This window comes from Prevotella koreensis, assembly GCF_003977605.1.
Taxonomy (GTDB): Bacteria; Bacteroidota; Bacteroidia; order Bacteroidales; family Bacteroidaceae; genus Prevotella; species Prevotella koreensis.
This window is the reverse complement of record NZ_RYYU01000001.1, coordinates 1,050,039-1,107,709: the sequence shown is the minus strand read 5'-3', so window position 1 is coordinate 1,107,709 and position 57,671 is coordinate 1,050,039. Positions and strand designations below refer to the sequence as shown.

52 protein-coding genes, 1 tRNA gene and 4 pseudogenes (1 of these 57 only partly in view) are annotated in these 57,671 nt (G+C 43.2%); 22 read left to right on the top strand and 35 right to left on the bottom strand.

The window, feature by feature from the left end:
• Positions 1–751: the 3' portion of a hypothetical protein gene (locus EHV08_RS04845; RefSeq protein WP_126678324.1), read on the top strand. Its footprint begins 1,562 nt before the window's first position; the window shows 751 of its 2,313 coding nt (coding positions 1,563–2,313); its start codon lies off the left edge, out of view; the stop codon is at positions 749–751.
• A gap of 20 nt (positions 752–771) precedes the next feature.
• Positions 772–993: a hypothetical protein gene (locus EHV08_RS04840; protein WP_126678323.1), complete on the top strand. Its 222-nt coding sequence runs from the start codon at positions 772–774 to the stop codon at positions 991–993.
• 115 nt (positions 994–1,108) lie between these two features.
• Here the strand turns inward: EHV08_RS04840 and aroB are convergent, their stop codons facing one another.
• From aroB to EHV08_RS04825, 3 genes are all read right to left on the bottom strand, one after another.
• On the bottom strand, positions 1,109–2,155 hold the full coding sequence (gene aroB, locus EHV08_RS04835; protein ID WP_126678322.1) for a 3-dehydroquinate synthase: 1,047 nt from the start codon (positions 2,153–2,155) through the stop codon (positions 1,109–1,111).
• Between the two features lie 36 nt (positions 2,156–2,191).
• The gene (locus EHV08_RS04830) at positions 2,192–2,971 is read right to left on the bottom strand and encodes a TlpA family protein disulfide reductase (protein WP_238988011.1); all 780 of its coding nucleotides are present in this window, start codon (positions 2,969–2,971) and stop codon (positions 2,192–2,194) included.
• Positions 2,972–3,059: 88 nt separating this feature from the next.
• Positions 3,060–3,995: a calcium/sodium antiporter gene (locus EHV08_RS04825; protein ID WP_126678320.1), complete on the bottom strand. Its 936-nt coding sequence runs from the start codon at positions 3,993–3,995 to the stop codon at positions 3,060–3,062.
• 185 nt (positions 3,996–4,180) lie between these two features.
• On the opposite strand from EHV08_RS04825, the gene EHV08_RS04820 reads away from it, so the two are divergent.
• Positions 4,181–5,212: a hypothetical protein gene (locus EHV08_RS04820; RefSeq protein ID WP_126678319.1), complete on the top strand. Its 1,032-nt coding sequence runs from the start codon at positions 4,181–4,183 to the stop codon at positions 5,210–5,212.
• Between the two features lie 162 nt (positions 5,213–5,374).
• On the opposite strand, the gene EHV08_RS11420 is transcribed toward EHV08_RS04820, so the two are convergent.
• From EHV08_RS11420 to nusB, 5 genes are read right to left on the bottom strand one after another with little or no spacing between them, the layout of a single operon-like run.
• On the bottom strand, positions 5,375–5,818 hold the full coding sequence (locus EHV08_RS11420; protein ID WP_158676048.1) for a DUF5606 family protein: 444 nt from the start codon (positions 5,816–5,818) through the stop codon (positions 5,375–5,377).
• 26 nt (positions 5,819–5,844) lie between these two features.
• Entirely contained in the window at positions 5,845–6,405 is a 561-nt protein-coding gene (coaE, locus tag EHV08_RS11415) for a dephospho-CoA kinase (protein WP_158676047.1), read from the bottom strand.
• Complete coding sequence (locus EHV08_RS04810) at positions 6,402–7,388, bottom strand: CdaR family protein (RefSeq protein ID WP_238988010.1); 987 nt, start codon at positions 7,386–7,388, stop codon at positions 6,402–6,404. The genes coaE and EHV08_RS04810 overlap by 4 nt, the downstream gene beginning before the upstream one ends.
• A gap of 16 nt (positions 7,389–7,404) precedes the next feature.
• Positions 7,405–7,734 (bottom strand): preprotein translocase subunit YajC, encoded by a 330-nt coding sequence (yajC, locus tag EHV08_RS04805; RefSeq protein ID WP_126678318.1) that lies wholly within the window; start codon positions 7,732–7,734, stop codon positions 7,405–7,407.
• 37 nt (positions 7,735–7,771) lie between these two features.
• The gene (nusB, locus tag EHV08_RS04800) at positions 7,772–8,773 is read right to left on the bottom strand and encodes a transcription antitermination factor NusB (RefSeq protein ID WP_126678317.1); all 1,002 of its coding nucleotides are present in this window, start codon (positions 8,771–8,773) and stop codon (positions 7,772–7,774) included.
• Positions 8,774–9,018: 245 nt separating this feature from the next.
• Between nusB and EHV08_RS04795 the strand changes: the two genes are divergently transcribed.
• From EHV08_RS04795 to purN, 4 genes are all read left to right on the top strand, one after another.
• A complete protein-coding gene (locus EHV08_RS04795) occupies positions 9,019–9,630 on the top strand; it encodes a 50S ribosomal protein L25/general stress protein Ctc (RefSeq protein WP_126678316.1) in 612 nt (203 codons plus the stop codon).
• A 180-nt stretch (positions 9,631–9,810) separates the two neighbouring features.
• Complete coding sequence (pth, locus tag EHV08_RS04790) at positions 9,811–10,428, top strand: aminoacyl-tRNA hydrolase (RefSeq protein ID WP_126678315.1); 618 nt, start codon at positions 9,811–9,813, stop codon at positions 10,426–10,428.
• Entirely contained in the window at positions 10,425–10,913 is a 489-nt protein-coding gene (locus EHV08_RS04785) for an RNA-binding S4 domain-containing protein (RefSeq protein WP_126678314.1), read from the top strand. Before pth ends, EHV08_RS04785 begins: the two co-directional genes overlap by 4 nt.
• 24 nt (positions 10,914–10,937) lie before the next feature.
• Complete coding sequence (purN, locus tag EHV08_RS04780) at positions 10,938–11,507, top strand: phosphoribosylglycinamide formyltransferase (protein ID WP_126678313.1); 570 nt, start codon at positions 10,938–10,940, stop codon at positions 11,505–11,507.
• A gap of 185 nt (positions 11,508–11,692) precedes the next feature.
• On the opposite strand, the gene EHV08_RS04775 is transcribed toward purN, so the two are convergent.
• The gene (locus EHV08_RS04775) at positions 11,693–14,677 is read right to left on the bottom strand and encodes a TonB-dependent receptor (RefSeq protein ID WP_126678312.1); all 2,985 of its coding nucleotides are present in this window, start codon (positions 14,675–14,677) and stop codon (positions 11,693–11,695) included.
• A gap of 534 nt (positions 14,678–15,211) precedes the next feature.
• Positions 15,212–16,408, bottom strand: a complete 1,197-nt coding sequence (locus EHV08_RS04770) for an ATP-binding protein (RefSeq protein WP_126678311.1) — start codon at positions 16,406–16,408, stop codon at positions 15,212–15,214.
• Between the two features lie 511 nt (positions 16,409–16,919).
• On the opposite strand from EHV08_RS04770, the gene EHV08_RS04765 reads away from it, so the two are divergent.
• A complete protein-coding gene (locus EHV08_RS04765; protein WP_394366037.1) occupies positions 16,920–17,474 on the top strand; it encodes a 3'-5' exonuclease in 555 nt (184 codons plus the stop codon).
• Between the two features lie 330 nt (positions 17,475–17,804).
• On the opposite strand, the pseudogene EHV08_RS11900 reads toward EHV08_RS04765, so the two are convergent.
• From EHV08_RS11900 to EHV08_RS11890, 3 genes and pseudogenes are all read right to left on the bottom strand, one after another.
• Positions 17,805–18,014 (bottom strand): annotated as a pseudogene (locus tag EHV08_RS11900) (transposase); the annotation flags it as partial.
• A 114-nt stretch (positions 18,015–18,128) separates the two neighbouring features.
• Entirely contained in the window at positions 18,129–18,296 is a 168-nt protein-coding gene (locus EHV08_RS11895; protein WP_394366036.1) for a hypothetical protein, read from the bottom strand.
• A 51-nt stretch (positions 18,297–18,347) separates the two neighbouring features.
• The gene (locus tag EHV08_RS11890) at positions 18,348–18,560 is read right to left on the bottom strand and encodes a transposase (protein ID WP_394366044.1); all 213 of its coding nucleotides are present in this window, start codon (positions 18,558–18,560) and stop codon (positions 18,348–18,350) included.
• Between the two features lie 487 nt (positions 18,561–19,047).
• Here EHV08_RS11890 and EHV08_RS04755 point away from each other — a divergent pair, with 487 nt between their 5' ends.
• Entirely contained in the window at positions 19,048–20,961 is a 1,914-nt protein-coding gene (locus EHV08_RS04755; protein ID WP_126678310.1) for a tetratricopeptide repeat protein, read from the top strand.
• A gap of 828 nt (positions 20,962–21,789) precedes the next feature.
• Here the strand turns inward: EHV08_RS04755 and EHV08_RS04745 are convergent.
• On the bottom strand, positions 21,790–22,725 hold the full coding sequence (locus tag EHV08_RS04745; protein WP_126678308.1) for a choice-of-anchor J domain-containing protein: 936 nt from the start codon (positions 22,723–22,725) through the stop codon (positions 21,790–21,792).
• A 466-nt stretch (positions 22,726–23,191) separates the two neighbouring features.
• Here EHV08_RS04745 and queF point away from each other — a divergent pair, with 466 nt between their 5' ends.
• From queF to EHV08_RS04715, 6 genes are all read left to right on the top strand, one after another.
• The gene (gene queF / locus EHV08_RS04740) at positions 23,192–23,656 is read left to right on the top strand and encodes a preQ(1) synthase (protein WP_126678307.1); all 465 of its coding nucleotides are present in this window, start codon (positions 23,192–23,194) and stop codon (positions 23,654–23,656) included.
• A gap of 49 nt (positions 23,657–23,705) precedes the next feature.
• Complete coding sequence (locus tag EHV08_RS04735; RefSeq protein WP_126678306.1) at positions 23,706–24,044, top strand: FtsB family cell division protein; 339 nt, start codon at positions 23,706–23,708, stop codon at positions 24,042–24,044.
• The gene (locus EHV08_RS04730) at positions 24,028–24,456 is read left to right on the top strand and encodes a hypothetical protein (protein WP_126678305.1); all 429 of its coding nucleotides are present in this window, start codon (positions 24,028–24,030) and stop codon (positions 24,454–24,456) included. The genes EHV08_RS04735 and EHV08_RS04730 overlap by 17 nt, the downstream gene beginning before the upstream one ends.
• Positions 24,457–24,549: 93 nt before the next feature.
• The gene (locus EHV08_RS04725; protein ID WP_126678304.1) at positions 24,550–25,398 is read left to right on the top strand and encodes a DUF4369 domain-containing protein; all 849 of its coding nucleotides are present in this window, start codon (positions 24,550–24,552) and stop codon (positions 25,396–25,398) included.
• Between the two features lie 4 nt (positions 25,399–25,402).
• Positions 25,403–26,731, top strand: a complete 1,329-nt coding sequence (locus EHV08_RS04720) for a dihydroorotase (RefSeq protein ID WP_126678303.1) — start codon at positions 25,403–25,405, stop codon at positions 26,729–26,731.
• 56 nt (positions 26,732–26,787) lie between these two features.
• On the top strand, positions 26,788–27,966 hold the full coding sequence (locus tag EHV08_RS04715; RefSeq protein ID WP_126678302.1) for a metallophosphoesterase: 1,179 nt from the start codon (positions 26,788–26,790) through the stop codon (positions 27,964–27,966).
• A gap of 52 nt (positions 27,967–28,018) precedes the next feature.
• Here EHV08_RS04715 and EHV08_RS04710 read toward each other — a convergent pair whose 3' ends face one another.
• From EHV08_RS04710 to EHV08_RS04680, 7 genes are all read right to left on the bottom strand, one after another.
• Positions 28,019–29,296, bottom strand: coding sequence for an alpha/beta hydrolase family protein (locus EHV08_RS04710; protein ID WP_126678301.1), 1,278 nt, complete (start codon positions 29,294–29,296; stop codon positions 28,019–28,021).
• Between the two features lie 71 nt (positions 29,297–29,367).
• Positions 29,368–30,519 (bottom strand): hypothetical protein, encoded by a 1,152-nt coding sequence (locus EHV08_RS04705; protein ID WP_126678300.1) that lies wholly within the window; start codon positions 30,517–30,519, stop codon positions 29,368–29,370.
• A 3-nt stretch (positions 30,520–30,522) separates the two neighbouring features.
• Positions 30,523–31,227 carry an ABC transporter ATP-binding protein gene (locus EHV08_RS04700; RefSeq protein ID WP_126678299.1) on the bottom strand — a complete coding sequence of 235 codons (705 nt, stop codon included), beginning with the start codon at positions 31,225–31,227 and terminating at the stop codon, positions 30,523–30,525.
• Positions 31,224–32,444: an ABC transporter permease gene (locus tag EHV08_RS04695; RefSeq protein ID WP_126678298.1), complete on the bottom strand. Its 1,221-nt coding sequence runs from the start codon at positions 32,442–32,444 to the stop codon at positions 31,224–31,226. The genes EHV08_RS04700 and EHV08_RS04695 overlap by 4 nt, the downstream gene beginning before the upstream one ends.
• A gap of 4 nt (positions 32,445–32,448) precedes the next feature.
• Complete coding sequence (locus tag EHV08_RS04690; protein WP_126678297.1) at positions 32,449–33,672, bottom strand: ABC transporter permease; 1,224 nt, start codon at positions 33,670–33,672, stop codon at positions 32,449–32,451.
• A complete protein-coding gene (locus EHV08_RS04685; RefSeq protein WP_126678296.1) occupies positions 33,672–34,427 on the bottom strand; it encodes an outer membrane lipoprotein-sorting protein in 756 nt (251 codons plus the stop codon). The genes EHV08_RS04690 and EHV08_RS04685 overlap by 1 nt, the downstream gene beginning before the upstream one ends.
• 156 nt (positions 34,428–34,583) lie before the next feature.
• On the bottom strand, positions 34,584–35,258 hold the full coding sequence (locus EHV08_RS04680; protein WP_126678295.1) for an outer membrane beta-barrel protein: 675 nt from the start codon (positions 35,256–35,258) through the stop codon (positions 34,584–34,586).
• Positions 35,259–35,652: 394 nt separating this feature from the next.
• Here EHV08_RS04680 and EHV08_RS04675 point away from each other — a divergent pair, with 394 nt between their 5' ends.
• Positions 35,653–36,861 carry a helix-turn-helix domain-containing protein gene (locus EHV08_RS04675; protein ID WP_126678294.1) on the top strand — a complete coding sequence of 403 codons (1,209 nt, stop codon included), beginning with the start codon at positions 35,653–35,655 and terminating at the stop codon, positions 36,859–36,861.
• 160 nt (positions 36,862–37,021) lie between these two features.
• Here the strand turns inward: EHV08_RS04675 and EHV08_RS04670 are convergent, their stop codons facing one another.
• The 8 genes from EHV08_RS04670 to EHV08_RS04635 form a co-directional block, all read right to left on the bottom strand.
• Complete coding sequence (locus EHV08_RS04670; RefSeq protein ID WP_126678293.1) at positions 37,022–37,783, bottom strand: lysophospholipid acyltransferase family protein; 762 nt, start codon at positions 37,781–37,783, stop codon at positions 37,022–37,024.
• Between the two features lie 19 nt (positions 37,784–37,802).
• Positions 37,803–38,561, bottom strand: a complete 759-nt coding sequence (locus EHV08_RS04665; RefSeq protein ID WP_126678292.1) for a polyprenol monophosphomannose synthase — start codon at positions 38,559–38,561, stop codon at positions 37,803–37,805.
• A 65-nt stretch (positions 38,562–38,626) separates the two neighbouring features.
• The gene (locus EHV08_RS04660) at positions 38,627–41,398 is read right to left on the bottom strand and encodes a putative LPS assembly protein LptD (RefSeq protein WP_126678291.1); all 2,772 of its coding nucleotides are present in this window, start codon (positions 41,396–41,398) and stop codon (positions 38,627–38,629) included.
• A 40-nt stretch (positions 41,399–41,438) separates the two neighbouring features.
• Positions 41,439–42,005, bottom strand: a complete 567-nt coding sequence (locus EHV08_RS04655; RefSeq protein ID WP_126679415.1) for an HDIG domain-containing metalloprotein — start codon at positions 42,003–42,005, stop codon at positions 41,439–41,441.
• A gap of 194 nt (positions 42,006–42,199) precedes the next feature.
• The gene (locus tag EHV08_RS04650) at positions 42,200–43,975 is read right to left on the bottom strand and encodes an oxaloacetate decarboxylase (RefSeq protein ID WP_126678290.1); all 1,776 of its coding nucleotides are present in this window, start codon (positions 43,973–43,975) and stop codon (positions 42,200–42,202) included.
• A 177-nt stretch (positions 43,976–44,152) separates the two neighbouring features.
• Positions 44,153–46,408: a cation:proton antiporter gene (locus tag EHV08_RS04645; RefSeq protein ID WP_126678289.1), complete on the bottom strand. Its 2,256-nt coding sequence runs from the start codon at positions 46,406–46,408 to the stop codon at positions 44,153–44,155.
• Positions 46,409–46,552: 144 nt separating this feature from the next.
• A complete protein-coding gene (gene pepT / locus EHV08_RS04640) occupies positions 46,553–47,776 on the bottom strand; it encodes a peptidase T (protein ID WP_126678288.1) in 1,224 nt (407 codons plus the stop codon).
• A 63-nt stretch (positions 47,777–47,839) separates the two neighbouring features.
• Positions 47,840–47,913 (bottom strand) — tRNA-Arg (locus EHV08_RS04635).
• Positions 47,914–48,054: 141 nt separating this feature from the next.
• Between EHV08_RS04635 and EHV08_RS04630 the strand changes: the two genes are divergently transcribed.
• The 5 genes and pseudogenes from EHV08_RS04630 to EHV08_RS11885 form a co-directional block, all read left to right on the top strand.
• Positions 48,055–48,747, top strand: coding sequence for a hypothetical protein (locus EHV08_RS04630; RefSeq protein WP_126678287.1), 693 nt, complete (start codon positions 48,055–48,057; stop codon positions 48,745–48,747).
• Between the two features lie 105 nt (positions 48,748–48,852).
• Positions 48,853–49,608, top strand: a complete 756-nt coding sequence (locus EHV08_RS04625) for a hypothetical protein (RefSeq protein ID WP_126678286.1) — start codon at positions 48,853–48,855, stop codon at positions 49,606–49,608.
• 65 nt (positions 49,609–49,673) lie between these two features.
• Entirely contained in the window at positions 49,674–50,756 is a 1,083-nt protein-coding gene (locus EHV08_RS04620; protein ID WP_158676046.1) for a YARHG domain-containing protein, read from the top strand.
• A gap of 219 nt (positions 50,757–50,975) precedes the next feature.
• Positions 50,976–51,212: pseudogene (locus EHV08_RS04615) on the top strand (transposase); the annotation flags it as partial.
• Between the two features lie 16 nt (positions 51,213–51,228).
• A pseudogene (locus EHV08_RS11885) lies at positions 51,229–51,401 on the top strand (IS5/IS1182 family transposase); the annotation flags it as partial.
• Between the two features lie 203 nt (positions 51,402–51,604).
• Here EHV08_RS11885 and EHV08_RS04610 read toward each other — a convergent pair.
• The 3 genes from EHV08_RS04610 to EHV08_RS04600 all read right to left on the bottom strand — a co-directional run bounded on the left by EHV08_RS04610 (position 51,605) and on the right by EHV08_RS04600 (position 53,883).
• Positions 51,605–52,027, bottom strand: coding sequence for a DUF2335 domain-containing protein (locus tag EHV08_RS04610; protein WP_126678284.1), 423 nt, complete (start codon positions 52,025–52,027; stop codon positions 51,605–51,607).
• Complete coding sequence (locus tag EHV08_RS04605) at positions 52,002–52,289, bottom strand: hypothetical protein (protein ID WP_126678283.1); 288 nt, start codon at positions 52,287–52,289, stop codon at positions 52,002–52,004. The genes EHV08_RS04610 and EHV08_RS04605 overlap by 26 nt, the downstream gene beginning before the upstream one ends.
• Before the next feature lie 499 nt (positions 52,290–52,788).
• Positions 52,789–53,883 carry a type I restriction endonuclease gene (locus EHV08_RS04600; protein ID WP_126678282.1) on the bottom strand — a complete coding sequence of 365 codons (1,095 nt, stop codon included), beginning with the start codon at positions 53,881–53,883 and terminating at the stop codon, positions 52,789–52,791.
• A 165-nt stretch (positions 53,884–54,048) separates the two neighbouring features.
• Here EHV08_RS04600 and EHV08_RS04595 point away from each other — a divergent pair.
• Positions 54,049–54,927: pseudogene (locus tag EHV08_RS04595) on the top strand (IS982 family transposase).
• A gap of 257 nt (positions 54,928–55,184) precedes the next feature.
• Here EHV08_RS04595 and udk read toward each other — a convergent pair.
• The 3 genes from udk to EHV08_RS04580 all read right to left on the bottom strand — a co-directional run bounded on the left by udk (position 55,185) and on the right by EHV08_RS04580 (position 57,502).
• Positions 55,185–55,820 carry a uridine kinase gene (gene udk, locus EHV08_RS04590; protein ID WP_126678281.1) on the bottom strand — a complete coding sequence of 212 codons (636 nt, stop codon included), beginning with the start codon at positions 55,818–55,820 and terminating at the stop codon, positions 55,185–55,187.
• Positions 55,821–55,885: 65 nt separating this feature from the next.
• Positions 55,886–56,458 carry a uracil-DNA glycosylase family protein gene (locus EHV08_RS04585; RefSeq protein ID WP_126678280.1) on the bottom strand — a complete coding sequence of 191 codons (573 nt, stop codon included), beginning with the start codon at positions 56,456–56,458 and terminating at the stop codon, positions 55,886–55,888.
• 6 nt (positions 56,459–56,464) lie between these two features.
• On the bottom strand, positions 56,465–57,502 hold the full coding sequence (locus EHV08_RS04580; RefSeq protein ID WP_126678279.1) for an endonuclease/exonuclease/phosphatase family protein: 1,038 nt from the start codon (positions 57,500–57,502) through the stop codon (positions 56,465–56,467).
• Positions 57,503–57,671: the final 169 nt, after the last annotated feature.

Here is a 57,671-nt window from a genome sequence, read left to right as displayed (position 1 = left end):
AAGCATTGAAGGCTCTTCCGACGAACTTGTATATACCAGCAGTGATGAAACTAAAGTAAGGTTTCACGACAACAATATCATTGATATTCTTGCTCCCGGTACGGTGAAAATCACGGCAAAAATACCGCATACAATATATAGTGCTGAATATGAACTTAAAATAAACAAACCTTCTGATAGTCATCTTGTTAATCTTACGTTCGGCGAAACCGGCTATCTTACATGGGTGGCGACTGATGATATTGACTTCGCCAATACGAATGGTGTAAAGGCATATCAGATAAAAGAGGCCACCGAAGAGCGGATAGTTGCAGAAGAGGTGAATGCTGTTCCCAAAGGTGCTGCCGTATTATTGAAAGGCAACGGCACCGTAACACTGACACGTACCACCGGCGTTGAGCCACTGACAGACAACAAGATGAAGGCTTGCACCGACTTGACAGTGGTAGGAATGACCGAAGGACAGACCTCAACCGATGTCTATGTTCTCGGAAAAGGCTCTAACGGAATCGGATTCTATATGCTCAAGAACACGTTGCAGGTAGGAAAAGGTTATCTCAAAATCGGTGGAACAGTAGGTGGGGCAAAGCCGGGCTTCGTAGGTTTTGATGAAACAGTGAACGGCATTGACGGCGTAGCAGTTGATAATTATGATGAAAACGGTGCTTTTTACAACCTCCAAGGTGTGCGTTCAAAGACTCCACAGAAAGGAATCTATATCAAGAATGGTAAGAAAGTTGTTTTTAAATAATAGAATAAAGCGAAAACAAAATGGATAAGAAAACATATATCATGCCCGAAACAGGGGTGGTGGAGTCTTCCGATTTGATGGAAGGGGTTATAGTTTTCAGCGGAAATAATCATGGTGCCATTGATGGAAACGAAGGTGGCGCATTGGCAAAACATATTGATATGGATGTTGAGGAAGACGACGACGAAGAAGAATCACCTGTGAAGAGTTCACTCTTTAAATATAGGGCTTGGACAGACTGATTTCTGTTTGTCGGAGATAAAAATAAAATGGTGTGTCATTTTCGGCACATCATTTTTCTTTTTTCTAACGCTAACGGGTCGTGATTGTCTTGTTGTGCTTCCCTATTTGATGTTATTATCCTTCACTATAGAAATCCAATGCTTCGCGTATCTCCTCCTCGCTTGCTGTTTGGTCGATGCGTATGTCACCGATGTCGGCAAGCAGTGTGAAGTTTATGGTTCCTGTCGTGTTCTTTTTGTCGTGTCGCATTAATGACACAAGGGCAGGGTAGTCGTTGCATGTTATCGGCATCTGCCCATAGTTTTCGCGAATGAAACTAACCGTTTGGCGCAGAATATCCGTTGGAAAACCCGCTTTTATAGCACTTAGATAAAGTTCGCATATCAAGCCGTATGCCACGGCATATCCGTGAAGAATTGGCCTTCCTGTTGTCATTGCGAACGACTCGAACGCATGTCCCACGGTGTGTCCGAGGTTTAGAGCCTTGCGTATGCCATGCTCGTGAGGGTCTTCCGCCACTATACTACGCTTCACTTCTAGCGACTCACTCACCATTTGTTGCAGCATCACCAAGTCCGGACGTGCGAGGTCATAGTTGATAAGTTCAACCCATTGCTCCATTCTCCCTATCAGTCCATGCTTCAGCATTTCGGCATAACCCGATTTCAGATTCTCATTGTCGAGTGTTTTAAGGAAAGTAGTGTCTATAATAACGAAGCGGGCATCGCTGAACGCGCCCACTTCGTTTTTCAGTCCGTTAAGATTTATCCCCGTTTTTCCGCCCACGGCAGCATCCACCATCGCGAGCAATGTTGTCGGTATGTTTATGAAATCAATGCCCCGCTTGAATGTTGCGGCGGCAAATCCACCAATGTCGGTAACCATTCCCCCGCCAAGATTTATCAGCAGCGAGTGTCGTGTCGCTCCGTTCCGGCTCAGATGTTGCCATATTTCGGTCAGCGTCGCGATGCTCTTGTTCTCCTCGCCCTGTCCTATCACAATGGTTTCTGCCCCATTGAGACAGTCGAATTGCTCAATCTGTGGCATACAGTGACGTGCGGTCTTTTCGTCTGCGAGAATGAATATTCTGTCATGTCGACATTCAGAGATTGCCGCGGCAAGGTCGTGCGACAGAGAACGATGGAATATTATTTGCTGCATTTTTATTCTTGGTGTGAGAAATAAGTGTTCTCCGATTTAATCCTTGTATATTTCTGCGAGTTTCTCCAATAGTCCCTCGGCACGCAGGTCAGACGCTACGATTTTGCCGGTTGGATCTACGAGAATATTTGCCGGTATGCCTTCTATGCCGTAAACAAATGTTGCGGCACAGTCCCAGCCTTTAAAGTCGCTGATGTGATGCCATGACAGTCCGAGATCGTTTACTGCTTTTCTCCATGCTTCCTTATCGGTATCATAAGAAACTCCCACCACGTCGAAGCCCTTGTCGTGGTAACGCTTGTATGCTTCAACCACGTTAGGCATCTCCTCGCGGCATGGGCGGCACCAACTTGCCCAGAAGTCAACGAGCACGTAATTGCCCTTTGCACACCACTCTGACAACGAACGCTCTTTGCCATTCATGTCTTGCATCTTCAGGTCGGTGTAAATAACGCCCGGCGCACGCTTTGCCAGCATCTCCATATGCAAGCGCAGTCCCTTAAAGTCGGGTTTGTTAAAGTAAGGAGCATCCTTTGGCATCAGAACGAGCAGGTCTTCATAATCTACCATTCCGCCAATCTGCATTACAACTTCCTCAATAAATTCCGGGTCGTCGCCACTTTTTACCACCTCTTTTGCGATTGAAATCAACTCCTCTTCCGCCTTGTTATACTCTTTTATGAGTAAATCTTTCTGCTCTTTGTCGAGTTCTTCATTCGCGAATTTCTGGCTTATCTCGCTGATATGGTTTATTGCTTTGGTATATTTACTTTTCCAAAAATCCGGGTTTGTACGTATGGTTTCTGCCTGTGCCATCGCAAAAGTGGAAACTAAAGCCACCATTATTAAAAAAACAATTCTTTTCATGAAAATTTAAATTTATGATTTGAAACTAAGTTAATTGTCAAACTGCGTGCATCACCAACCATGTCATGTAAGCAAGGAATAGTGCCACAAGAAGACCACCTTCCCAGCGGGCAACGGTGTATTTGGTGAATGAGAATATCCATAGTAGAATGATGCTGAGTTGCATCACAATGAAGTCGAGCCGTGTAATGCCGATTATGCTCATCGGGTGAATCATTCCCGTGATACCCAAAATCATGAGAATGTTGAATACGTTGCTGCCAATGACGTTTCCCATTGCTATGGCACATTGTCCTTTGCGCGCCGCAACTACACTCGTAGCCAGTTCGGGCAGCGATGTGCCGCCTGCCACTACCGTCAGACCAATCACAGCCTCGCTCACTCCGAGCAACGAAGCCACTGCCGTGGCACCATCAACAAACAGGTTACTGCCCACAATGAGGCATGCCAGACCGAGCACAAAGAAAGCCACCGCACGCCACACCGGCATCTCCTTTACCTCGTCCTCGTTGCCGCTATCCTTTTCTTTCTTTGCAGATCGCACTGTATATAACATGAAAGCGATGAATACCGCAAATAACACTGCTGCGTCAATGCGTGATATGCTGCCATCAATGGCCATCGGCAAAAGCATTGCAGAAGCCAATACGGCAAAAGGAATATCCTTCTTAACGGTAGATTTGGCGATGACCATAGGTGTCACCAATGCCGTCGTTCCTACAATGAGCATCGTATTGAAGATGTTGCTGCCAACGACATTGCCCACAGCAAGGTCGCTCGTACCTTTCAGAGCAGACACGAAACTGACGAAAAATTCAGGCATCGATGTGCCCATCGCCACCACTGTCAGACCGATAATCATTGGCGGTATCTTCATTTTTGCGGCGATAGATGTTGCTCCGTCGGTGAGTTTTCCTGCTCCCCAAAGCACCATCAATATGCCGAAAACAATATATATAATATTCATCATAATGGCTGCAAAGTTAATATAATTGACGGGAAAATGATGAATAAATGTTTGTAAATAATCTTACGATTAAAAATTCTATCGTTAATCAATATTAAAAACTTGTTTGTGATATTCGTCTTTAAACATAAATAATTATCTTTGTGAAATAATATAAATAAATGTTCAACATAAAAAAACTTATTGAGATTATGAGAAAGACCATATTTGCAGTTTTATCACTGGTGTTTATGACATCATGTATTGGTGCTCTGAAAAAGAAAATAAACGAAACGCTTGGTACTGACAGCGTGGCAAATACGGATGTTAAGGATGACTCAAAGGATGAAGTTGCAGTAACAGAGAACTTTGAAGATCTGCCATTGTATGTTTTCGGATTAGAAACTACATCCGATTGGTATGTACCATTGGGGTATGAGGCACAGTCACGATTCACGAGTGAAGAGTTTGAGGCTTTATCTGACGAACAGATGTCAGAAGAGTTTAAGCGTCAGGAAAAAGTGAGTGAGGCTTTCTTTAATATGCTGAAAAAGAACAAGGAACGCTATGTTACGGTGTTATGTGATAACAAGAAGATAGCGGTGAGTTATGTTTCGTGTAATTTTGATAAAGGAAGTTCCAATGTTGTTGTATTTGGAAATGACGATCGAATTAACGAAAAAATGAAATATTTGCGTTTCACGAATAGTGATAAGCACAGAAATAAAGATTTCTGGCACGGCATGCTGCTGACCGAGAATTTTCTAAAGACTCACAAATTGTATGAATATAAAAATAAATGTGACAGGTACGGAAATCGCTTACCAGGGAAAAAGTTTGCTGAAACCGCGAGAATGACCGTCGAACAGAAGACAGGAAAAAAGGTGAAGAGTGCCAGACTGAACTGCGAGATAGACGGAGGCAAGTATTGTTTCTATACCATTCTGTTCGAGAACGAAACCAATAAGGCTTTCGCAATGCAGGTGGTGACAACTCCCGACGGTGTGGCTATGGGCGAAATGGAGGAGGCCGAGATTGATGAATACGGCGATGCCGGTTGGGCTGTTGACATGGAAGGTGAATATCCTTCTATGGACATTGTCATGGCTGAGGAGCATAATGGTACGCTGAATCTATGGTACTTAGACAGAGCACCGGAACATGTAGTATGCGGAGTGTTTGCAGTGAAGGGTAACAAACTTTTAATGCGTACGTATTATTCCTACTATGTAAGTGTGGATTGAAGCATAATAGAGACGAATTGATATAAAAATAAAAAACAAAATGGGCGAATTTACTTACCAAATTCGCCCATTTTGTTTTTCAATTTCGCCCATTTTGCTCTGCAATCTCGCCTGTTTTGCTCTGTCATCAAGCATCTATGGAGTTGTTGTTGGGGCTTGTTGTTACTTCTCTTCGCGGTTGTCGATATTGTCACCCTCTGTAGGTTGCATTTCCGATTCGAAATCTGTTATGCCGTTTTTGATGAGGATGTTATACCATTGCAGCAGTTTCTTGATGTCGCTGTCGTGAACTCTCTCGCGGTCGAAGTCGGGAAGTATCTCGGCAAAGTATTCTCTCAGTTCCTTGCTTGACGCTTTCTTGTAGTTCAGTGAAACCTCCTTGCCCTGCTCTTTGTCGCGCAGCGATGCAAGAATTGTCATCAGTGGCACGTCATCGGCATCGGTATATATTGCAATGTCAGCAAGACTCGTCACTCTGTCGGTGGCGAATGCCGGCATGCGCTTGTGTGCTTCGTCGAGCGTTTCTACTATCAGGTTCGCGCGTCCGCGTGATACTAATTTGTAAAGGCCGGGCTTTCCGGCGATTGATAGGATTGTCTGTTGCATTTTATTATTGTTTATTCGGTTATACGTTATTTGTTGTTCGCAGTATGTAGTGGTATTTTTGCGATTTGCGGAGAGAGTGGCGAGCCGTCGTTGTTTATTATGATATGGCTGCGCTTCGCAACCTCTTCTTGGTTCATCTGGCATTCAATCCACTCTTCTGCCTTGTCGCGTGTTATCCCGTCGCGTTTCATTATTCTGTCGATGCGCAATTCTCGTGGAGCCGATACGCATATTATGCGATCCACGAGGTGGTCGAAACCGCTCTCGAAGAGTATCGCACATTCCATCCATTCCATTCCGGAGGCTTCGAAGTCGCGTGCCACGGCCGGGTGTACGATGGCGTTCAAGGCTCTCTTGTTTTCCTCTCCGGCGAGCAGAAACTGCGCAAGCATCGGCTTGTTGAGATTTCCGTCGATATATACCTCATCGCCAACGAGACGTTTCAGTTGCTCTTTCAGTGTGTCAGAGGTTCGCATAAGCCGTTTGGCCGCGCTGTCGCAGTCGTATATCTCTATGCCTTGTTGTTTCAGGAGTTGGCACACGTGACTCTTTCCGCTTCCTATTCCGCCCGTTATTGCCGTCTTCATAATTCCTCTATGAGATAGTCCACCTTGTCAATTTCCGGTCTTACGTTTTTTACTCCGTGTGGAACGGCAGTTACTCTTATCATGCATTTGTCGGACGGATTTGCCATGATGTCGTTATAGTCGGCCACCACCTTGAAACTCTCCGGGCGTATTGAGCGATACATGCTCGCTCCGGTCACAAACACCACCTTGACCCTTTGTGGGAACGTTCGCAGCACCTTGCCTGCCGGCATGTTGATAGCCGTGATCTGAACTTCGAGTCTTTGCTCGGTCATTATGTCGGGATAGAGTTTTATCTTCACGCGGTCGGGTATGTATTTCACTCCGTGTATGCGTTTCAGTGCTATGTCGCGCGTCACGGTATCGGTGAAGTTTTGCAGGTAAATCGGTTCGGTGAAAGCCTCCTTTATGCTGTCAATGAGTTCGTCTGAAGCATATACGAGCACGCTGTCGGGCCAGAATTTTACCTTTGACAGGTAGTAACTCTCTCCCGGATCGACTCTTCCGCTCATTCTCACGGGCACTTTCTTGCTGTGGCCGTAGTTGTAAATGATATCGAAGCGGTCGGGTCTGAGTCCCGTTATCTTCGTAGAGTTGAACAGTGTCTGATATATCATGCGCTGCAGGTCGGCGTTGCCGATTGTGCTGCTGTGCTTTTCGTTGGCATATTTCGAGAAGTCAATCTCTATCGGCTGTATCTTGTTGCCATAGACATATCCCATAATGAAGAATCCCTTATCGCGCACATTAACGTGCAAGGTGTCCTCGACGTTCGTCGTTACAACCACATTCTTCGGAATGTTTGTCAGTTTTATCGGCACGAGAATTTCCCGATCGATGTCCTCATTCATTGCAAGCAACAGCCAGAATCCCCCGCTTGCCACGAGGAAGAACAAAAAAATCAGAAAATCCTTGTTCGCTGTGTTGAACAAGAAATCCCTGATTTTGAGTAACATACTCTTTCCTTCGAGATCCTTTGCCATTGCTTTATGTTAGGACTTACTTCTGTGGTGTTGCAGCAGCCGATGCTGTGTCGGCATATACCTGTGCGCGATCTACGCGTATCACAGTACCTTTGGCAATCTCCACTTCTATCACGTTATCGTTATTGTCGATGCGCTTCACCGTTCCGTGAATGCCACCGCCTATTATCACTCGTGCGCCTTCTTCGAGCGAGTTCTGAAATTCGCGTATCTTCTTTTGCTGCTTTTGCTGTGGTCTTATCATGAAAAACCACATTATTGCGAACACCGCGAGCAGCATGATGATCATTGTCCATCCGCCGCCCTGTCCCTGCTGGGCACCTTCTAAAAGCATTGTTGTTGTCATTTTCTTTTTTTATTTATTGTTATTTCGTTTCTTTTGTTTATTCCATGCCGTTCTCTTCCGTTTCTTCCGGCATCTCTTCATCGTTAGGTTCGGCATACCCTTTGGCCGGTCTTATCGCTTTCATCACCTTGCCTGTTTCTATAAGGTAGTGTGCTATGGCATCAAGCATACCGTTGATATATCCGGAACTGCGTTGCGTGCTGTATGCCTTGGCGAGTTCCACGTATTCGTTTATTGTCACGCTTATTGGTATGTTTGGGAACGTTGCCATTTCGGCTATTGCGATTTGCATTATCACCACGTCCATGTATGCCAGTCGTGAGAAGTCCCAGTTGCGTGATGTCTCGCTCATGTACCTTTGGTATTGGTCGGCGTTCAGTATCGTTGCGCGGAACAGTTTTCTTGCGAAATCCTTGTCGTCAGCGTCCTTATATTCCGGCAACAGTTCTTGATTCTTGCCGTTCTTCGGGTCAAATCGCTTTATGGTTTTCAGTACGAAAGAGTCCACAATGTCCTTGTCGTCATTCCAATAGATGCTCTTTTCCTCGAACAATGCATCGAGTTCGCTGTTATCCATGATGAGAGTGCGGTAGATTTTTCTCCACAACTCGCGGTCAACCTCATACGTTTCTTCCTCCGGGTTGGCCATATATTCTTTATATATGATGCTCTGTTCTATCTGTGACAGTAGTTTCCTTACCGTTTCAATATCGTCTGCCCATGTTGTTTTCTTGTTCTCCACGAACTCTTGCAGCATCTTGTTGTCCTCAAGTTGTATCTCAAACTTGTTGTTGCAGAACTTCTGTGATGGCTCTTCCGCGCCCTCTCTCTTTGCCCTTGCGGTCGCTATCTCGTTCTGTCTGCGTGCTTCTTTTGTTATCGATACTATCAGTGAGAGCAGCATGTTATACATGTCGTATGCTTTGGAGAGACTGAATAGCAACTCTTTCTCTGCATTCTCCATGTTTCGGTTGCCGTTTTGATAGTATGAGTAGGTTAACTGGACTACTTTTATTCTTATGAGTTCTCTATTTATCATATCTGTTATTCCGTATGTGGATTAAAGTCTTCGGTGCATCATTATTTTTGGCAAAGGTAGTTAAAAAAGTTTTTTCGTGCAAGAAAAGCCCTGTTTTTATATGCTTTTTAACGGAAAAACTTTGTCAGTTCGAGAAAATGTGATACCTTTGCAGCGCTTTTTTAAGCACATCGTTTGAGGTTTTCTCGTGTGATGGCGAATTAAGAGCATGTATTATTAACAAACTTAATTTAGAGTAACACATTATGAAAGAGATTAATGTAACAGGTCAGAAGCGTAGCGACCTTGGCAAGAAGGCTACCAAAATGTTGAGAAAAGAAGGTCTTATACCTTGTAATATCTACGGCGAGAAGAAAGGTGAGAACGGTCTGCCGGAGGCATTGGCTTTCGCTGTTCCCATGTCTGAACTTCGCAAGTTGGTATATACACCACACATCTATGTTGTGAATATCCTTATTGATGGTGAGAAGCACCTCGCAGTAATGAAGGAACTGCAGTTCCACCCGGTTACGGACGCTCTGCTTCACGTGGACTTCTTCGCAATCAACGATGAGAAACCGGTTACCATTGGCGTGCCTGTGAAACTCAACGGATTGGCACAGGGTGTTCGTGATGGTGGTCGTATGAGCCTCATCGTGCGCAAGGTGAACGTTCGTGCTAAATACAAGGACATCCCCGAAACACTCGACATCGACGTTACCAATATGACAATCGGCAAGAGCATCAAGGTTGGTGACCTCAGTTTCGAGGATCTTGAAATGGTGACAAGCAAGGATGTCGTGGTTTGCACAATCAAGGCTACACGTAAGAGTAACGTAACAAGCACCGATGAAGAAGAAAACCCCGAGTCAGAATAATTAAGTCTTAAATAACGAGTGGTTGCTCGCAATTGATTACCGGCTTGTCTTTATCGAAAAGTAAAGGCACTCTTGGTCAGAAGAATGAGCGCGAATCATATTGCGCCAAATCGTTAACAACCACTTATAATTCATTTATTCCGAATCCGTGGAATGCGAAAGCGGGATTTGGATTGACAGATGGATAAGTATTTGATAGTAGGGTTGGGTAACCCGGGGGATGAATATTCCCGAACCCGACATAACACAGGATTCATGATATTGGACGCTTTCGCTGAAGCGTCCAATATCGTTTTCAGCGACAAACGCTACGGATATGTGGCGGAGACATCGCTGAAAGGACGCAAAGTGATACTGCTGAAGCCCACCACGTTTATGAATCTGAGCGGCAATGCCGTAAGATACTGGCTCAACAAAGAGAACATCGACCAAAAGAGACTACTCGTTGTGGTGGATGAGATTGCGTTGCCACTCGGCACGTTGAGGCTGAAAGGCAGCGGAAGTAACGGTGGTCATAACGGTCTTGGGCACATTCAACAACTGATAGGACAGGACTATGCACGCCTCAGAGTGGGCATAGGCAATGACTTTCCGCGTGGAGGACAGGTGGAATGGGTGCTCGGCACGTATGATGATGAAGACATGCAAACGCTTCGTCCGCAGATAGACGTGGCGGTGGAGGAGATAAAGAGTTTCGTGCTTGCGGGCTTGGACATTACCATGAACACGTTCAACAAACGTAAGCCGCAGCCGAAATCTGTCACGGACGATAAGGATATTTCAGACAAGAAACAATGAGCAAGGATAGCGGCAATCGTCAGACTAACGCAGGTAAGGGCGGCAACGGAACGAAATCGGGGGTAGATACTGCTCGGCTCGACAAATGGCTGTGGGCTGCACGCATATTCAAAACACGATCCGTGGCGGCAGATGCTTGTAAGAACGGGCGTGTGATGATGGGTGGGACAACAGTGAAACCATCGCGAATGATAAAGACGGGCGAGACGGTCAGCGTGAGGAAATCGCCTGTCACATACTCTTTCAAGGTGCTGAAGTGCATTGAACAACGCGTTGGTGCAAAGTTACTGCCGGAGATTTACGAGAATGTGACTGACCCGAAGCAATACGAAATACTCGAAATGAGTCGTATCAGCGGATTTGTTGACCGCGCAAGAGGGACGGGACGACCTACAAAAAAGGATCGCCGTGCTATGGATGCGTTCGTCGAACCGGCAATGTTCGGATTCGAAGACATCGATGACGAGTTCGACTTTGATGACTGAAAAACAATAAATAGTACTGTTACTATGAAAAAAATAGCAATCTTTGTTTCCGGCAACGGAACCAACTGCGAGAACCTGATACGCCATTTCCTTTCGTCAGAAACGGCTCGCGTGGAAATTGTCATCAGTAATCGTGCCGATGCTTTCGCGCTGACGCGTGCCGGAAACCTTGGCGTAGAGAGTGCCGTTATTGGCAAGGCCGACTTCGCCAAGCCTGATAATGTGTTGCCTTTGCTTAAGAAACACGGTATCGACTATATCGTACTTGCCGGCTTTCTGCTCATGGTTCCTGACTATCTGATAAACGAATATGACGGTAGGATACTCAATATTCATCCCTCGTTGCTGCCCAAGTATGGCGGCAGAGGAATGTATGGGCATCACGTTCACGAAGCGGTAAAAGCGGCGGGAGAGACCGAGACCGGCATCACCATTCATCGTGTGAGCAATGTTTGCGACGGTGGTGAGATTGTGGCACAGTTTAAGGTGTCGCTTACTGCTGCCGATGAGGTGAGCGATATAGAGGCAAAGATACACGAACTGGAGATGAAGCATTTCCCCGAGGTGGTGGAGAAAGAGATAGGCTTGATCTAAACCATAATCGGTAATGTAACAGATTACCGATTTGAGATAAAGATAACGGTAAGCAAGACTATCAAAAAGAGATTCTTAACTTTGCGGTATAATAACCCGTTTAGGTTTAATCTTATATTTTTATCGTTGTTATTAGATATTGAAAAAGCGGCGTGTGGGAACCCCCATGCGCCGCTTTTTCGCTGTTATAGGTTGCCGTGTCCGCCACCACCTATTCCTCTCGGTCTGCCAAATCCACCGTTGTTGCCACCGAATCCGTGTCCTCCTCCGTGTCCTCCGGGACCATTGTTGAAGCCGTCGTGCGGTGGCCTGTCGCCATTGCCTTTACCTCCGAAGAGGTTCAGGCGGTAGGTTACATGCAGCATGGCATAACTGTTGATGTTGTTATACTGCGTATCGGTGCGCATCATGGCATTGAATGTACGCTTGAACGTGTTCTGTTGCTTCAGAATGTCGTAGAACTGCAGCATCACAGTGAGTGCATTGTTTTTCAAGAATCCATGACTTATCTGTGCGTTCCATATCAAGTTGTTGGTATTCATAGCCTTATCGTTATATCCGCGAGTGCTTTTTGCGTGTAGGTCGGTTGATAACGATGTTCCCCACGGCAGGTATATCGTCGTGTTCATGCCGTAGTCGAACTGCCATGTGTCAAGGTTGTTCTGTGCCTGCAGCAAGTTGCGCCCATGCGTATAGTTAAGCGAACCGTTCAGTTCCACTTCCAGCCATGAGTTTCTGAAACTCAATCCCAGTCGTTCTATTATGCCCGTTGTTCGCGTGGTGTTCTTCATCGAACCGGCACTCATGCCCATCGAGACATATCCCACATGGTTGTTATAGTTTAGCATGCTGAACGAGTTAAAGTTGAAATATCCCGTAGAGTCCACCGCGGTGTTGAACATCAGACCGACAACAGCGTTCCAGTTGCCGTTGATATTCACCGGTCGGGTGGTTCGTGTTCCCGTATTCTCGTCGTAGGTCACCATCCTGCTTATGCCGTTCCGCGTGTTGCTATAGTGGGCGAAGGTCATTATGGCACGCTGATATTTCTGCGAGTAATTGTTGTAGAACAGTCGCATGCTGTGTGTGAAGGCCGGTTTAAGACCCGGATTTCCGCGTGTGATGTTCAGCGGGTCACTGTCATCGACGATGTCGAGGAGGTCGGTCATCGACGGTTGTGCTGATGTTCCGCTGTAATTGATGCGCAGTCTTGACACCTTGTTGAAGTCGTATCTGAAGTCGAATGTCGGCGAGAAGTTCGTCACCGTGCGTGTGGTGTCGATGCTTATGCCACGATAGTCCTGTCTGTAATTGGTGCGTTGCGGTTGCAACATCACTCCGGCATTCAATTGATACTTATCCCTTACCATTCGATAAGTCAGTTGCACCTCGTGGGTATAGTTCCTGTATTCCGAGAAACGGCTCAGGTCGGTGTCAAGGTACGACTCCTTAGGGTTGGTGAGCCGTGCGAAATAATTGTCCCAACCACGATACACCGGTGTAATACCGGTGAACAACGTCCCGTCTATATTACTGAAGTCGTATGTCGAGCGGTCGCTTTTGCTATATCCGAAACCGAATTTATAACCCAGTTGCAGGTATGTCTTTCTGAATATAGGTTCGGTGTATGTTGCCATTACACTGTAGTTGTACGATGTTGTAGGCATCGTGTTGTAACGGTTTATGCTATATGTGGAGTCGTTGCCTGCGCTGTTCTTTATCTTGTAAAGGTGAACGTCAGATAGCGACAGGTTGTCACTTGCACTTTTGTTGTGAGATGCCTCAGTCTCGATTGTTATGTTTCGGCCCTCGCCATTCAGTTTACGGCTCAGCAACAACGTTCCTCCGAGAGTCTTACTGTCATCGTATGTTACTGATTTTGCTGCATTAGTATTCACCATCGTTCCGTCTTTTGCCATCTGTTCTATTGATGCAGGGTCGAGCGGTAGGGCTGTGTGCAGATACGGGTCGTCTGTATAACTTGCCGAAAGACCGATGTTGCGCTTGTCAGTCGATGTCGTTGAAAGTGAAGGACGGAACAACAATGTTGTCATAGAGTCGGGTCGCCATTCCACTTTGGCATGGAAGTTCCACCTGTTGCGGCGCGAATAACTCTGATTCAGACTGTTGGAGAAGGATGACGAGCCGCCAACGAAATACTCGGAAGCCTGTTCGGCACGCGTATCGTTGTTGGAATGGTTCCAGCGCAGGTGCCCGTCAATTTGGAGTTTGTCTTTATCCTCATAGTTGAAGTTCACGCCAATCATTTTCGAGGTATTCAGACCATTCTGCTGTTGACCAAATCCTCCTCTTCCTCCACCACCCGGAAATCCTTTTTCGTTTGCGTTATTGAAACTCCCGAAGACCATGGTGCGCATCTTGTCGTTGAACATTCCGCCCATCATACGTTCCGCATAACGGCTCTTATTACCGATGCCGAGATCTACGTTTGCCAACGTTCCCTTGTTCATTCCCGCTTTTATGCCAAAGTCGAGTACGGTTTCCTCGTTTCCGTCGTCTATTCCTGTCATTCGTGCCATGTCGCTCTTGTCATCGTACGACTTTATACTGCTTATTATCGAAGTAGGAAGATTCTTTAATGCTGTCTGTGTGTCGCCGGTCATAAACTCCTTTCCGTCAACCTTTATCTTCTTCACTTCCTTTCCGTTTATGGTAATCTTTCCGTCTTCTGATATCTCTGCTCCGGGCAGCCGTTTCACAAGTTCCTCCACGACAGAGCCTTCCGGCGTGCGGAAAGCATTGGCATTGTAGATTAAGGTATCTTCTTTGAGCACCATTTTCTTTGCCTGTCCCGTTGCCGTTACACCCTCAAGCATTATGGCATCCGGAGTTATCGACAGCGTTCCCAATACCAACTCCTTATCTTGTGAGACAGTTATTGCCTTTGTTAATACGGAATATCCGATGTTTGAAACTTTCACTATGAACTTCCCATTGCCGGGATTTTTTATCGCGAACTCACCCTTTTCGTCGGTCAGTGCACCGCTTACGAATGTAGAGTCGCTACGCAACAACTGCACCGTGCTCTGCATTACAGCCTCCTTTGTTTCGCTGTCAACAATCTTTCCGGTAATCTTGATACCTTGTGCTTGTGCCATCATTGCTGCGAATGTCACAAGCATCGCAAGCATAATCTTTTTAAAATTCATAATGTTCAAAATCTTTTCGGAGGATGATAGTGACTCATTAAACTCTAATCTAAGACATGCGTTCTAATGATCGGTTGGGGTTTAATATGCAGTCCTATACCCATTGCTTTTTAATTTTCGATGCAAAATCACGCCGTTTGTTTAATTCTTTCCACCGTTTTCACATTTTTTATTTCTCATTTCATGTCCTTTTGCAAACCAAATTCGCCGAAATTGCTCATCAATTTCGCCCATTTTGCAGACCAATTTCGCCCATTTTGCAACGCCTTAAAAATCCTTCTCAGTATCAAGAGATTATCATCATTATTCTTTACTAATGTGTGTTCATAATAAATTGTAATAGTACTTATGTCCGGTATAATAAATAAAGAGCAAAGATTAGAGAAAAGCAGTGCTGAAATAGGTTATTCCGGGCACAAAACAGTTGAGCAATTCTATTGTTTTTGATATTTATGAGAATAATATCTCTGCAATAACGGAGCAATGGACATTTGGAAGGCCGGCATATCAGCCTACCAAATGCCCATTACGTCTTTAATAAATCAGCCCAATTATCCAAAGAGGCAATTTCTTTCCAATAGGAAATTCAATTTGGTCTGCTAATATATAAGAATCAGGAACGTTGGCTATTTGTTCGAATGATTTGTCTTTACCTCTTATTTCAAACGTAATTTTGCCATCTATCTTTATATCACCATTTATCTTACCATACTCTACCGTATGACATACAGACAACTGATTCACAGCAAAACATTCTCGTATAGTTCCTATGTTTTTTTTAGTACTTAGTGTGTTTAAAATATTAGTGTTATGCAGATAAATCTTATCAGGTTTCTGCATCTTTGTTACTGACTTGATGTCAGTATATAGCAAATTCAGTAACTCTGCTTTCTGCATACTGGATAAATAACTTAATACTGTTGTTTTGTTAAGTTCTAAATACGATGCCAGTTTTGCTATATTCACTTCGTATGGCAGATTGTCAGACAAGAACATCATCATTGCCTTGATTTTTCGAGTGTAAGCAGGCTCCACGCCACAGAATTGTGTCATTTCCTGATCTATTATAAAACTTACAACATTCTCTATTCTACTGTAATATTCTTCTTCATTGCCATCATAAAAAGGATAATAACCAACTTTCAGATATTCCTCGAAATAAGGTAAGGGGTGGCATTTTTCGCATACTTCATCGCATATATTGTCAGCATTTTGAAGAATTTCTTCAAGTGAATATTTTGGTATAGATATATTTTTGTAAAAACGTAAATACTCTCTGAACGATAAACCTGCCATGTCATATGCTAAAACACGTCTTGACAAGTCGGCATCAGCATTAAGAATCTGAATAAGTGATGAACCCGTAAAAGTGATTTTCAGTGATGGCCAAAGGTCGATAATTTCTTTTATTTCCTTACTCCATGTGGGATATTTGTGCACCTCATCCAAGAACAGATGCTCACCACCCATATTATAAAATTGTTCGGCAAGGTCAATTAATGAATGATTTGTGAAATACATACCATCCATTACGCAATACAATGCTTTATCAGGACGAGCACCATAAGTCTCAAGTATATACTGCCGCACAAGTGTAGTCTTACCAACACCTTGTGAACCCCTGATTGCGACCAGTTGCTTTTCCCAGTCTATAGATTTCATGATTTCACGAACTATCTTGGTGTTAGTCTGAGAAATAAGCATTCGATGTTTCTTAAATAGCGTTTCCATATTTTTGTTTTTTATTTGAATGCAAAATTATAGAAACTTATTGGGATAACCTAAAAATAATAAAAAAAAACTTATTGGGATAAGCGATTTTTTGAATAAATCGTTTATTAGAATAACCTAAAATGGATATTTGAAATCAATTTATGTGCATTTCAGGTTACTTTTAATCACGAATTCAAACTTAGCAGAAGTTTATATCGCTATGCTTTTTTCCGGAAATGCTAAATCGTCCTATGCAATTATGTTATTCGTGAATTCGACACTAAAATTCTTCTTAAATTCATAGATAATACATAAAATTTATGTAATTTTGCCCTCGGTAATAATAGCGGATTTTGTTAGATCTTTATAGATTTTTACTATCGGATCCTTAATGATTTTGAAGAGGTTAATATGCGCATAATAGTGTTGAGAGCCTGCCTACACCAGCAAGTGCTAAAGAACTACTATCCACATATAGAAGCAATTTCTATATTGTACATATAGTGTGATATCAAAGTATGTAAAACTTATGATTAAAGGATTGAATTTTGTTGCAATAGACTTTGAGACAGCAACAAATAAGCGAACGTCCATCTGTGAAGCGGGTATATGTGTAGTAAAAGATGGAAAGGTCGTAGATACCAAATCATGGTATGTGCGTCCTGAGGATAATGCATACTTATATAGGAATATACAGATTCATGGCATTCATCCGGAAAACACTAAGGATGCGTCTGAATTTCCTGAAATATGGGCAGAGATTATGAATTATCTTGCTGAAACTCCAATTTTAGTTGCTCATAATGCTGCATTTGATATATCCTGTATTCGTCAGTCGTTAGAGTTTCATCAACTTGAAACTCCCGATATAGACTACTATTGCACACTTCGAGTAGCTCGTCGGAACTATGACTTTTGTACAAACACACTGGGCTTCCTCTGTGAACAATTCGAGATTCCTGAAGGTAAACATCATCGTGCCGGTGACGATGCCGAAATGTGTGCTCGTTTATTCCTTCGCGAGATAAAGGATGCAGGTTGGTGTGATCTGTCAGAGATGGACTATTGTAGAGGAAAACTATGACAAAGTTTTCCTTTTATTTCTATTCACATTTATTGCACCAGTAAAAATTGAAGATTAATTGTTTATGTTTTATTGCCAATGCTTAGCGTAATATTAATATGCGAGTTCAGTATAAGGAGACTCAACAAAAGAGTTCTTAACTAGAACTCGCGCATAAATTGGTGTCCCACACCAAACATACTATGTCTATAAAGTATGTTGCATGGGTTGTTTCAGGTAGGAATTAGCCGTTCCTTAAAAAGTTCTACTCCTTTACTCATTTCCTTTTGCAAACGCATATTCCTGTGAAAAGTTGCTTCCTTTCAACTTTTCACAGATTATTTTAATGACTCACAAAAGAACTCTCATTGCTCTTTTGAAGTTATATGCCGCCGTTGCCAACATTATATTTATAGCATCTCCTTTCACACCTTTGTAAAAGTTGCGAGATAATCTGTAATCACTTTTAAGATGTCCTATGGTTGGCTCTATTCCTGCACGCTTAAAACAGTTTGTGTTTCTTTTTCTTTTGACAATAACCATCTTTGTGTTTTGGGTACTCCGGTATGAGTATCTTTTTCGTCCCGACTTGCTTTATTCCTATATATTCTCTGTCACCTGCCAAGTTATCAATGCACCTGCCTGTCATCCTTTCCATTTGTTGTAAGGTTGCTTCTACCGTATGCCCGTCATATTCATTCCTGAATTCTTCTCCTGAACCGTAGAATAAATAAAAGCCGTTCCAAAATAATCCTCATCATCGTTCTCCGTATTGACACGGATGCTCTCCGCAAGGATTATTTCAATTCCTTGCTCGCCTATACGGTTTCGAAAACGAACCAAATCGGAAGCTTCACAAGGTTCCTTGGGAAGAAATTCCAATTGACTGCAGAATTACTGATAATAAGCATTCTCACTCCACTGTAGAACGACGCTTTCGTCGGAAATATTACGAACGTGTTTCAAGATTAGAATACCGCACGTCAAACGAATAGGATGGGCAGGGCGACCATTGGTTCTGCAATATAAAGGAGAAAACGCGTCTTCAAATCTACGCCAATTGATTTTATTGGCAAGTTTGTAAAGAGGATGGTTGTGATTGAGCATATCCTCTAAGGAAGAGAATAATGATAGTTGATTGGAGGTTCTTTTTAACATGAAATTCTGCAAGTTTTATACTGTAAAGGTACAAAAACTTGCAGAAGTATACATATAAATAAGAGGATAATTGACTATAAATCAATAAAATAAACCTTTTTTAAGGAACGACTAAATATAATAATCCGCGTATAATTTGGATTATCATAAAAAACACACTACCTTTGCATCACGTTTCTAAAAAGAACGTCTGCGCGCCTGTGGCGAAATTGGTATACCCGCCAAACTTAGGATTAGGTAACTTCCGTTGTGCAGGTTCGAGTAAGGAAATCCATGGTTGAAAATTCGTAGAAAATTTTTCCTCAAGCACCAATATTTTTTATACCTTTGTATCTGTGATAATCTGTTAGTCAAAACACTGATTTGCGGTTCGGGTCTTATACTACACGATTTTTCATTTGTAACAGCAGTTGTATAACATAAATATTAAAACCTTATGATAACGATACCTCCGGGATTAAAAGAAGCAATCGAAGCAGATGATCTGGTGCTATTCATTGGTGCCGGTCTGTCTTGGAACTTAACAAACACGATAAATGAGCCTCTTGAAGGATGGGATAAAATGGTTAAATCTATAACATCGCATCTGAAAAAGAAAGGCTATATTACAGATGAAGAGAAGCAGTGTTACGATAGGTTAACGCCGATAGACACTCTTCAGAAATTGGAAACAAAAGGAATAAACAGAAGAGAAGTTGGTGAGTTTGTCAAACACTATTTTACATTGCAAGAGAAGAACGACCTTTCCTTCCATCAAAAACTGTTCAACTTATCTACAAAGATTATTACCACCAACTATGATAGGGCTTTTGAAAAGGCTGTTCCTAAACTCCAAGAAATAAAAGCGTATAAAACTAAAGATTACGAACTGAATAGACTAAAGAAAGATTCCGTCTTTTTGTTCAAGTTACATGGTTGTATAGAACATATAGACTCTATGGTCTTGTTCCCATCGGACTATGACAATATGTATAAAAGCGAAGGACGAGAGGCTGAACATACCTTGTATGCTTTGCGAAATCTCATTTTCAATAAAACCTTTCTTTTTATTGGTACGGGCTTGGGCGACCCTCAAATCAATGGTATTTTTAAGGAAATCAAGAGAACGCAAGGTATCTACAGCCAAGAACACTATATCATTACCCTTGACTCATTAGATGATAGTCTTAATTTCCTAACTTCTATTCAAGTTGTTTCACATGAAGAAATTCCAAAAGTTATAGAACAACTTGTAGCAATTAAGCAAGCTGCGGAAGCAAAGAAAAGTTTGGAAAAGAAGACACTTTTAGATCAGCTTAAAGAGTCTGAAAAAGAGATAGATTCTCTTTCAGAGCAACTTGCTCAAGTACAGGATGAATACAAAAGACAAGCACTTCTTTTAGAGAGAGAAGCCCAAAATCACTTTAATATAGGACTAAAGTTTCATTTGGCTGGAGAATATTTAGAAGCCTCAAAAGAGTATGAGAATGCAACAGTATTAACCCCTAAATCTTCTGCCGCATATTACAATTGGGGAGTTGCTTTAAGCGATCTTGCACAGAGCAAGTCTGGTATCGAAGCTGAAGCACTATACAATGAATCCTTTGAGAAGTATCGTCAGGCAATCCGGATAAAGCCAGACTACCCAAATGCATATAACAATTGGGGAAATGCTTTAAGTGATCTTGCACAGAGCAAGTCTGGTATCGAAGCTGAAGCACTATACAATGAATCCTTTGAGAAGTATAGTCAGGCAATCCGGATAAAGCCAGACTATCCCAATGCATATAACAATTGGGGAAATGCTTTAAGTGATCTTGCACAGAGCAAGTCTGGTATCGAAGCTGAAGCACTATACAATGAATCCTTTGAGAAGTATAGTCAGGCAATCCGGATAAAGCCAGACTATCATGAGGTATATTGCAATTGGGGAGTTGCTTTAAGCGATCTTGCACAGAGCAAGTCTGGTATCGAAGCTGAAGCACTATACAATGAATCCTTTGAGAAGTATAGTCAGGCAATCCGGATAAAGCCAGACGATCATGAGGTATATTACAATTGGGGAGTTGCTTTATATAATCTTGCACAGACAAAATCCGGTGTTGCAGCAGAGAAACTATACGATGAAACCGTTGAAAAAAATCTGCAAGCGATTAAATATGGAGGTGATGCCTATAATTTGGCTTGTTTGTATGCTATAAGAAATAAGAAAGGAGAAGCACTAAAGTATTTGGAACGTTCTCTCGAAGGGGGTAAAATCTCTGTAGACTTTGTGGAAAAGGATACTGATTGGGACGGCCTTCGTGATGATTTGGACTTTAAGAATCTTCTCTCTCGCTACAAAAAGGATAATAAGAACGCTATTTTATAGTCGTTCCTTAAAAAGTTCTATCCCTTTACTCATTTCTTTTTGCAAGCGCATATTCCTGTGAAAAGTTGCTTCCTTTCAACTTTTCACAGATTATTTTTATGAACCACAAAAGAACTCTCATTGCTCTTTTGAAGTTATATGCCGCCGTTGCCAACATTATATTTACAGCTATTGCTGTCCGGTAAAACTTTTTCTCCCAATCTGTGTAAGAGGAATTGCCTTTAATAATACATTATTTGACCTTAAATCCAAGAACAAAATCATTATCTTATAAAAACAAGCACTTTTATAATGCTTACGATTTATAACTGGAATACAAGCCCCATAGATCTAAAAACGTCTGTATTGCCCTTAGACAAAAGGATTGCAAACGTTCAATTTGCTTTTACCGGACAGCAATATTTTTTTTCATAGGTTTTCAAATCCTACAAAGGTAGCAAATAAAAGGCATACGAGAGGTTTCAGCCTACAAAATTCCCATTACTCCCAAAGTTTTCTCTTTATTTCTATTCACATTTATTGTTGTCCGACCCAAACAAACTATGTCTATGAAGTAAGTTGCAAGGACAGTTTTAGGGGGCTTCTGGAGTTTTCTTTTAGGGACAATTTCAACTTGAATAAGGTTGAAAGCAAGGAGTGTTAGCATCAGTTCTTTGTCGGGTGGGTGCCAAATATAGATACCATGATGGTAGGTTTCATACTTCAGGCACTGTGGACAATGGGCTATATGGTGGGCAAGAGCATCGTGGAATAATGATCTTACCGTATTAAAAAAATGGTGATAGACAAGTCCTTGTCCTTTGACCTGTCTATCACCATGAATATTTTTTAGAGCATTACCTTCGTTGTTTTGCCTTCGCCCTTGCGGAGGTAGAGGCCTTTCTTGCTTGGTTTGTCCGTCAGTTTAGTTCCGTTCACGTCGTAATACTCATAGCTTACAGAACCTGTTGATACGCCTTGGATGTCTGTCGAAGCGGGGTGTTTGATGAAAATGCCATCAAGAATCATGGAGTTGCCCTTCCAGTCGCCCTCGTCACGGACGTATCTCCACGCTAATTGGATATTCTTACCCGCATAGTCGGATAGGTCTATGTCGTAGTGTTTTATTTTCAAATCGGAGTTGTCGAAGCACTCCTGGTCGGTGAGATGCGACACTACGTTGTTGACCAAGTCCCAAATTTCGCTCCATGTCTCGCCATTGTCGGTGGAAAGCATTATTTTCATCGTGTTCACGACCTCGCGTCCGTTCTTATATACATGGTTAGTCCAGTCGAAATCGGTACAGTTATATAAGTTGAAGAAATCGGCCTGCAACATGAAATGGAGCGTTTCTTTCTCTTTCAAGGAGATTACAGGTGACACCAGCCACTCGTCCTGCGCCTCGGCGTGCAGTCCATAGGCCTCGTTGATATAGCCGAAATGTATGAAAGCCTCCTTCTCTCCGTCAGTGGTCAGTTCTTGAAACATATTGCTACTTGTGTAAACAAACCATGTGTTGTTCACGTTGTGCGACAGGTTCTCCTCTGAAGGGATATTCGCCTCGGTGTTGATCTCTTTCCAATTCTCGGGTATCCAGTTGATACCATAGCTCGGCTCCCAACCCTCGAAGCCCTCGTAGAACGTTTCTTCAAGGTTGCTTTCGGCTTTCATGACCTTTGTTGTGGGTGCAATTTTCTCATTGGCAATGGTGTTAGGCTTCACCAACTTTTTGAAAATTCTGCCTTTTTGGTCTTGTACAATTTGGTTCTCATAGCCTGGAGCCAAAATTTTTGAATCGATTACTGTCTGTGCGGAAGCAGCACATGTAGCCGCAAGGGCCAAGCTAAATAAAAATAGTCTTTTCATGAGTTTAAGATTTTAGAGTTAACACTGAATGTATTTAGACTTTTAGTTTGCTTCTTCTCTTGACTTGACAAGTGAACAGCACAAAATTAGCGAATTATTTTTAATTTGCCAAACAAATGTGTGCTAATTTTTTAAATTTGGATAAAAAATCTTTGGGTTTTGGTGGTATGTTTTCAATTATGTAGAAATTTTGAGCGATTAATCAGTCTTGTGTTTCAAGAAAATAGAACTTAAAAACAGATACGTCCGGATTTTTCACTATACAAACAAAGGGGAAAAGATAGATTGTGGATTTAAGGATTAATGAAAAAACCTGATTATATGCAGTCTAATATTTTGTGGAAAAGAAATTAGTTTGTAACTTTGTGGCAAAAATAACGAGACGATGAACAACGAGACACGTAAGGAAGACGGACTTAGAGCATTAGGTGCAAAGACAGAATATAATGATGACTATGCTCCGGAGGTGCTTGAAACATTCGAGAATAAGCATCCGGAGAACGACTATTGGGTGAGATTCAACTGCCCGGAGTTCACCACGCTGTGCCCAATCACAGGACAGCCTGACTTCGCCGAAATACGTATAATGTATATTCCGGGAGAGCGCATGGTGGAAAGTAAGAGTCTGAAGTTATATCTGTTCAGTTTCCGTAACCACGGCGACTTCCATGAAGACTGCGTGAACGTTATAATGAAAGACCTTATCAAACTGATGAATCCGAAATATATAGAGGTTTCGGGACTATTCACACCACGTGGCGGCATCAGCATCTATCCTTACGTAAATCACGGCAGACCGGGCACTAAGTATGAACAGTTGGCCGAGCAGCGGTTTGCCGCTCATCAATAGTCTGCCTATATAAGGCTTCAATCCGCGAACTCATAAACAATATACATATATGAGCAAGAAGTTTAATTCCGTGCTGTCGTTCTTCGGGCACAACAAATACTGGATAGTGATTATTGTCGGTGTGCTCGTGGTGGGCGTAATCGACGAGAACAGTTTCCTGAAACGTGTGCGTTTGGAAAGCAAGATTAGCGACTTGAAAGAGCAGATAGATGAGTATAACAGCAGGTATGAAGACAATATGGCACGCCTGCGCGAATTGGAAACAAATCCCAAGGCTATAGAAAAGATAGCCCGAGAGAGATATTTCATGAAAGCAGACGATGAGGATATATTCGTGCTTTCGGACGACAAACAGATTTTTACGCAGAAAGATGAGAAAACTGAGTAAGACGGAGAGTGTGATAATGGTTGTCGGAGCGGTGCTGATGGCAGTGGCCGCAGTGGCATACGTGCTTGCCATACGCAAGCCGGCATCGTGGATGATGATTGTCGGGACAGGGGCATTTGTAGCAATGCAGATGAGACAGACTTACAATGGTTACAACCTAACAATACGTCGTTTGCGCTCGATAATGACTGTGGGTAACATATTCTTCGTGTTGGCGGCGTTGCTGATGCTTGAAAATGCGTATAAGTTTCTGTTGCCCAAGTTTATGGAGAGCGGTATAGAGGGCTATAATGCATACGTTCACTACATACATAATAATTGGGTGGTGGCACTGCTTGTGGCCGCAGTGATAGAACTATATACAACGCACAGAATATCATCGGAACTTGAGAAAGAGGCAAAAAAACTATAAAAGCCACCCAAAATATTTTAAATAGCATAAAAATTTTTCTTTACTTCGATAATACATTGTATTTTTGCCGATGCTTATCAGAACGAATAACGTATGAACAAGATCCTTTACGCGTTGATGGCAACCACGTTGCTGGCCTCGTGTGCCAAGTCTTATAACATCACAGGAACCTCGAGTGTGCAGATGCTTGACGGAAAGAAACTTTACCTGAAGAGCGTAAAAAACACTAATAAGGAGAATATAGATTCATGTGATGTGGTACATGGGCAGTTCAAGTTTTATGGTACGCTCGACTCTATAAGAATCGTAAACTTGTTCATAGATGATGTTTATGTTACGCCGTTGGTGCTTGAAAGCGGTGATATTACGGTGAAAATAGACAATTCGCAGACCACGGTTAGCGGCACGGAACTCAACCGGACGCTCGACAATTTCATGAAATCGTTCTTCAGATTGCAGGATATGGTGATGGACGTGGAACACGAGCAGAACCAAAGCATCATGAAAGGATATGACGAACAGGAGACAATGAAACGTCTTTATGCCAAACTGATAGGCTTGAGCGAGCAAAAAGACACTCTGTTCACAAATGTTGTGACAAATAATTTTAAAAATGTTATAGGGCCGTGGGCTTTCGTATATAGGGTTTCTTACGAGATTGACCCATACAATTATCCATATCCTTCGTGGATGACCAATGTGCTTTACACACATGCCATGCAGGGATTGCCGTCATGGATAGAGTTTATTATGGCCAAAGCACCTGCGGAATTTAAGCAGGACGAAGAGGTGGCAGGGCTATACAAGGCTTTCCAAGAACAACAGAACTTGGTGAACCAGACAGACAATGCCGCTCCGCCGGTGGAGCACAACGTGTTGCCGGTGGCACCGACACCTAACGATCTTGCACGTCCGGCACTCCAGAACGAGAAAGAAAAATAATCTTATGACAAACAGAACACTGATAAAGAATATCGAGGTGGTTAATGAAGGATTGAGTCGATGCGGCTCAATCCTTATTGCTAATGGACATATCGAAGACATATTCTACGGCGAGATGCCGACCGTGGACGATGTAAAGGTGATTGACTGCGAAGGGGCAAAGGCTCTGCCCGGCATCATCGACGACCATGTTCATTTCCGCGAACCGGGACTTACGCACAAGGCTGACATGGAAAGCGAGAGCCGTGCAGCGGCATACGGTGGTGTTACATCATTTTTCGACATGCCGAATACTTGTCCACAGACCACCACACTCGATGCGTTGCAGCAGAAACGAGAGATTGCAAAGGCTGCCTCTCATGTGAATTATGCTTTCTTTTTCGGTGCCACGAACGATAATTCCGACCTTTTCGCGAGGCTTGATAAGCACCGTGTTCCGGGCATAAAACTATTCATGGGGGCAAGTACCGGGAACATGCTTGTTGATGACAAGGCGGCATTGGATAAGATTTTCAGTACTGCGAGATTTCCGATAATGGTGCATTGTGAGGATTCGGAAATGATTGCTCGTAATATGTCGGCGGCAAAAGAACGCTATGGCGATGACCCCGACATAACATGTCATCCGGAGATACGTTCGGCAGAGGCGTGCTATGCTTCGACATCGCTTGCCGTAGAACTGGCTCGACATCATGGTTCACGTCTGCATGTGGCACATCTTACCACTGCCCGGGAACTCTCGCTCTTCTCCCCTAAGTATCCCCAGATTACTGCCGAGGCGGTTATTGCACACCTGATGTTTACTGACGAGGATTACCAACGTCTCGGAACGGCAATCAAGTGTAATCCCGCAGTGAAGTCGCGAGCCGACCGTGATGCACTGCGACAAGCACTCACCGATGGCAGAATAACAGTTGTTGGCACAGACCATGCACCACACTTGCCGGCAGACAAAGAGGGCGGTTGTGCTCGTGCGGCATCCGGAATGCCAATGATACAGTTCTCGTTGGTTTCGATGCTGCAACTCGTTGACGAGGGAGTGCTCACAATAGAGCGCGTTGCCGAACTGATGTGTCATGCCCCTGCGCGATTGTTCGAGGTACGCGATCGCGGATTTCTGCGCAAAGGAATGAAAGCGGACATTGCAATAGTTAGGCGCGGAGAGACTTGGCGTGTGACTAAAGAGGTGATACAGAGCAAGTGCGGGTGGAGTCCGCTGGAGGGACGGGAATTCTCTTGGCATGTGGAACATACTTTCTGCAACGGACACCATATATATAATAAGGGAGTGTTTGATCTTGACAGTAGGGGCGAGGAACTTCTTTTCAGATAACGGCATACATATTTTCCTTTTTTGTTTCTACATTCTTATCATTTCGTAAGATTAATATGATAGCACGAATTTCCATATTGATTATAGTTCTCATTGTGTTACCATTCCTTTATGTCGATTTTGGCATGATGCGAAACCGGTGGCGTGGACGTTTAATGTGGCGCGTTGCATGGTGGTTGCCATGTGTGGCGATGCTGGCATATACCGTTTGGCTCGCTACGTTGCGCAGTTTCGCTCCGCTTGAAACGTGGAAACTGTATATTTATCTGCTTGTTCTCGGTCTGGTATTCGCACCTGCGGTGGTATTCACTATTTGCTCGGCCGTTGGCGATTTTCTCCTGAAGAAAGGTCTTGTTAGGCGTAATCGCGGACGTGGAGTAGGGATAATATTAGCATTGTTGGTTGCCATCGTGGTGTTATATGGCTCATTTTGGGGTAACAATGGCGTGCAAGTACGCAATGTTGATTATTTCTCCGAACAGTTGCCTGCATCGTTCGATGGTTACCGCATTGCACTTTTCAGCGATGCACATGTGGGGAGTTATATATGGGGAAGTATCGACCGCCTGCAGGTTGTTGTCGATACGATTAATGCTCAACAGGCAGACATGATAGCCTTTGTTGGCGATTTGCAGAATATGCAGCCCGATGAACTGCTTCCGGCAATGCCCATACTTGGCAGACTTGAAGCAAAGGACGGTGTGCTTTCGGTTCTCGGAAACCACGACTACAATGATTATCTGCGTGCCGACTCGGTAACCGGCAGGCGAAACGAACTCTTGATGTGTGACCGTCAGAGACAGATGGGGTGGCATTTGCTTCTCGATGAGAATGTTGTTATTAGACGACAAGGCGACAGTATTTTTGTTGCCGGAATGCAGAATGACGGTAAGAATACCACGACATACTGTGCAAATGTCGATAAGGCAATGTCCGGTGTGCCTGCTGAGGCTTTTTCGATAATGCTGGAACATGACCCCACATCGTGGCAACGCACAATACTTCCGCGCACCACGGCAAACCTTACTATGAGCGGCCATACTCATGGGGGGCAGATTCGCATTGCGGGATTATCGCCCGCGGCAATCGAATACAAAGAATATGACGGAATGTATTTCGACAATAGCGGTCGTGCCTTATTCGTGACGACAGGCATCGGTGGTTTCGTTCCGTTCCGATTGGGAGTGAAACCGGAAGTGGTGGTAATCACACTGCATAAAGGGACGAGCAGGTAATTCCAAATATCAACATGATTTTTGTTCCTTTTGTATTTCGCCGTGGACTGTATCATTTCTTTGCCCTAAAGAAATTGAAAGCGTCCAAAGCCATACTTATGGCACATTCGAAATGATCCTGTTCGAGTCTGTGGTATGTCACATTTGCATTTACAGACTCCAGATAATTGTTCAAAAAGTCTCCACAGATTGTCGGGCTGATGCTATCGTTGGCACTATGATAAAGATGTATTTTGGCTTTAGGAGTCCAATCATTTGGAACCGCGTTCTTTTTCAAGGCTTCAAGGAGGAGAAGTCTTTGCGGATTATTTTTGTTGCGCAGGAAATCTTCTACCATATATTCATGAACATCAGTTCCAATATAAGACGTAGTATAAATGATGCTTTTCTCTCCATTGCATAATTCCGGTATTCCTTCCAATAGTTTCCCTTTGAATATTTGTGTGAAATCAAGATTAAGATTTCCATATTGGTCGAACGACCATATAATATAAGGATTAATGGCATATTCTGCATGATCGAATTCAAGAATGTGTTCTACCGCAATTTCGGGCTGATATGTTCCACCTCCAACGAAGATGTCGTTTGCCTTAAAGTCTAATTCCGGATGTTGTTGATAGTGTCTTGCTATGCTCCAAATACCATGACCACCGAGTGAGTAGCCCAAAAGAAAAGTCTCTCGTGGCATATCATACCTATAATGGTTGTGCAGAAACTCCTTGGTTGCCAGTTGCATATCGGTGGTTATTCTTACTGTGTTGTCGTGTTGCATGAGGGCGAGTGGAAGATTTGCCGTAGTTCCCAATCCTATTCCGTCGGGAATGATACATACATATCCAGTCAATCCGGGAAATGCTTCGTAGGCTAACTGAATGTCAGTTCCGGCATACCCCTTGGTTTTCAATGTTGGAGAAATCAGGATAACACCTTTGGGTTTCATCTTTTTTGGATAATATATAACTCCGGATGCCACTATCGGATTGCCGAATGGGTCGATGGTGTGGTAAGTTATCCCGTGTATGTTATATTTAGGTGCCATCTTGATAAAAAGATTCAGTTTTTCAATATTTGATTTGAGATTAGCGTCTGAATATCCTCTTTTTGCCACCAGTTGCTCAAATGATTCTACTCCATACACATCATGCAGGGTCTTTTGTATGTCCTCTTTCAAGTTAACCTCTTTCTCGAACAACTGACCCGCAAACTTATCATATACTATTTCCTGAAAAGGAGGCGCGTAAGAATCTTTTTCACAAGAAAAAAGCAACATGGCAACTATCATTGTAAAGCACCATTTCGTCAAAGATGTTAAGTTTAAAAGATATTTCATATCGTTTGTTTTGATTAATTGTTAGTACATATATAATTAAAGAATAGCACCTGTTAGTTAGAAAATACAGTTTAGAAATTCCACTTCAACCGCAGTGTTCCCATGCGTGCGTCAATCCTTATCGGGTCATCGTTATGGTCGGCAGCATGTGCAATGGCAGAAATCTGCAAGTCTTGTGCTATTTGGTATTTCAATTCCACGTCGGCATAAATTGCACGATGGTCATACCAGTAGCCACCAACGGCTTTGATAGAGCATCGCGCCGTGAATGGATAATGCAGGCCACAGGCGAAACTCCAATGCGAAATGGTCAATAGTCCTGCGTATGGTTGCAGGAATGAACGTTCCCAAAAGTCCTCTACGGAGACTTTAATAGGATTATTAGTGTAAAGCACTTCTCCCTGCAACGTGAGATTGTTAGGGAAAATTCTGTCTGCTCCCAAGGCAATTTCCACTATGTCTGCTTTCTCTTTGGTGGCTTTGAAGTTATGGAAATAAGAGCCTTCCATACGTATATTGACATCATTCACAGAAGTTGAAAAGCCTCCACCAACCACCATGTTGTTGCCTTTATAAACACCGCCCAGTACTTGTAGGTCGGTATTGCCTATGTGGTTGGTGTGGAGAAGTGCTATGGTAGGTTTCCCTGCACGGTCTGCGGATGCTGCCAATTCGCTTCTTGATGTCTCGTTGTGGTAATATGTCGTTCTGACAGCATCGCATACCGAATATTCCGAATAGTATGAAGTTATGAACGGAGACGTGCCAAAGATGTTGTTGGGATTCCATACGATGGTTTGTCCCCAGTTGATTTGTTGCCGTCCAACTTTCACTTCCCATTGCTCGGCCGACCATTGCACCATGCAACGGTTTAACGCAAGGTTCATCATCAGTCCCTTTTTGCTGATTGCTTGCCATGACAAGTCTAACAGGTTATCGTTCTTTCTTAACCACTCTCCAAGTTCTTCTGTCACCTTATCATTTCCCCAAATCAGATGATTTCTCATTCCTATTCCTATTTGCAAATGCTCATTAGGCATCCATTCTGCATTCAACCGCTGACAAGTTACGTTCTGCCATAATGTCTCATCTGTTATTTTGGGGTCGGTTTCAACTATCATGGTATAGTTGTCAACATAACCCGATATGTTGAAACCTTGTGCGTTTCCTTTTATGCAACAGCCCGCGAGGAACATGCACGCCATGATAACTTTTCCCGTCATATATTATTCGTCTTTTATGATACGTCCGTCTTCAATCGTGATAATGCGCCTTGCTCTCTCCATTACGCGTGGGTCGTGGGTCGAAAACAAGAATGTGATGTGCTCCTGTTCGTTCAACAGTTGCATCGTATCAAGCAATTTCCCTGCCGCTTTGATGTCTAAACTTGCCGTAGGTTCGTCTGCCAGCACGAAAAGCGGTTTCGAGGCTAATGCCCTTGCTACGGCAACACGCTGCTTCTGACCGCCCGACAATGTGGAGGGGTGTGATTTTGCACGGTCTTTCAGTCCTATAAGTTCCAGCAATTCGTCGGTGCGTTGTCTGCGTTTGCTTTTTTCAGTGCCCTGCAACTCCATGATGAACGATATGTTTTCCTCTACCGTCAGTACAGGAATAAGGTTGAACGACTGGAACACGAAACCGATGTTATGAAGTCGGAAGTCCACCAACTCATTGTCTTTCAACGCCCCGATGTCTTTCCCATTTACCAGAACCTTTCCGGAAGTGGGGTAGGTAAGTCCGCCAATGAGGTTGAGCAATGTGGTTTTTCCCGACCCCGAAGGTCCCACTATTGCAGAGAACTCGCCTTGGCTTAGGTTGATATTCACGTTGTCGGCAGCTTTTATTTCCGACAATCCATTGCGAAACATCTTGCAAAGATTTTGCGTTTGTACTATGGCAGAGGGCTTGATAATATTATTTCCTTTCATGTTTGTTGCTTGTTTTTATTGTTACGAATGGCTTTTCTTACAGGACTTGTCGAGGCAAAGAAGCATGAGAGAAGTACGAATAATACTATCTCAACAAAATTGCTTACGACGATTTTAGGATGAATTATCGAACTGAAGCCATAGTTTACGTTGTCGCTTAGGAGAAATGAGATGTCGAAACCGGACTCCGAGAAATATGCAACCATTATCAAACACAATGCTATTCCCGCCATTGTGCCGGTTGATATGAGTGCAAGGGTTTCTGTTTGAATCATATACATGATGCGCCTTCGGCTCACTCCGATGTTTCTTAACATATTCAATTCTTCCTCTCTTTCCATGACAGACATAAGCATAAAGTTCATTATACCGAATGCCAGAGCGGTGAAAAAAATGCCCAACAGAAAAATATTTAATATTTCGCGCCAAGCCGACAATATTTCCATCAACGGATAAACCTCGTCCCATTTTTGTACGCTGCAGTTCTTCAGTGCCATTGCCAGACTGTCTTTTGTGGTTTCGCAATAGTCGAAATGTTTCAATATGATGGCCGTTTCGTGAACAGCGGTCGCCGGAAGCGACAGGTAAGGGAGCAGATCTTCCTTGAGCATATAGGCAGTGTTATTGTCAAATCGCTTGCTGTTGGTATGGAATATTCCTCCCACTCGAAGCATGACTTCCTGCATGTCGCCATTGGAGTTTTGGAATGTCACTATTATTTTGGAGTTGATACGCGCATTGAGTTTCCGTGCCGTGTAACGGCTTATGACGACAGGGTGATTAGTGGGCTTGCCGAGAAACGTTCCGGAGTCAGTATCAATGGTAGTATGTATGCCCGAAACTTCTTTTTCTTCATTGGCATCCACGCCTATCATGATAAGTCCGACGCTTGTTTCGGCAGTGGTCAGCAGTGCGTTGGTCTTCAGTCTATATGATGCACTCGCTATTTCCTTGACGCTATTCACCGCCTTTTCCACTTCATTCCTGTCCATGAAACGGCCTATATCGTTAGTGTCGTCATATCCCTTGGCATGAATTTGCAGATGAGAAGTCTGCATCTGCAAATGCTCCTCAATGCCGTTTTCCATCCATCCGTTGATGAACGCCACAACAAATGTGCCGGCGAAAACACCGATACCGACAAGTCCTATCATAAGGATGCTTCGCCATTTCTTCCGCCAGATATTCTTCCAGGCAAGTTTGATGATTGCGTTCATTTCTTTAAAGTTTATTTTGGCACATATCAACTCTTAGATGCCTGATTACTGATATGGGATACATTATAATCGCCATGCAGATGCAAAGCACTATGAGTATTTGATTAATGAAGAGTTCTTTGCTGATAGCCAAAGTGATTTGGGGGCAGATACCGTATTTCAGCAATATCTCTGCACTCTTCCCCAATAGTGTTATCGGATGTCCGTTGAAATAGTAAGCAATGGCAAAACCTATGACCGAAGCAGCCAAAATACCGCTTGTGACAATAATCATCAGTTCGTAGAAGAACGACAGGCACAATCGTTTCCGGGAAATTCCAAGAGCAATCATCATCGTGAACTCTTGTCTTCTCTCGTTTGTCTGCATGATAACAGTTCCCAATATGTTTGAACCGACAATCAGATAGAGGAAGAACTTTACCACATATCCGAGTGCTTCTGTCAGGTCGGAATACTCCATAAGGTCGCCGAGCCTGGTTTTCCAGTCGCTCACGTCATGTTCGTCAGTCGGGAGTATGTTGCCAATATTGCGTTTTATGTCGTCCACCTTGTCCGTTTGGTCTGCCATTATATAGATGCTGCTGTATCCTTTGTATGCTCCGAACAACTCCTGTGCTGTTTCCAAAGTGGTGAAAACGGTGGTCTTGTCTATATTGGCAACAGGTATTTCCTGTATTCCCAAGATAGGGAGCATGCCTACTGCGCTCGTCCCATGATAGCCTTTGCCTATTATGATAACACTATCGCCCACTCCAATTTTCAGTTGTTCGCTGAGATTCTTGCCAATCAGGATACCACCGTTTGCTTCTGCAAGCCCTTTTCCTTCAATTACTTTTGTTACTAATCCAAGACGTTGTTTCTCTGCTTCCGGATCTACGCCCACCAATGCAACACCCTTGCTCGTGCTTCCCGATGAGTGAGAAATAAGTACAAACGACTCAAGACAAGGCAACACTCCTTGCACATGTGGTATGGCGGAAATAGAATCAAAGGTGCTCTGTTCCACAGTCATGATGTCATCGATAGACTTGCTTTGCACAAATTCCTTTTTGTGAATTTCCACATGCCCACCGGTCATTTTCAGCATGCTGTTGATTGACGAGTCCCATATTCCTTTATGGACGGAATTAAGCATTATACAGAAGAACACGGCGATGAACACCGAAATCATCGTAATCAGTGTTCGGTGTCTGTTTCTGTTTATGTTCAGCCAAGCCAGTTTCAGCATTAATGCAGTCGTTTGATGTTTTGTAGTGAAAAGAAACTCTCTTGCAGGGATGCGACAGGGGTGTGGTCGGTTATTTCAAGAATGGTTTTGTGTCCTTTCTTGTTGGCAGGCGTGATTTCGATTAGCATCGGAACATTCTGTCCGTTGAATGTCTTCACGTTGCTCATCCTGCAAGTTCTAATTAGTTTTCCGTTCTCATCATAATATTCTATTCTTCTTTCCACAAAGTCTTTCACACTTATCCATGATATTATTTTGCCCCATACCACGGCATTGTTCGGTTTGGGTGTGAGTTGCACTTTGTAGCAATTCTCACCATCAAACGTCTCTTTTCCCAATAGTTTGTGTGTGAAATCATCAATGAAAGAAACATATCGCAGTATTTCGTCTGTCGTAAAATCACCTCCCATCCACGATTGGTTGGAAGCCGATGCTGCAATCTTTATGGTGCGTCCGATTGAAGGTTGCCAATTCCATAGGTTATTCCCCCTTTTCAGAAAAGCCTGTCCCTTTTCCTTTGCTGGAGCAGTAATCAGCACCAATGTCATGTCTCGTGTCTTGACCCAAGTCTTCACACCTACAACTCTTTTCCAAGTGGGGCGCAAAATTGTCATCCTGCCTTCGCTTCTGAATGATTGCAGGTCACGGTTCTTGTGTGCTTTCTCTATTATCTGATAGGCAGAAAGCGACTGTGCATGTGCAGATAGGGTAGAGCACAATGCGAGTATTGACAGGATGAGGACTTTTGCTTTCATGAGGACGTGTATATATTTATATGTTTGAAATATATATATAATTATAGATAAATTCTATATGGTGTATCCAACTTTATTGAAAAATAAAGATCTGTCTTCCCCAAGTCTTTCCTTTAGGGAAGAAACAGACCTTTCTTTGTTTATGGGGTAAAGGGTTTAGAAATAAACTACCGCACCCAAAAGCATGTTGTTGCCATCTACATCAAGACCGAAACGAGAGAGAGAAATATCGTGGTCTTTTACAGACAGGTGCTGGTATCCGAACGAACCGACTTTCGCAAGAAGTTTTACGTTTTTGCTTACACTGAATGCAAAACCGGGTTTTACACCGAATTCCAGAGCCGTTACGTCATAGTCTTCGTTGCTTATTTCTGTCCCACCCGTGCTCTTAATATTCTGGCCGCCGGTTATTGCGTTCAGGCCAATAACTCCGTCAACGAACACTTCAAAACCTCCGTTCCTGTAAACGGTATAACGAGCATAAGGGGCAAAGCGAAAGCACTTGATGTTCAACTTGTCATCGTCCGCACCTATATCTGATGCCGTGCTTATTATGGCATTTGCAAAAGCCTTGAAATCGGTCACATCGATAGAGCCGAAAGCGGCATAACCTTTGATGTAGCCTGTGCTTACACCGAAAGCGAGGTTCTCACTATACTGATAACCAACCTCCGGAAGGATTTTGAATGAAGAGCCACTTTGTCCGTCTGTGCCTTTTCCAAAAGATAATTTACTACTGGTAAAACCAAAAGAACCACCCGCATAAAACTGTGCATGACCTTGGGTTACACCCAAAACGACCATTGCTAAAATAACTACTAACTTTTTCATAAGTACTGTTTTTTAATGTTAATAAATTAAAGTAAAATAAAATATAGTTTATTATTCAAAACTGTGTTTGTTATCACAAAGTTGTAAAAAAACAAAAAGCAAGTCAAGTTTTTAGTGTTAAAAAAGATTAAGAAGACGTGTTACGTGCATCATTACTCTTAAATCGTAAATTTCGACTCTCAAATCGTAAAAAATGCTTGTTTTATAAGCGTTTTTAAGTCTTTTGTAAGGACATTGGCAATGATAAATAATCGTACGTTTACTATTCTTTTTATTATGTTAAAAAGAAAATATTTTACGGCAGATATTTTTTTAATTACATTTTAGCAGGCTTTTCAAAAAAATGATTATCTTTGCAATAGATTGCAAAAATACCTTAAGAAGAACTTGACTCATGATTAATATCTTTTTCTCAGTATTGCCATTGTCGGTAAGTTTGGGTTGGTTTGTTGCTTTTGCTGCAAGATACAGAAAAGCCGATTCTGCACAAAGATTACTCGTATTGTTTTTCTTTCTGTGCGTACTCCTATACATTGCCCATGCCATTTATTTCAACCATAAATACTCTTTGTTTGCGCACGTTGAGGCTGTCTATTCATTTTGTACTTTGTCCGGCTATCCTCTTTACTATCTTTACATTTCAAATCTTACGGATGAAAAGCCGTGTACGTTGCGTCGTTTTTGGGTTTTGCTGCCATCGCTGATAGTGGCTTTGGTGGCAATGGTGCTCTATCTTCTAATGGATGAAGAAACGCGTTGCTGTTTTGTCGTGCATGAGTTTTATACACACGAGTCGCACGGCCATGATTTGTCATGGGTGGTCAATGCACAGATATACAGGGTGTATGTGATGAAATTGCTTTATGTGGTGCAAATCATTCCGGTGTGTTATTTCGGTTATAAGAAACTGAAACGCTTTGACGATAGTATCCGTAATTTCTATGCCGACACGGAGAATAAGACATTGTGGCCTGTAAGGGTGTTGCTGATAACGTTGTTAGTATATGCCTGTGTGTCAGTGACGGCCAATTTCCTCGGCCGTGAGTTTTTTATAAAGGAATGGTGGATGATTTGCATTCCTTCCGTTCTGTTCAGTATATTGCTTTTCTCCGTGGGATTTGTCGGTTACAAGCAGAGATTTACCGCTGCCGACTTCTATCGTGAACTCCGTGAAGCGGATGAGATAGAAAGGAAGAGGAAGCAGAATAATAAGGTGAAATTGGCAGAGGACACAAAGGAATTGTTAAAAGTCCAAATCTTTGAACTGATGGAAAATCAGGAAATCTTCAAACAACATGACTTGTCGCTGTCTGACTTCGTTTCCCATCTTGGTGTCAACCGTTCGTATATTTCAAATTACATCAACAACGAGTTGAATCTTTCCTTTTCCGATTTCATCAACATGTACCGCTTAAGTCATGCACAAATTCTCATTAAAGATTTCGGTGATACACTTACGTTGTCGGAAATTTGGGAGCAATCCGGTTTTTCAAGCGAAAGTTCTTTTTACAGAGTGTTCAAAAGAATGGTTGGCATTACTCCGCTTGCTTGGAAGAAACAGTGCAAGAAAACGGTGTCGGCGAATGATACAGAGCACGTCTGATGGGGCGCAATTTGGGCGAAATTGAAAATCAATTTGGGCGAAATTGGTTTGCAAAATCGGCCAATTTGCTTAGTAATTTCGCCCATATTGGTCTGAATAAAAAAATAAACTCGGTAATGATAAGCATTTCTTTGGAGTGTTTCTCATTACCGAGTTGTATTTATTGGTCGGGATTTTCTACGTATCCTTGATATTCCGGCACGAGTGCGGACATTATTGCGGAGTAACTCTTTTCCATTGAGTTGTTGGTATTGTCGGCTCCGCGACCTATCGGTTCTATCGGTTTGTGGATTGTTAGTGACATGCGATGCCAGTGAACGAAGGACCGGGACTTGGTGCGTGGCATGATGTCGAACGAACCGTTTATGGTAATCGGAACCACGGGGAGTCCCAACTCGTCGGCAAGCATGAATGCGCCGCGTCGGAATTTGCCCATGTGACCGGTGAACGTGCGTGCTCCCTCCGGAAATACCACCACGCTTGTGCCGTGGCGCAATATGTCGCGAGCCTTGTCGTAGGTCTGCTTTATCTTGCTCGGTCCGCGTTTGTCAACGAAAATCTGGTTGCTCTTTTCGCAGGCATAGCCCACGAATGGTATTTTCTTCAACTGTTGCTTCATCATCCATTTGAACTTACGGCACAGATGACCAAAGATGAGGAATATGTCGAACGAGCCTTGATGATTAGATACGAAGACATAACTCTGACCTTTTTTAAGGTTTTCGCGTCCCTCCACTTTTACAGGAATCAACAGTGTCCATAGGACAAACCTTCCCCACCACTTGCCCGGATAGTAGCCCCAAAATTCGGCATTGCCAATCATCGTTCCAATGCTAACAATGAGAGCAGTGACGATTGTGGAGATAATCAACAGAGGTATGAAAACGAAAATCTGATATATGCAGTATAATATGTGTAGCATATCGTTGTCCTCCTATGTTTCAATTCTTTGGCATTGGTGGGTATTTTCTTGTCCAACCGTCAAGTCTCAGCCTCATAACACCGAAGAAGGCCTCGCCGAAGATGCCCCCGCTCATCTTTGAAACACCCTCTCTGCGGTTCACGAAGATTACCGGAACCTCTTTGATGCGGAATCCGATTTTGTGGGCGGTGTACTTCATTTCTATCTGGAAGCCGTAACCCTTGAACCGTATCTTGTCGAGTTCGATAGTCTCAAGCACGCGACGCTTGTAGCACTTGAAGCCGGCGGTGGTATCGTGTACACTGAAACCGGTGACGATGCGCACATATTTTGACGCGAAATAACTCATCAGTACGCGACCGATGGGCCAGTTAACAACATTCACACCGCTGACATAGCGTGAGCCGATGGCGAGGTCGTAGCCCTCGTCGGCACATGCACTGTATAGGCGTGGCAGGTCTTTCGGGTCGTGACTGAAGTCGGCATCCATTTCGAAAATGTAGTCGTAGCCGTGCTCGAGTGCCCATTTGAATCCCATGATATAGGCTGTTCCCAATCCGAGTTTGCCTGAGCGTTCGAGAATGAAGAGCCTGTCAGAGAACTCTTTGTCAATCATTGAATGGACTATGCCTGCCGTTCCGTCGGGCGAACCGTCATCTATGACAAGGATATGGAACACTTTTTCGAGGCCGAAAACCGCCCTGATAATCTTTTCTATATTCTCCTTCTCGTTGTAAGTAGGAATGATGACTATGCTGTCGCTGGTTAATGTTTCCATATTATTATATTTTTATTGGTAGTTTAGGATTATTCTTTTTAAGTTCGTTGAATGTGTTCTTTCTGTTAATACCATTGCACGGCATTGGAGTAGCCCGAACGTTTGTCGTACTTCAACGCATCGGCGAGCGTTGCGGCGTTACACCTGAACGTGAAGTTATAACTGGCGTATGGGGCGAGTACCACTGAGCACGACATGTTGAAACAGTGCAGGTCGCGTGATAGCGATGCCGTTGTCATGCTTATCTTGTGATTCTCGAAGTCGTATCCGCTTGAGAAACTTATGTTCCAACCGTCGCTGATGCGCACGTTTCCGCTAAGGTTCAGCGTCTGTGTGAATTTGTATGGGTAACGCATGGTCTTGGTATTGAACCTGCCTGCCTTATTTTCGCTCATCGTGATGCCATAGCCTATGGTGAGCGACCACGGCATAGAGAATGCCATGTAACCATCGTCGTCTGTCGCAGCCTTGCCCGCCTTTTTCCTACTTGCACCGGTCTTGCCGCGTTCCATGTCATCGTCAATGTTGCTCTCGATGTTGGTGTCTGTACCCTCATCGTTTTCCTGTGGTTCCTCTTCCTCATCATTTCCTCCGCCGAACCATTTCTTTATTTTCTCCGGAGTCAGAGTAAACGAGAAATTCTGCGACATACCTTGGAAACGACCGAACCTGCCGTAACCCCATTCGGTGTGATTGCCAACGTAAGGATTGCCGTTGGCATCAAGTTCGTAGGCGTAGGTTGCAAAGCGTGCATTTACGTTGAACGTGTAGTTTTTCCACCATTTCAGTCGTACATTCATTCCGAGATCGCTCCAAGGTTTCTCTTTTGCGGCCATGTTGTACGACATGTTGAGGCTTAGGTCGTCTATGATGCTTATTTTCTTGAAACCCGTAGAGTCGTTGTCAGAACGCACTTTCATTTCGACATTGTTGCCAAGTGTCACGGCGATGCTTCCTGTTTTTCCTTTGCCGGGCACTCCGAACAAACCGTTTTGGTATGGTGTGTACTCCACAAGCGATACGTTTCCGCCGGCATCTGTCTTCTGATATGTTTTATAATAACCGTAACGTTCTGTACTGAAATCGGGCGAATAGTTGAAACTTACGGTTGGAGTCAGCACGTGGCGTACGGCCTCAATCTTGTTTCCGAAGATTTTTCTCGAAGGGATATACATACCGTATAGTTTCGTTGATGCGCTGACACTGAAATTCCAGTTATACAGGTTATTGAAACCGTTTATGGTGTCGGTCACCTCCCTTTGGTTAGCTATGTCCCACGAACGCATCACCTTATTGGTGTACATACGGTCGGTGAAGTTGAACGAAGGGTTGATATTGATATGATCGAAAAGCGTGAAACTCGCTTGTATTGGTATGCGATGACTTATTCCGTTGCGCCAATCCCGCATGAGGTTGGAGTGTAGCAGACGGTTTTCTTTGGTTGAAATAGAGTTGCGTATCTGTCCGGTATAACTCATTGAAATCTTCTCATACCATCTTTCCTTACCCGCCGCGTGCTTGCGTTTGAATGGGTAGAAGCGCGAGATTGAGACGTTAAGGTCGGGCAGTGTAAGTTCTATTGTGGAGTCGCGCATATTCTGGTTGAGGTTCATTGTGCTGCTCAGCGACATTCCTATGCTTGAGAACGTGGTGTTCCAACTTACCGAAGAGGTTCGCGTGCTCTGTGTCATGCTCTGCGGGTTATACATTGAGTTGAGGTTGTTACGTTCGTAACTCGAGGTGGCGAAATTCACACTTGCCGACAATGTGCTGAATGGATTGGCCTTACTGTCCTGCCTGTGATTCCATTGTATCTTGAAACTCTCTTGCTCAACGAAGTCGGGCATGCCCTTGTCTCCGTTCTTCGTGTCTTGGTAACTAACTAATATCGAGCCGCTATATTTGTATCGTTTGTAGTAGTTTGATGCCGCACTGACTCCCCATGAACCTTTGGTGTAAATCTCGCCGAGCAGTTTCAAATCCATTTTGTCGCTGATGGCAAAATAGTAACCACCATCGCGCAGATAGAAACCGCGCGCGTTCTCATCGCCGTAAGATGGCATTATGAATCCGCTGGAATATTTTTTCGTGAATGGGAAGAAGCCGTAGGGGATGGCAAGGGGCAGTGGAACATCGCATACCACAAGATATGCAGGGCCGAAGACAACATCTTTTCCCGGGCGCACTTTTGCTCTTGACAGGGCTATGTAGAAATCCGGATGTTCCTCGTTGCAGGTAGTATATCTTCCGTGTTCGAGATAAAGCACTCCGGTGGAGTCATGTTTCGAGCGTTCGCTTCTCAAGAAACCATCTTCCTGTTCAGAAAACACATTGTTGACAAAACCCTTTCGCGTCTTGAAATTGAACGCCATATCGTCACTTTCATATTCGTCGGAACCCATCTTGAACACAGGTTTGCCATTCAGATTTCCCAGCGTATCTGCCACTCCGTTGGCATGTATAATGTTGCTGTCCATGTTTATATAGACGCGCTCACTTGCCAAGTCCATGTTCTCATACTTCACCTTTGCAGAGCCGTAAAGATGAGCCGTGCGCGTTGCGTCATAATACACGAGAGAATCCTTTGCGGAATATGTAACAGGAGCATCTATGCCACTCGACTTGCTTCGGTTGATACTGTCAAGGCGAATGGAGTCATCGATGACTTTGTTGTGCTGCATTATAGCGAGCCGTAGAGAGTCGGCGTTTGTTGTGTCTGTTTCGGTGGAGTCATTCTCTGTATTTATCTGTACGCCCTTGAGCATGTTCACGTTGGTACCTGCCATCATGAATATGAAAGCACCGAGCAACATAAAAATCAACGTGTTCCTTCTCATCAGAGCCAATTTGTGTGCAAAGTTACAACTTATTTTTTTATTATACGCTATCCTTTGCCGCGATTTTTAAGGGGCTGAACAGTTTATGCCATTCTCTGAAACGCTGCAAACCTTCTTCTCCGAATTTCATAAGTGAACGTTCGGCCTGTTCTATTGTCTTTTCGCGGTCGGGATGTGTCTTTGAAAAGAACTTGTCGGCATAGCATATCAATATTTCCTCTGTTGTTTCTGGTAGGAACGAGCGATGGGGTAGTGGGAGATTACGCGACACTATTTCGTCGAGCGTAAGTCCCGCTCCTGTGTGTCGTTCGCATACACGTGCATGTTGTGGAAACCCCTCTTCTCTCAGTAACATTGCACCGATGTATCCGTGGCAGATATAAGGTTCCGTCCCGTGACATTCTATGCCGGGTGCATCGCAACGGAAAACGCCAATATCGTGAAGCATTGCAGCCTCTTCCACGAACTGTTTGTCAATATTGAGTTCCGAATGGGCATAGGCAATTTTCAATGCTTTGTCGGCCACCGCGCGGCTGTGTGTGAGAAGAATATCTCGCAGTGCGTTGTTTTCTTTGTAGTATTTGTCTATTATCATCTGATAGTCCATGTTTGCAAAGGTAGTCATTATTTGTTAATAATGATGTTAGGGGGTGTTTTTATTCTTATATTTATAATTCTATCGTCTATGGAATCGACGTATTGCTATTGTTTTATGAATAAAAAAACTGCTCTCAATAATATGTTTGAGAGCAGTTTTCTTGTTTTCTTTCTCCTTGTTATGGAGTAAGGGTTGATTCTTTCTTATTCGTGGTCACGCTCGATGTATGCGAGAGTCTGACCCTTGCTTACTTTTGCTCCTTGTTTTGCAGCAATTTCAACAAGTTTTCCGCCAAGAGCAGCAGGGATTGTTTCTATCTCTCCCCAAGGTGTCTGTATGTAGCAGAACGGCTGTCCCTCTTCGTAGTGTTGTCCGATGAATGGCTCCACGCATGGTGCGCACTCGCCGTCGCCATTGAACTCGTAGAATATCTGACCTTTCACAGGAGCCACAAGAGCGTCTGCCTTTGCGTGTTTGAATGCTGCCAATTCCTCCGGTGAGAGTGAAGAACCGAGTTTCGCGTCCTTTGCTTTCTGCAAATCTTCGAGCATGCGCTTCTTTGCTATGCCGCTCTTGAAGTCGCGATACTGTTCCGGGTGCATTGCAAGTTCGTAGAGTTCCTCGTCGTCCTTGCCATAGTCCCAGCCGTTTTCGTCCATCTCCTTGCGGAAATCGTCGAGTGCATTCGGGATGAGAGTGTGCGGGTCGGCTGTCGTAAACTCGCGTCCTTGCTTTTCTGCCAGTTCTTTGAGTTCCGGTGCAATCTCTCCAGGGATTCTTCCTGACTTGCCAAGAATCATTCCCCACATAGACTCGTCCATCATTACGAAACGACCCTTGCCTTGCTCTATGGTGAGCAGGTTCATGAGGGCGATGTTCTTGGTGTACTGCGAGAATGGTGTAACGAGTGGTGGGTAACCAACGCGTGGCCATACGTATGCCACCTCATCGAACAGTTTCACGAGCAGTTCGTCTGTAGAATATTCCGGCAATCCTTTCTTAGCGCGTATTGAGTTGATGGTGCGGTGCATACCTGCGAGGTCTGCCATCATCGAACCCATCATACCGCCGGGAAGTCCACAACCGAGAAGCAGTGAAGACATGTGCTTGTTTCCGGGGTTTATGAAGTAGCCGAGCCAATCATCGATGAATTCCTGTGTCAGTGAACGTGCCTGCATATAGGCGTTCATGTTTATCTCTTTCACCTCGAATCCTTCGTTCTTCAGCATAGACTGAACAGAGATGATGTCCGGATGAACCTTACCCCATGACAGCGGTTCAATGGCTGTGTCGATAACATCACCACCATTGTTACAAACTTCGAGAATACTTGCCATAGAGAGACCCGGGCCGGAGTGACCGTGATATTGTATTATTACGTCCGGGTGCTTTGTCTTTATTGACTTTGTGAGCGCACCGAGCATTGCCGGCTGTCCTATTCCGGCCATGTCCTTGAGACAGATTTCTTCTGCTCCGGCAGCGATTACCTCATCGGCAATGTTAGAATAATATTCTACCGTATGCACCGGACTGGTTGTGATACAAAGTGTAGCCTGCGGTGTCATGCCTGCTGCTTTTGCCCACTTTATAGACGGAATGATATTTCGGGTGTCGTTCAAGCCGCAGAATATACGTGGTATATCCACTCCCTGTGCGTGCTTGACTTTATACTGCAACTCGCGTACATCATCGGGCACGGGGTACATTCGCAGTGCGTTGAGGCCACGATCGAGCATGTGTGTCTTTATGCCTACCTCGTTGAAAGGCTTACAGAAAGCCCGCACGGCTTCATTAGGGTTCTCGCCCGCCAAAAGGTTCACTTGCTCAAAAGCACCACCGTTGGTTTCTACACGGTCGAATACTCCCATGTCAATTATGGCCGGTGCTATTCTTTCCAACTGATCCTTGCGTGGCTGGAACTTACCGGAACTTTGCCACATGTCACGATAAACGAGACTGAATTGGATTCTTTTCTTCATAGTTGTTGATTTGAGTGTTATAAAAACTTTAATGTATTTGTATATAAATTTATAATTGCAAAAGTAGCGTTTTTTTTCTAAAAACCTAATTTTTCACCGAAAAAAATCAATGTTTCGCTGCAAAAAACAAAAAGGAGGACAAAACAGTGTCTTATCTACCGTTATTTTATTGTTTCTTCAGTTCATCATTTGGTTGAGGGAATCTTCTTCACCTACAATCCATATAATGTCTCCTTTCTTGAAAATATAGTCAGGAGTGGGTTGCCATAGGTTTTCTTCTCCGCGCTCCAAGCCTACAACCATACAGTTGAAGGTGTCGCGAATACCGCTTTCCATGAGTGTCTTCCCTGCGAATTGACTTGTTCCTTTTATCACAATCTGTCGCAGTTTCATCTCTCGCTTTTCTATTTCCGGGTCTCCTCTGAACATATCTTCTTCAATGGCGTGTCCCAAAGCCTTCAGTTGCTCGTCGCTACCGATAGCTTGAAGGTTGTCAGACGGATAGACAATGGTGCTTCCTGAGGGAATATTGATGCGCTGCTTGCCACGGAGAATACTGCTAACGTGAACTCCGAATCGGTTACGGAGTTGCAAGTCTTGAAGTGTTTTGCCGGCCCATAACGACCCTTCGGGAATCTCGAAGTCGCCGATGTGAATATCGCGGTCGAGCAAACGACCTTCGTATAGCGGTTTGCGTTGCCCTTTCACCTGCGCTTCGATGTCTCGCGAACGCAAGTTCTGAATGAACATTCGTTCCAGTTTTATGCTTCGACGTTTTAGTCGGCGTGAGAGTGCAATAAGTATCACTATGACAATGGCAATAGTTATAATGAGTGCATTGGCAAATCGCGACAGGTAATTGATGATATAGAATATGAACGATGCCGCAAAGGCCGTACGCACAAGTATTGTGAATATTAGTGGGAAACGGTTCAGTCGGCTCGCACTCCACAGTTGCTTCATCTCTTCGCTATTGTTCTTCTTCATCACGATAGATCTCAAGAAGGGTGATATAAGCAGTATTGTGAGTGCCCCTGTTATGGCATTTGCATACCAATGGAGATCCCAGCTGGGTAGTATTTGCCGTGCAAGAGGAAGTACGAAAGTGAACATCACCGCTATCGCTGCTGTTGACAATATTCCATATATTATCATTGTGCGCAACATTGCGCTGAGCAGCGACCGCCAAAGGTTCTTCTCTCCTGACGATGGTATGCCGGTAGTGGTGTGGTTGAGACTGCGTATCCATTTCTTGGGGAGTCGTTTTTCCACTTTGTTGTAAGCCGGAACGGAGGCTCGCACCATGTATGGTGTGAGGAAAGTGGTTATCACACTGACCGCTACTACCACAGGATACAGAAACTCGCCAATGACACCAAGTGCAAGTCCGAGAGATGCGATAATGAATGAGAACTCACCTATCTGTGCCATAGAGAAACCGCACTGCATTGCAGATTTCAGTGACTGACCGCTGATGAGGTATCCAAACGTACCGAACGTTGCCTGCCCAAAGATTATCGTAAACACCAACAGCATTATAGGGAGTGCGTAATCGACGAGTATATTCGGGTCGACAAGCATTCCCACCGACACGAAAAATATTGCTCCGAACAGGTTCTTCACCGGTTCAACAAGTTTTATTATCTTCTCTGCCTCGATTGTTTCGGCAAGGATGTTACCCATCACGAAAGCTCCGAATGCACTTGAAAAACCTACTTTTGTGCTCAATACGGCCATAGCGCAGCACAATCCGAGAGCAACAATGAGAAGCGTCTCGTTATTCATTAGTCGTCTGGTATATCTCAGGAACAGAGGGACAACAAAGATTCCAACCACAAACCATAGTATGAGGAAGAAGCCAATCTTAAACACCGAACCGAGCATCTCACCTCCATCAGGATTGTTTCCGGAGGCAATGGCACTGAGCATCACCATCATCACTATCGCGAGTATGTCTTCAAGTATCAGTACACTCATCACAATACCGGCAAAACGTTGCTGTCGTAGGCCTAAGTCGGTGAATGCCTTATAGATAATAGTGGTGGAACTCATTGCAAGCATGCCGCCGAGAAAGATGCAATCCATCTTATCCCAACCCATTATCTTGCCGACCGTTATGCCCAGCATTATCATGGAGAACAAAATGGTTATGGTGGCAATGATGGGTTGCATGCCCATCTTAATAATTTTCTTGAAAGAGAAATCTAGACCGAGCGAGAAGAGTAAGAACATAACTCCGATGTCTGCCCATGTCTTTATGTCGGTTTGATCTACAACAGACATTGTGTAGGGCATGTGTGGCGACACTACAAAACCTGCCACTATATAACCCAACACCAGCGGTTGTTTTAGTTTCTTGAACAATAATGTTACCGCGCCTGCTACAATAAGTATCAGCGCAAGGTCTTTTATTAATCCTGGGATTTCAGACAAATTCTTTTCTTATTATTAGTTATATATAATTGAAATGTAGTGAATGATAAAAGTGGGTGTTCGCAATTAAGTGTAGATATGGTATCTTTTGTTTTCTTTAATTGTTAACACCCACTTGTCTTTTCCTCATTCCTTGAGTGTTTTTTATTTGTTGTATGAAGACGTTATTTCGCAAATCTTCACAATTACCTGCATCGCCTTTTCCATCACCTGAATGCTGACGAACTCATAAGGGCCGTGGAAGTTTACACCGCCGGCAAAGATGTTGGGGCAGGGCAGACCCTTGAACGACAGTTGTGCACCATCGGTTCCACCTCTGATAGGCTCCACTTTTGGTGGCACATCGCACTCCTGCATCGCTTTTAGTACGATGTCGATAACGTGCATGTTAGGGCTTATTTTCTCTTTCATATTGTAATACTGGTCGCTGACAACGGCTGTAACCGTTCCTTCGCCGTATTTCTCGTTCATCTTGTCGGCGCAACGCTTGAAGAATACTTTACGGTCTTCAAAGCGGCCGCGGTCATGGTCGCGTATGATGTAGTTCATCTTCGCACATTCTGTTCCCGACTCTATTCCTAACAGATGATAGAATCCCTCGTAACCCTCGGTCTCCTCGGGTGTTTCGCCTGCCGGTAACATGTTTGCGAACTCAGTTGCCAAACGATTGGCATTAATCATCTTGCCCTTTGCATATCCGGGATGAACGCTCACTCCCTTAATGCTTACTTTGCCTGATGCGGCATTGAAATTCTCAAACTCAAGGTCTCCGAGGTCTCCTCCGTCAATGGTATAGGCCCATTCGCAACCGAACTTTTCTACGTTGAAATTGTGTGCACCCTTTCCTATTTCCTCATCGGGATTAAATGCAACGCGAATCTTGCCGTGCTTTATCTCTTTATTGTCGCGCAGATAGCACATCGCCTGCATTATCTCGGCTATACCGGCCTTATCGTCAGCACCCAGAAGTGTTGTTCCGTCGGTAACGATGAGGTCTTCACCGATGTGGTTCAGCAGTTCGGGGAATTTCTTCGGACTGCTCACAATGCCCGGCGACAGTTCAATGTCAGTACCGTCATAGTTGCTCACGATGCTCGGTTTTACGTTCGCACCGCTGCAGTCGGGACTTGTATCATAGTGACTTATGAATCCTATTGTTGGAATATCGTCTTTCGTGTTGGCCGGAAGAGTGGCATAGATATATCCCATCTCATCCATTTCCACGTCTTCAAGGCCTTCTCTTTCGAGTTCCTCTTTCAGATATTTCGCAAAAATAAGTTGTTTCGATGTGCTGGGCACACTCTCGCTTTCCTCGCTCGACTGTGTGTCGAACTTGGTGTAGTTGATGAAGCGTTCCTGTATATTCATTGTTATAGTATGGGTTTAAAGTTTACAGATTATAATATTTAAGTTTTTTTATCTCAATCCAAGTGACCCCGCTGGGATTCAAACCCAGGACCTTCGGAACCGGAATCCGACGCTCTATTCAACTAAGCTACGGAGCCAAATGTTGCGCAAAGGTACAAAATATTGACCTCATTTCAAAATTATTCCTATCTTTTTTGAATATTTATTTCTTATTAAAAAATTATTATTATCTTTGCAGCAGATACAAAACATTAACAATAAACCTAAAAAGACTGATTATGAAAAAACCAATTTATTACTTGCTTCTTCTCATCACTTTGGCGTTGAGTGTAGAGGTCGCAGAGGCTCAGCCATTGACAGTGAAAGTTTCTTTCAAAGGAAACAGTCCTACAATAATTGATTTTGTGATGAGTTACTCGCGCGCTCATTCCAACAACGAATTGTTCTCTGATTTTGCTAATGACGTAAAAGAAGGAACGAGAAACTATGTGGGCACAAAGATTGTTAGCGATGTGAAGAATGCCTATGTGTCGCGAGAGGTGGAGAGTGGAGAAGATGGTTCTGTTAGCAAAATAGAGATGTGCTACTGGAACTGTGCGAACAAAAAAGAGAAAATATTTGCCGTCAACGTTATATCTCTCGAAAATGGTGGTTTTGACGAATCTTCCATAACGTTCTATCGTTATGACAAGGCCAACGGAGTAATGAAGAAGATACCTGCTCCTTTCGATAGAAAGGTGAAACCTGTAGATTTTGCCAACCCACAAAAGACACGCCCCGAACGTATCAATTATGCGCGCAACGTAAGGAACGAGGATGCCAATGCTTGGGCACCTATATTCACACTTCCGCGTATTGGGAAGGATATCGAAATAAGAATTGCAGATGCTAACCAGTTAAGACCATCAGAAAGACAACGATTGCGATATGTATGGAATGGCAACGGCTTCACTCTCACGCGCGTTAATTAATTTTCGTGCATAATAATCAGAACACTTATATGTGTCTTTTCCAAAAGGGTTTTTCGTCTTTGCGGAATACACAGAGTTATAAAATTAAACCTAAAAAAACTTGTTATGAAAAAAATATTTAATTATTCGATTGTTTTTATCGCTTTGATGTTGGGCGTGCAGGTTTCTATCGCACAAACGGAATCTTCGACCATTAAAGTTTCTTTCAAAGGAGATCATCCTACAATACTTGATTTTATGAATAGTTACTCGCTTGCTAATCCTGATGATGAAATGATCAAAGACTTTGTGAAGGATATAAAAAAAGGCTCACGAGTCTATAAGGAGGGTGAATATAGAAAAATAAAGTTAGTGAAAGATGTGAATAGCGGATATGTCTCGTGGGAGCTGTTGGACGGTTTTGAATGTGGCTCTTTAATCAAGATTGAGATGTGCTATTGGAACTGCGATAACAAACAGGAGAAAATCTTTGCCATAAACTGGATTGTGACTCGTTGTGCAGGAATGAAAAGCATAATGACATTTTTCAGGTATAACAATGCGACCAGGATGATGCATGAAATTCCGGCTCCGTATGACAGAAAGGTGATGCCCATCGATTTTATGAACCTAAAGAATGCAAGCCCCGAAAAAATCAGAGAAGCCCGTCACGTAAGTGATAAGGTTGCTAAGGGCATTGATGAAGAAGATGATGATGATGATGACCTCTTGAAGGATTGGGCATTAATATTCGACCTGCCACGCAAGGGTAAGAATATTGAAATACATATCTCTAACGAAGATGAATTTGAACCTTCTGAAATACAACGATGTAGATATGTATGGAATGGTAATGGTTTTAACCTAACAGTCATGAAGTAAACTTCGTGCATGATTATAGATATTTAGAAACTATCAAGAAATTCATCTTTAATAATAAAATGTATATGAAAAAGATAATCGTTTTTTTACTTGTGTTGATGCAGTTGTCATGTGTGGCTCAGGATTTTTCAAACCAAGATGATAGTTATTGGACAGACGGAATGACATTTTTCGTTCTTAATCCCCATAGCAATAAAAAAGATTTCTATGTCGGGTCTGGTGGCACTCTACATGAAGGTGGCGTGTTGTTCGGCCTGCAAGGCAAGGATGGGAAATATATTCTTGTGGAAACTGATAATGGTGAGCCGAAAGGTTCTCAAATGTATCAGTACGGTCAATATCTCTTGTATGAAGCAAAGAATGTTAAGGTGGAACTGAAGACGATTTCAGATAAACGTTATTTGTTGTTCTATTCAGGAAAGGAACTTGTCACTGTGTTCCACGAAGAGAAAGGAAAACCATTTTCGGAAAAAAGTACCGGGCTTTACGCTCTTGAGAAAAGAATCGTTCAGAAGATTTTGTTAGCGGGAGAATACATAGACTCTAAAGGTGACTTGGTCACTTTCAGTGCAAAAGGACAAGATGTTTACGGACTGAATAAGGGTGGTAGCGCATACAAGATAATGGAGATGTATGATATGCCGGATAGACTAATCAAGTTGAGTGATGGCACTATATATGAAATTGAGCATGATGACGATGGTCTGACCCTTACCAGGATGAAGAAAAGACGGGACGATTCCGGAGACTTTGAGCCAACGGAATACAAAGTGAAACTATACCATGTCCTGCCAAATCAGATGAAAGGTACTGCCGGCAAGACCTCGCGTTTCGACTTCGCTTCCAATGAAATGCTTTATATCGACTGGCTTGGCAACTTCACTAATAACGAACTGCGACTCATGCGCAACGAGATTTATGCTCGCCACGGCTACCGCTTCTCAACTCCCGATATGCAAGAATATTTCTCTGCATGTCCGTGGTACTCGCCTCGTGACAACAATGATGCGGCTGTAGCAGAACTTTCTGAGATAGAAAAGATTAACGTGCAACAGATAAAAAGAGCCGAAAAACAGAAAATTATGAACGGACAACAACCTGTAAAAACATTTTTGTCTAAAAACTATTTACGTCCCATTTATGTTTAATTCACGTTCATTTGTATTAAGTTTTTTGAACGTAAATTGACGTGAATGGGACGTAAATTATTTGTAAATGACTTGTTGGGCAACGTTTTGTTGCATCGTTTTCTTATTTCTTTATTCCGAATTTGCGTAATAATTTCACCTCTATAATTAGTATGCCGAAAAACACCGATTGTCTTGTTTGGTTTATTTATAATGTACGCCAGTTCGGAATAAAAACCCAATAAACTTATGCCTATATGGGACAAGACCATGCTAAGAAAAAGATATATCATCGAGTGCATTAATGAACTTCTAAAGAACAAAGCCAACCTTGTACATTCACGACATCGCTCCATACATAACTTTATCATGAACGTATGTTCTGCCCTTACGGCATATTGCTTTTTTGAGAATAAGCCGGAGGCACTGCCTGTATATGTGGAAAAATCAAGGCAGTTGGAACTCTTTTCATGCTAAACTTATCCCGAACTGGCGTAACTTTTACAAAGGTGTGAAAGGAGATGCTATAAATATAATGTTGGCTGCGGCGGCATACAACTTCAAAAGAGCAATGAGAGTTCTTATGTGGCTCAAAAAATAATTTGTGAAAAGTTGAAAGGAAGCAACTTTTCACAGGAATATGCGTTTGCAAAAGAAAATGAGTAAAGGAGTAGGATTTATTAAGGAACGACTAAATAAGTTCGGGGCTTGATGTTACTCTCACCCTTATTTGAGAAATATTTCTCGAAGTTTAGCGATGGCAAAGATATGAATAATCCCCGAAACGTGCAAATGTTTAGGGGATTATTCATATTTATCTATAAAATTAGGGTTACGCATGTTGTGCATGAACTATGAAAAACGCATTATTATTTTTTCTTCTTTCCTCCATCTACAAATATAGAGAGTATTGAAACTGCTGTTGCAAAACTGAATATCCCCGCAAACCAAGGATGATTTAAGTATAATGCAAACGCTGAAAGAACTATAAGGGCTACTAAAGCCAAGAATGCAAAAAACATCCCCCACCAATTCATTCTTGTGGTTCTACGTTCTGCGTTTTTAACGGTCTTAACTTTATCTTCTTCTATTTTATGTCTGTGTCGTTGTTCTTCTTTTGCAGCATCAAGAAGGTAGTCAACGATTCTTGGGTCTATGGTTTTGTACTCTGCTAACTCTTGTGGGGAAGGGAGGGTATTATCATCAACAGTTACTGTTTGTTCGTATTGCTGTCCTATACCTCCTTGTGTTGCAACTTTCGTTTCTTTATTGCTTATTTGCTTCTTGCCCATATTTTGTTGTTATTTTGGTGAATGCCCTACGAAAATCACCTCCCACTGCAAGCCTGTCATTTTGAAGTTTCTTTTTATCATCATCAGGGCTTGACTGATTAGAAAAAATGTCTTCTCGCATTTTGCAGGCCTCTTCTGTCTGCAATCCATAACGACCATGGATAGTATCTTTCAGAGTTGAAATACCATCGGATATAAAAGTTAATATGCTTTCAATAAAACACATAAAAGCACCTCCTTTTGAAAATAAAAACAGATACATCTTTGAATAATTCTTTTTGCAAATATAACTATATATCCGGAACATTGTATCATTATGGAGAAATATTTGTCAAACTTTAACTGTTTATGAACGAAATGTGATTATTATTTATATATTCATTATGTATTGATTGTTTTTTCGCTTGCCCAATCTTTTATGGGGAGCGAGCGCCCGGAGGCTTGGTTGGCGTTGATTGTTGTTGCCATAATACACGATTTTTTAACCATTCTCCGGAACTGCCGGGACAGTGATACAGAAAAGCGACTGCACATCTCGCTGGATAAAAATCGTGACTTCACCCGAAGGACTTATACAATTTACGGAATGGCAACCGCCAAAATCTTATTATGTGGACATTAAAAAAGCCCATGCAATGTAGCCGAGCAATAACCGATGCCCTGCGGCGTGATGCTTCACGATTTTCTAACCGATGGCAAAGATATGAATAATCCCCGAAACATTTGACGTTTCGGGGATTATTTTATTTATCATTTATTTTTCATATTTTTTCATTATAGGCTTTTATTACCTCGCATAATTCAGTTTCAAAATTAAAGATATCATTGAGGTCTGTGATTTCATGTTTTGTTTCTTTTTTGTCTTGATCGAATGTCGAGATGTATTTTTTTGACTTTCCATTGAAATACAATCGGCATATGGGTTTGCGATTATTATCATCAAGCAGTATTGAAAAGTACGATAAAGCATCTCGGTAAACAACTCTTGACACGTCAACAGACTTGCGCACTACGGCTTTGACAATGTTAAAGCCATCAAGTTCTTCCTGTGTTGTGACAATTTTTCCTTCAGCAGGTTCTTCCGCAACAGATGCGGGCTGCTCCTCTAAAGTTTGGTTTGTCGTAGAAATGCTGTCTCGTTGTTCTTCATTATTCAGTGCAGTCTTCAAGCGGTTTGATATCAACTCGTTGATGTAACTACTGATTGCTCTTTTTACCAAGGTGGAGAATTGCTCTTGTACTTTTGCCGTTATTACTCCGTCATAGACTTGTTTAGCGAAATACTTAACTATTTCGGGAGAAGGTTCTACAACTTCTTCTGCAAAAATTTTTTTCAACTCAGTTGAATATTTTAGTTCACTGGCCGAATTAAGAATGTTGTCAATATCGAAATATGACTTATGGAATTTCTTTAACTCCTCGAATTGATAGTCTTTCACGTCTGTGATGTCTAATTCAAGGAAAGGCTTCTCGTCCATGATATTTTGGTCTTCGAGGTCAGTGTAGAACAAGTACTTTATGCCATTGGTAAGTAGACCAAATTTCGCTTTAGAAGCGACAAAATATTTTTTTAATTGCGTGTCGTGTAATGACAGGTCTTGTTGCCAGTGCTTGCACTCAATAAGAATAATAGGCGCACCGTCTTTCATGATGGCATAGTCTATTTTTTCTCCTTTTTTCTTGACCAGGTCGCAATCCATTTCAGGAATGACCTCTAAAGGGTTGAACACATCATATCCCAGGGCATTGATGAACGGCATTATGAATGCGTTTTTGGTTGCTTCTTCGGTAAGAATACCATCTTTAAGTTGCCCGATTTTTTCGGCAAGTTGTTTAATAGAGTCTTTGAAGTCCATAGAGTAGTATTTTTAGGTTAATAATTGCTGCAAAGTTATAAAAAATTATCATAAGATTACGCCAGTTTGGCTAAAAAAATCCTTGTAAAAGTTGGTAATCTCGTTAGTCTTTTGTAACTTTATGGTTGAGAATAAATGACTTACAAAACAACTAAACTATGATTACTGAGGACAAAGTTTTTCACTTCGTTCAAGGAAACTCTACAAATTTTCTGTATTATCGGCGAATTTAACAAGAATTTTAATGCCGAACTTTCTAAAAATCTTTTTTACCATCGTTTGATGCTACCGGCAGATGTTATCATAACCGCAAAGGTCAAATGTCAGAAAGTGAAATAATGACCATTATGATATGCTATCATTTCAGCACACACCGGACTTTCAATGATTATTATATTCACTATATCAAAGGTTATCTGAAGCGTGATTTTCTCACAGCCGTATCCAACAATCGTTTTGTAGAACTCATGCCCCGTGTGTTCTTTAAGATGATGTTGCTCATGAAACTCTATGCCTTCGGCAAATGTACAGGTATAACGTTCGTTGACAGTACGATGATTCCGGTATGTCACAATGTAAGACGGTATTTCAACAAGGTCTTTTCCTGTCTTGCCAAGAACGGTAAGGGCGCTATGGGATGGTGTCATGGATTCAAACTGCATCTGCTCTGCAATGATTCCGGCGAAGTGATAACATTCTGTCTTACAGGAGCAAATGTTGGGATAGCAGGATATGGACGATGTTTGCAAAGGTTTTGTATGGGAAGATCTTTGCCGACAGGGGATATGTCAATCAGGAACTATTCGAGAGTCTGTTCAATCAAGGTATCCAATTCGTTCTTGGGCTCAAGGCTAAAATGAAGAATAAACTTATGCCTATGTGGGACAAGATCATGCTGAGAAAAAGGTACATATTCGAGTACATTAACGAACTGCTCAAGAACAAAGCAAACCTTGTATATTCACGACATCGCTCCATACATAACTTTATCATGAACTTGTGTTCTGCCCTTACGGCATATTGTTTTTTGAGAATAAGCCGTAGGCACTGCCTGTATATGTGGAAAAATCAAGGCAGTTGGAACTCTTTTCATGCTAAACTTATCCCGAACTGGCATAATGCTTTCAATGAAACGTCAACACATCTGCTCAACAATCGAGCAAAATCAGTTAAGTGGGCTATGATATAGGATAAAAAAGTAATTTGGGCGAAATTGGAAAACAAAATCGCCCAAATTGCATTGCAATTTCGCCCAAATTGATTTGCAAAATGGGCGAAATTGGTTTATGATAGGATGTCTGTCAGTCTTTTATCTGTGGCTCATGGCCTTGCGGAACTATGCCCTCGATGTATTTGCATAGTATTCCTATGCCTTTCAGGTTTTCCCCTCCCTGCGGTATTATTATGTCGGCATACTTCTTTGTAGGCTCTATGAACTGCTCGTGCATTGGCTTGAGCACTTTCAGATAGCGGTCTATCACCATCTCCACGGTGCGCCCGCGCTCCATCACATCGCGTTGGATATTGCGTATCAGGCGTTCGTCGTCATCGGTGTCCACATAAATTTTCAAGTCCATCATATCCCGAAGTTTACGGTTGATGAGCGTCATGATTCCCTCTATTATTATTACAGGTTTCGGCTCTACATGCACCGTCTCTTCCAGTCGGTTGCTGATGATGTACGAGTAGGTGGGCTGTTCTATGGCGTTACCGCTGCGCAGTTCGTTTATTTGCTTTATCAGTAGTTTCCAATCGAAAGCGTCGGGGTGGTCGAAGTTTATGGCGCGTCGCTCCTCATCGGTCATTCCCGTGGTGTCGTTGTAGTAAGAATCGAGCGGCACCACGGCCACATAGTGCGGTGGCAGTGCAGCAGCCAGTTTCTTCACCACTGTGGTTTTTCCCGAGCCGGTGCCCCCGGCAATTCCTATTATGGTCATAACTTTGTTGTTGACAATTAGTGATTGATGTTTTGCGGGTAATATGTAGTTTGCACCACTGTTCTTTATCCGTTTAGTGATGACAGCACTTTCGAGTATTCCTCAGCCTTTTTCTCCACCTTCATTGGGTAGGCACGCGAACTGCTTGGCATTCTCCATAGTCGGATTATGCGCCCTCCTGTAGTGAATTGTACGCTTTCGCCCACTTTCGGTTGGGGTATTTGGAAATGGTTTGCGAACAGTTCGGTCGCCTTTTGTCCTGTTGTCACCACCGTTTCCAACATCGGCATACGACCGATAAGGCCGTCAAGGTCGGTCGGTGTCACCACTTCGAGGTCTTTGTCTGAAGCCGTGTTGCGCGTTCTGTTCACCTCTATTGCTGTGTCGTAGAGTGCAATTCCTTTCTCGGTCAGCAGTGATATAATCTCCTCGCGGCGGAAAGTCTTTGCATCAACGTCCACGAAGTGCAATTTGTCGGCGAAGAACAAATGCCCGAAGATGCGCCACATGTCGTTTTGAAAATTCGGGTAGAAAAAATCCATTGACCAGCGATGACGTGCCGGCGGAAAACTACCGAGCATCAACAACCGCGCCCCTTCGGGAATGAATGGTTGCAATGGGTGTCTTTCGATGTGCATTGCGGTTTATTTCTCTTTCACGAGAAAGATTGCCACGGGCAGGTGGTCGCTGTATCCATTGAGCCAAACTCCGCCTCCGTGTGTGCGCTTTGGTGTTCTCTTGTATTTTCCCTCGTCCTGCATCAGATAGTCGCGCAACTGTATGTTGTGCTTCATGAACGTTAACTTCGAGTAGTCTTTGTTCTGCGTTCCGGCAATAAGGTTAGGTGTGAGTACTATTTGGTCGAACAGATTCCATGAGCCTTGATAACTCAGTGTGCCCTGTCCTTTCTTTGCAAGGGTGTTATACCAAGGGTTATACATGTCGTCCGGTCCCACTTCCGACATTTCTGCCTTTGCTCCGAGTGCTATACGCATACTCTTATCCATAGGGTCATCGTTCATATCTCCCATTACCATAATCTTTACATCCGGGTCTTCGCGCTGCAGCGAGTCCTTTAATGCGCGCACCTGTCGTCCTGCCGACTCGCGGTAGAAAGATGTGCTGAATCGGCTTGGCCAGTGGCATACGATTACTGTCACGTGCTCATCGGCAAGCGTTCCGCTTACGGTGAGGAAACCACGCGTGTGGTATGCGCTGTCTTTTTCCAGTTCCTGAACGTATGGTACAAGTTTATAGTCGCGTACCTCGAATATCGCAGGGTTGTAGAGCATTGCGCAATCTACACCTCTGACATCCGGTCCTTCGAGATGAACGTATTTATATCCTCGTGCGCGTAGCGGCTCTTGAGCCACAAGGTCGTCGAGAACCTTCGAATTCTCCACTTCGCACAGACCGATTATTGCGCAGCCGATATTGGGCAACATTTCTGTACCCATGTCTGCGAGTGCGCGTGCCATGTTGCGCAGTTTGTTCTTGTATTTCATCTCACCCCAGCGGTTTGCCCCTGTCGGCAGATATTCGTAATCGTTTTTTCCCTCGTCATGGCATGTGTCAAAAAGGTTCTCTTGGTTGTAAAATCCCACGCCATAAACATGGAATTTCTTCTGCCCGTATGTAGCCACGGCAACCATGCAGAATAGAAAAATCAAAAATTTCTTCATAAGTATATGTTGCTTTTTATTGTTCGGAACGATGTACTCGTAGTTCGGGCGCAAAGTTACACAAAATTGCTGTAATATTTGCATAAAGTCGGCAGTTTAACGCAATTGGGCTTGATTATTAAGGACATACGGCGCAAACTGCAGAAAATCCGCCACCTGCCACGAGGCA

Excerpts from the sequence above, each read along its gene's own strand:
- EHV08_RS04755 (WP_126678310.1), top strand. The coding sequence starts at position 19,048 with ATGATAACGATACCTCCGGGATTAAAAGAAGCAATCGAAGCAGATGAT.
- EHV08_RS04675 (WP_126678294.1), top strand. The coding sequence starts at position 35,653 with ATGATTAATATCTTTTTCTCAGTATTGCCATTGTCGGTAAGTTTGGGT.
- EHV08_RS04735 (WP_126678306.1), top strand. The coding sequence starts at position 23,706 with ATGAGCAAGAAGTTTAATTCCGTGCTGTCGTTCTTCGGGCACAACAAA.
- EHV08_RS04670 (WP_126678293.1), bottom strand. The coding sequence starts at position 37,783 with ATGCTACACATATTATACTGCATATATCAGATTTTCGTTTTCATACCT.
- EHV08_RS04715 (WP_126678302.1), top strand. The coding sequence starts at position 26,788 with ATGATAGCACGAATTTCCATATTGATTATAGTTCTCATTGTGTTACCA.
- pth (WP_126678315.1), top strand. The coding sequence starts at position 9,811 with ATGGATAAGTATTTGATAGTAGGGTTGGGTAACCCGGGGGATGAATAT.
- nusB (WP_126678317.1), bottom strand. The coding sequence starts at position 8,773 with ATGATAAATAGAGAACTCATAAGAATAAAAGTAGTCCAGTTAACCTAC.
- EHV08_RS04580 (WP_126678279.1), bottom strand. The coding sequence starts at position 57,502 with ATGAAGAAATTTTTGATTTTTCTATTCTGCATGGTTGCCGTGGCTACA.
- EHV08_RS04730 (WP_126678305.1), top strand. The coding sequence starts at position 24,028 with ATGAGAAAACTGAGTAAGACGGAGAGTGTGATAATGGTTGTCGGAGCG.
- EHV08_RS04660 (WP_126678291.1), bottom strand. The coding sequence starts at position 41,398 with ATGAGAAGGAACACGTTGATTTTTATGTTGCTCGGTGCTTTCATATTC.
- EHV08_RS11420 (WP_158676048.1), bottom strand. The coding sequence starts at position 5,818 with ATGCAACAGACAATCCTATCAATCGCCGGAAAGCCCGGCCTTTACAAA.
- EHV08_RS04765 (WP_394366037.1), top strand. The coding sequence starts at position 16,920 with ATGATTAAAGGATTGAATTTTGTTGCAATAGACTTTGAGACAGCAACA.
- EHV08_RS04710 (WP_126678301.1), bottom strand. The coding sequence starts at position 29,296 with ATGAAATATCTTTTAAACTTAACATCTTTGACGAAATGGTGCTTTACA.
- EHV08_RS04770 (WP_126678311.1), bottom strand. The coding sequence starts at position 16,408 with ATGGAAACGCTATTTAAGAAACATCGAATGCTTATTTCTCAGACTAAC.
- EHV08_RS04795 (WP_126678316.1), top strand. The coding sequence starts at position 9,019 with ATGAAAGAGATTAATGTAACAGGTCAGAAGCGTAGCGACCTTGGCAAG.
- EHV08_RS04655 (WP_126679415.1), bottom strand. The coding sequence starts at position 42,005 with ATGGACTATCAGATGATAATAGACAAATACTACAAAGAAAACAACGCA.
- EHV08_RS04600 (WP_126678282.1), bottom strand. The coding sequence starts at position 53,883 with ATGGACTTCAAAGACTCTATTAAACAACTTGCCGAAAAAATCGGGCAA.
- purN (WP_126678313.1), top strand. The coding sequence starts at position 10,938 with ATGAAAAAAATAGCAATCTTTGTTTCCGGCAACGGAACCAACTGCGAG.
- EHV08_RS04610 (WP_126678284.1), bottom strand. The coding sequence starts at position 52,027 with ATGGGCAAGAAGCAAATAAGCAATAAAGAAACGAAAGTTGCAACACAA.
- EHV08_RS04785 (WP_126678314.1), top strand. The coding sequence starts at position 10,425 with ATGAGCAAGGATAGCGGCAATCGTCAGACTAACGCAGGTAAGGGCGGC.
- EHV08_RS04720 (WP_126678303.1), top strand. The coding sequence starts at position 25,403 with ATGACAAACAGAACACTGATAAAGAATATCGAGGTGGTTAATGAAGGA.
- EHV08_RS04585 (WP_126678280.1), bottom strand. The coding sequence starts at position 56,458 with ATGCACATCGAAAGACACCCATTGCAACCATTCATTCCCGAAGGGGCG.
- EHV08_RS04775 (WP_126678312.1), bottom strand. The coding sequence starts at position 14,677 with ATGAATTTTAAAAAGATTATGCTTGCGATGCTTGTGACATTCGCAGCA.
- EHV08_RS04620 (WP_158676046.1), top strand. The coding sequence starts at position 49,674 with ATGAAAAAGATAATCGTTTTTTTACTTGTGTTGATGCAGTTGTCATGT.
- EHV08_RS04680 (WP_126678295.1), bottom strand. The coding sequence starts at position 35,258 with ATGAAAAAGTTAGTAGTTATTTTAGCAATGGTCGTTTTGGGTGTAACC.
- EHV08_RS04690 (WP_126678297.1), bottom strand. The coding sequence starts at position 33,672 with ATGCTGAAACTGGCTTGGCTGAACATAAACAGAAACAGACACCGAACA.
- queF (WP_126678307.1), top strand. The coding sequence starts at position 23,192 with ATGAACAACGAGACACGTAAGGAAGACGGACTTAGAGCATTAGGTGCA.
- coaE (WP_158676047.1), bottom strand. The coding sequence starts at position 6,405 with ATGAAGACGGCAATAACGGGCGGAATAGGAAGCGGAAAGAGTCACGTG.
- EHV08_RS04665 (WP_126678292.1), bottom strand. The coding sequence starts at position 38,561 with ATGGAAACATTAACCAGCGACAGCATAGTCATCATTCCTACTTACAAC.
- EHV08_RS04630 (WP_126678287.1), top strand. The coding sequence starts at position 48,055 with ATGAAAAAACCAATTTATTACTTGCTTCTTCTCATCACTTTGGCGTTG.
- EHV08_RS04830 (WP_238988011.1), bottom strand. The coding sequence starts at position 2,971 with ATGGCACAGGCAGAAACCATACGTACAAACCCGGATTTTTGGAAAAGT.
- pepT (WP_126678288.1), bottom strand. The coding sequence starts at position 47,776 with ATGAATATACAGGAACGCTTCATCAACTACACCAAGTTCGACACACAG.
- udk (WP_126678281.1), bottom strand. The coding sequence starts at position 55,820 with ATGACCATAATAGGAATTGCCGGGGGCACCGGCTCGGGAAAAACCACA.
- EHV08_RS04705 (WP_126678300.1), bottom strand. The coding sequence starts at position 30,519 with ATGACGGGAAAAGTTATCATGGCGTGCATGTTCCTCGCGGGCTGTTGC.
- EHV08_RS04625 (WP_126678286.1), top strand. The coding sequence starts at position 48,853 with ATGAAAAAAATATTTAATTATTCGATTGTTTTTATCGCTTTGATGTTG.
- EHV08_RS04725 (WP_126678304.1), top strand. The coding sequence starts at position 24,550 with ATGAACAAGATCCTTTACGCGTTGATGGCAACCACGTTGCTGGCCTCG.
- EHV08_RS11890 (WP_394366044.1), bottom strand. The coding sequence starts at position 18,560 with ATGCTCAATCACAACCATCCTCTTTACAAACTTGCCAATAAAATCAAT.
- yajC (WP_126678318.1), bottom strand. The coding sequence starts at position 7,734 with ATGACAACAACAATGCTTTTAGAAGGTGCCCAGCAGGGACAGGGCGGC.
- EHV08_RS04700 (WP_126678299.1), bottom strand. The coding sequence starts at position 31,227 with ATGAAAGGAAATAATATTATCAAGCCCTCTGCCATAGTACAAACGCAA.
- EHV08_RS04650 (WP_126678290.1), bottom strand. The coding sequence starts at position 43,975 with ATGAAGAAAAGAATCCAATTCAGTCTCGTTTATCGTGACATGTGGCAA.
- EHV08_RS04685 (WP_126678296.1), bottom strand. The coding sequence starts at position 34,427 with ATGAAAGCAAAAGTCCTCATCCTGTCAATACTCGCATTGTGCTCTACC.
- aroB (WP_126678322.1), bottom strand. The coding sequence starts at position 2,155 with ATGCAGCAAATAATATTCCATCGTTCTCTGTCGCACGACCTTGCCGCG.
- EHV08_RS04840 (WP_126678323.1), top strand. The coding sequence starts at position 772 with ATGGATAAGAAAACATATATCATGCCCGAAACAGGGGTGGTGGAGTCT.
- EHV08_RS04605 (WP_126678283.1), bottom strand. The coding sequence starts at position 52,289 with ATGTATCTGTTTTTATTTTCAAAAGGAGGTGCTTTTATGTGTTTTATT.
- EHV08_RS04810 (WP_238988010.1), bottom strand. The coding sequence starts at position 7,388 with ATGGCAAAGGATCTCGAAGGAAAGAGTATGTTACTCAAAATCAGGGAT.
- EHV08_RS04695 (WP_126678298.1), bottom strand. The coding sequence starts at position 32,444 with ATGAACGCAATCATCAAACTTGCCTGGAAGAATATCTGGCGGAAGAAA.
- EHV08_RS04820 (WP_126678319.1), top strand. The coding sequence starts at position 4,181 with ATGAGAAAGACCATATTTGCAGTTTTATCACTGGTGTTTATGACATCA.